The following is a 57,671-nucleotide window of genomic DNA, read 5'->3' on the forward strand; positions in this document are numbered from 1 at the left end:
CAAGGAAATCAACCACAACAAAAAGAGCCTGAATAGTCACGGCTTTGTTGGGATGCTGTTTAAATCCGAAGAAAATGTCTTTGGTCGAAACTGCCTGTGAATACAGAAGATTCATGTATAGGTAAGCCTTGCCGGATACCAGTATGCCGACAAGAATACTGATCACGAGTGTGATTAGTTCATTGATACAGAAAAGAAAGATATTTGCGGGGCCGCTGACCGTGACCAATGCCGATAGTATGAACTGTATGGCAAAGATCAAAATGTTTGCAAAAATAAGTGTGCCGTATTTGTCCAGTGATTTTTCTTTTGCGATTGCTTTAAGCTCTGATGAACTCTTAAGTTCGGTCATGAATAACTCCCCACCTTATCCGGCGATATCGACGTGGGCCCCCACAAGTCCCTGTCTGTCGATGGACTTTCTGGCCTTCTGATAAGGATTCTCCTCGTTGGAATATTTAATCTTGGTGGCTGTCTCGCCGCCGCTGACGTAGGTTCTGCCGCACTCGGGGCATACCGCCGTCTTAAGTGATACTGAAGCCTGAAGAACTTTGCCGCCTTTCATGGCTGCGTCCTTGTAGGCATTACTTACGTGTTCAGCCTCGTGACCGCGAACTCTCGCTGCCGCAGCCTGAGGGTCAATATGCTGTGCTGATTTAAAAGAAACCATCTCATTGGAACCGTCCTGATACTTACGGTTCTTGCAGGTCTCGCACTCCGCGGGCGAAGAAACCTTGCCCGGAGCCCTCTGTGTGGACTCATTCGGATTGAGAATGGGTTTACTTCCTTCTGCAGCCGCAGCCGCGCTCGCACCGCTTGTTGCAGCACCTGAATTAAATGAATTTTGATAATTGTACGCGTTGTATCCGCTTCCTACAGCACCGATCAAACTCATAGGCACCTCTTTTCACTCTGTTGACACGTCGATTCCGAGATCTTTTAACATGTCATCAAAGCTTTCGCCATTCATTCGCTCCGACATGATGTTCACCTGCTTCCTTGCTTCCGGGTCGGTAAGCACCGCATGGAAGCTGCCGATGATAACGGCATATCCGATGAAAATGGCTATACTACCGAATATTACGGCTCTTTTTGCTTGCGGGAGCAGCTTAGCTGTGGTTCCCTTGGACAAAAAAGCCAGAACAACCGCCACACCTCCCATGATGATGCCGGTGTACGCGAATAAACAGAACGGAATCGCAAGCAGACCGGTAAACATAGCAAAAGTGGCAAGGCTCACATGTTTATCAAGCTGGTTGTGAGTCTTGTTGTAGTTGAAATTGTTGATATAGTAATTATCTTCCCCGTTTTCTCCCATAATAAGCCCTTTATAACTATAGTATGTTAATTTAAATTCTATAATAAAACGTGCTTTTTTACAATGTTTGGGCGGGTGTGGAGTCTTGAAAACAGGACGCTACGATTGGTATAATAATGGGGTATGTGGCACTTTATAAAAAATTAACCGAAAATTATGGGGGATTTAAGAGGCAGTATGGACATTGTTTTAAAAATTAAGGAAGAGCTTAAAGTAGAAAAATGGCAGGTAGAAGCTGCGATAAAGCTTATTGATGAGGGAAATACGATTCCCTTCATTTCACGATACAGAAAGGAGGTTACGGGCTCACTTAACGACGAGCAGCTTCGTAACCTTGATGAGAGACTTAAGTATTTAAGAGGACTTGAGGAGAGAAGAGAGCAGGTTCTTGCATCCATTGAGGAGCAGGACAAGATGACCGACGAGCTCAGAGCCAAGATTGTTGCGGCTGAGACCATGGTTGCGATCGAGGATCTCTATCTTCCTTACAGACCAAAGAGAAAGACAAGAGCAAGCGTGGCAAGAGAAAAGGGACTTGAAGGGCTGTCCGACATCATCCTTGCACAGGAAACGACCAAGACACTTGAAGAAGAGGCTGAAAGCTTCGTTGATGCAGAGAAAGGTGTCGAGACGGTGGGCGACGCCATTCAGGGTGCGATGGACATTATCGCCGAGGATGTTTCCGACAACGCGGACTATCGTACATATATAAGAGAAGCTACTATGGAGCACGGACTCCTTACAAGTAAGGCCAAGGACGAGAAGGCTGAGAGCGTTTATGAGATGTACTACGGCTACGAAGAGCCGATCAGCAAGGTGCTCGGCCACAGAATCCTTGCGCTCAACAGAGGTGAGGCAGAGAAGTTCCTCGTTGTTAAGATTGAGGCTCCCGAGGAGCAGATCCTCAGATTCCTTGAGACCAAGCTTATCAAGAACGAGAATCCCGCAACTACAGATGTGTTAAAAGAGATCGCGCAGGATGCGTACGAAAGACTTATTGCGCCTGCGATTGAGCGTGATATCAGAAATGAGCTTACGGAAAAAGCCGAGGACGGCGCTATAACCGTATTTGGTAAGAACTTAACTCAGCTTCTCATGGCACCTCCTATCGTAGGAAAGACCGTACTTGGTTGGGACCCTGCGTTCAGAACGGGATGTAAGCTTGCTATCGTTGATGCTACGGGTAAGGTCCTTGATACCAAGGTTATTTATCCCACAGCGCCTCAGAACAAGGTTGAAGAAGCCAAGGCTGAGCTTAAAAAGCTCATTGATAAATATGATGTAGATCTTATTTCTGTCGGAAACGGAACTGCTTCAAGAGAGTCTGAGCAGGTAATCGTAGAGCTGATAAAAGAGCTCTCTAAGCCCGTTCAGTATGTTATCGTTAATGAGGCCGGTGCTTCCGTTTATTCCGCAAGTAAGCTCGCAACCGAGGAGTTCCCTCAGTTTGACGTTGGACAAAGAAGTGCGGCTTCCATAGCAAGAAGACTTCAGGATCCTCTTGCGGAGCTTGTTAAGATCGATCCCAAGTCAATCGGTGTCGGTCAGTACCAGCATGACATGAACCAGAAGAAGCTCGGCGAGACCCTTGAAGGTGTCGTTGAAGACTGTGTTAACAAGGTCGGAGTAGACCTTAATACTGCGTCCGCTCCACTTCTTCAGTATATTTCCGGAATTTCCAAAGTGATCGCCAAGAACATCGTCGATTACAGAGAAGAAAACGGTAAGTTCAAGAACAGAGGAGAGCTGTTAAACGTTCCTAAGCTCGGACCAAAGGCGTATGAGCAGTGCGCGGGATTCCTTAGGATCGCAGACGGTGACAATCCGCTTGATGCCACCAGCGTTCATCCCGAGTCATATGATGCTACTTTGAAGCTCATGGACAAGCTAGGAATAACATTTGACGATGTGCGCGCAGCGCAGAAGAACGCTGCCAAGGCAGTTCTTGAAAAGCCCGCGGTAAAAGCAGAGAAGCCTGCACCCAAGAAAAAGCCCAAGCAGGTAGTTATCAGAAATACCAATACCGCTATGGGAGCGGCTCTCGCAGCAGCTCTTGCGGGAAGTGATCTTGCGGTTGTTGATGATGCTAAGGCAGTTGCTAACGGCGGAAAAGGCGGCGCTAAGAGCGGCGTGGCTGACACCGGAGCAGCATCGGGAAGCGCAGCCGGAGCCTCGGCGGCATCTCTTTCACACAAGATCACAGAGAATGAGAAAAAGAAATTATCAGAGGAGCTTGGAATAGGTGAGATCACTCTTACAGATATCCTTAGCGAGCTTGAGAAACCTTCAAGAGATCCTCGTGAGAATATGCCTGCACCCATTCTTAGAAGTGATGTCCTTGACATGAAGGACTTAAAACCCGGAATGGTGCTCAAAGGAACAGTTCGTAACGTTATCGACTTTGGTTGCTTCGTTGATATCGGAGTTCACCAGGACGGACTTGTTCATATCTCTCATATAACAGACAGATATATCAAGCATCCGCTTGAAGCAGTGAGCGTAGGCGACATTGTAGACGTTCAGGTGCTTGATGTTGAGGTTGATAAAAAGAGAATCTCTCTTACCATGAAGATCGGCGATCCCGCACGTGTGGCGGCAGAAGCAGAAGCCAAGAGAGCGGCACGCGGAGCAGCCGATGCAGCTAGAGCAGCCGAGCGAAAGGCAAGAGAGGAAGAAGCCAAGGCTGCCAAGAAAGCAGCAAGAGCCACTTCGCCTGTAAAGAGAACCGTGACGAAGAGCACAGCCGGAACGACGACAGCAAGCGCATCGAAGCCCGCTTCAAGCACGGCAACCGCGACAGCTGACGGTGCGGCACCTGCAAAGAAGTTCAAGAAGAAGGGCATCGTTATATTTAAAGGCAACGCGAACGATTGATCAAACGCTTATCGGTCGGCTTATGCCGACCGAGTTATTGTAAAAGGAAGGATAATTGGGGATGAAAACAATTGAACAAAGACTTAAAGAGATAAAGAGGATTGCTATAGGCTTTTTCATTGTGGGAATAGCCATGGTAATCTTTTTTGTTATAAATAAGGGAAACAAAAAAAGCGAAGATGGACAAAACGGCGGTTATATAGAAGGTCAGGAAATAGTAGCCGGAGAATATGAAATAGATTCGAAAGGAAATATACTGAGGGCCGTGAAATCTGAATCAGACGCAGAGGAAACGGATAGAACTGAATATGTTGAATCCTTTGATGATATAGATTTCAAACTTCCATATAAGAGAAATAATAATGCCTTATCGGCTAAAGAAGGGGTATTAGCAAAACTGGTTTACTTCCTTTCTGATGAGTGGATTAGTGATAAGAGTTATTATCCTGATTATTCGATTATAGAAGAAGGATTGATTGTTCTTTTTGATCCGGCAGAAGGTCAATACGGAATAACAGATGGCAAAGGTCAATGGATAGTGGAGCCTTCTTTTTATAATTGGGAAGGGGTATTGTCGTCGTATGAGTATCTTAAAGAAGAAGGTTTGATTCTTATAAAAAGGGGGGAAGACGACGCATTAGTAGATCTAGAGGGAAATTGGATACTGGAGCCCTACACATTTTATCCGTTTGTTCATGTTTATGGATCAAGAATTGTATTCGGAATTAATTCCGAAGATTACGATGAAAAAGGTGATCAAATAATAATGTGTGGAGTCTGTGATCTCAACGGAAATATCATTATAGAACCAAAGTATTATGATATAGATTGTTTTGCCATGCAGGATGAAAGGATATGTACAAAAGATTTTGCAGGGGAGTACAGATTATTTGATTTTGATGGAAATGATATTCTTAATTCCGGATATAAAAATATAGAGATAGGATACAATAAAGAACCTGAGAATAAAATTTTTTATATAATTCAGGACAACGATGGAAAGTTCTTTACATGTGATAAAGATGGGAATGAACTATCACCTGAAAAATACGATGGACTGACCAAAATTGGAAACGGAAGAATGATTGCGGAAGTGGATGGAAAGAAAGGAATCATTGATTCGGAAGGTAATGCCATACTTGAAATAAAATATAAGGATATATATAAAAATAAAGGAAATGACAATACTGAAGATGTATATACCATAACCACCATGGATGGTGAAATAGGGGCGTTTTCATTGGGGGATGCAATGATCATGGAGCCTCAGGGGAAGGGTACAACAAACAAGGAGTACCGGTATCATTACGATTATCAGAATGACGTAATTTATTATGACAGAGGTGATGGATTTTATGTTGTTTTGAGAGAGGGAAAAGAACCGTTGCAGATTGAGTGTGATGGATTATCAATTACAAGTGACGGATTCATATTATTATACGACAAATTGGCTTACGGAAAACAATATTATTTAATGGATCCGGATGGCAATATGATATACGCCGATGGGGCTAAAACAATAGTAGAGGGCTATGTGGATGACAAGCTTTATCTTATAGTTGAAGAGCAATCAGACAAGGGAGACATATATAAATTTATAAGCGACAAAGAAGTGAAATTTGAGTGCCTTGCAAAAAACATGAAAGTTAAACCAGAGAAAATGGAAGGAATATATCCGGTTTGTAACGAAGATGGGTTATTCGGAGTGGTTAATTGTAAGGGCGAGTTGGTGCTTGGATATGAATATAAAGATATAGAAGTAGAAAAACGGCATAATCACGATACAGATACGGAACGTACAATGATAATCGCAAAAACTGTCGACGATAAGTATGGAATAATGAATGATAAATTTGAGTGGATATATGAACCGCAATTCTCTTTTGTAGATGTGATTGGTGTTGATAGTTTTATAGTGGAATTATCCGATGGGCAGGTGATACAGAAATGAAAAAGATAGATAAATATATAAGCTATGCGCCTATTATTTATGGGCTATACTTACCTTTTAATTTTTATGTTCATATATTTGAGGCTTACACGGGAAGGTTCAGTCCCATAGCAATGAATATACTGGATTTTATCAGGATTTTTGTTATTGCAGCTTTTTCATATTATTTGATCAAATCATATGCTGTTTTGGAATATGAAAAGAATAATGAATATGGTTTGAAGGAGTATGATCCCGCTAAGCTTCTTATGATTTTTGCGGGGGTTTCCTTTTTGGAGCTGATCTATAATATTGCTATGTCCGGTTCATACATGCCCGGCTCCAATGAAAATGTAAATATCATTATCTGCGTGTTTCTGATTATTCAATACATATTGGAAACCATAGTTTTCTTAATTATTAGCGGAAGGTATAATGGGGGTATAATGTTTGGATGGATAGCCGCAAACCTTGTTTTGATTGTTGTGACTGTTCGCACAGCGATGGATCCGTATGAAGGATTTGGTTTTGGCGTAATATTACTCTTGTTTGTGGTAAGACATGTTTGTAAAGCATGGATTATTTACGAACATACCAAAAATGATCCGGAGTTTAAATTAAGACTTATACCTTTTTCGAAAAAAGATAAGTAACAATAATTAGGTAGTACACAGCAAAAACTGGAGTGAATGCCAAGGGGAATATAGTTATAATAAACGTATAATTTTGAGACAGTATGTCAGCGACCTGAGGTGGGGCGCTTGTATATTTAATTTAGGAGGGTACACATGCTTTATATTGGAGTAGATTTGGGAACATCATCCGTTAAGCTCGTGCTTATGGATGAGACAGGTAAGATTCACGGAACAACATCAAGGGAGTACAAGCTTTACTTCCCTCAGCCCGGTTGGTCAGAGCAGGAGCCTGCTGACTGGTACAACGAGGCAATCGCGGGACTTAAGGATCTCCTTAAGGATGTTGATAAATCACAGGTTAAGGGTATCAGCTTCGGCGGACAGATGCACGGCCTCGTAATTCTTGATGAGAATGACAACGTTATCCGTCCCGCAATTCTTTGGAACGACGGAAGAACACAGAAGCAGGTTGATTATCTCAACAACGAGATCGGAAAAGAGACTCTTTCCAAGTACACTGCAAATATCGCGTTCGCAGGCTTCACAGCCCCCAAGATCCTTTGGGTAAAAGAGAATGAGCCCGAGAACTTCAAGAAAATCAAGAAGATAATGCTTCCCAAGGATTATCTTGCATATAAGTTATCAGGAACATTCTGTACAGATTATTCTGATGCTTCAGGAATGCTTCTTTTGGACGTACAGAATCGTAAGTGGTCAAAAGAGATGTGTGATATCTGCGGAATCACAGAGGATATGCTTCCTCAGCTCTTTGACAGCTTTGAAAAGGTTGGTCAGCTTAAGGCTGAGCTTGCTTCAGAGCTTGGACTTAGCACAGACGTAGTTATCGCAGCAGGCGCCGGCGACAATGCGGCAGCAGCTGTAGGTACGGGAACAGTTGGAAACAACAAGTGCAACATTTCACTTGGAACCAGCGGAACAATCTTCATGTCATCCGACAGCTTTGCGGTAGACAGCAACAACGCTCTTCATTCATTCGATCATGCCGACGGACATTTCCATCTCATGGGATGCATGCTCAGCGCAGCAAGCTGCAATAAGTGGTGGATGGATGAGATCCTCAAGACCAAGGATTACGCAGATGAGCAGAAGGGAATCGAGAAGCTTGGTGAGAACCATGTATTCTTCCTTCCTTATCTTATGGGTGAGAGATCTCCTTGGAACAATCCTAACGCACGTGCAACCTTCACAGGTATCACAATGGATACAACAAGAGAGGATATGACACAGGCTGTTCTTGAAGGTGTTGCATTCGCAACAAGAGATATGTACGAAGTAGCTAAGAGCATCGGCGTAGCTCCCAAGAGAACAATGATCTGCGGCGGCGGAGCTAAGAGCCCTCTTTGGAGAAAGATGATCGCTAACATCCTCAACGTAGAAGTAGATGTTCCTTCATGTGAGGAAGGCCCCGGAATGGGCGGTGCAATGCTTGCTATGGTAGCTTGCGGAGCATACAAGACAGTAGAGGAAGCTGCAGCAGCAATCGTTAAGGTTGACAAGACAGAGAAGCCCGATCCCGAGCTTGTAGCTAAGTACGAGGCAAGATATCAGCAGTTCAAGAATATCTACCCTGCACTCGCAGATACTTTTGATAAGATCATTTGATGAGTGATATAATCAAACCACCACACGTGATGTGTGGTGGTTTTTTATTGCAAAAGATTGGAGAATCATAAAAGATTAATAGAAATAATATATGAATAGACGAAGCATTTTTTTGATATTACTAATATGTATATTGTGTCTTTCCGGTTGCAGTTTTCAAGCGTCATCCGCGCCGGAGGCAGAGCAGGCGAATGCAGCCACGGGGAACGACGGAAGCGTTCAGGGGGCATCAGACGCGGGAGTTCAAACATCAGATATATCAGGCAACTCAGTTGTATCCATGCAAGCAGCCTCGGTGGAGGTCGCTTCGGCCGAAGCATCACTGGCATCGTCGCCAAAAGAAGATTCTACGACTTTGCAGAAAGAGCAATCTTCCGATGTGACCCTACTTATGGTCGGAGATATTCTCCTTCATGAGCCTGTTCAGCGCGTGGCAAAGGATTCCGAGGGCAATTACAACTATGACTTTATCTTCGAGCACGTTAAGCCTGAGATGCAAGCGGCGGATGTCGCTATTGTAAATCAGGAAGTTATTATCGGCGGTAAGGAACTCGGCGTGTCCGGATATCCGATGTTTAATGCGCCGTATGAAGCCGGCGATGCGCTCGTTGCGGCGGGAGTTGACGTGGTTTGTCATGCGACGAATCACTCGCTTGATATGGGCAAAAAAGGCATCATCAACTGCTATGAATTCTGGAAGCAGCGCTATCCGCAGATAAAAGTTGTCGGGCTTAACGGCTTTGAGTATGAATATGAAAATATAGATATCATCGAGAAAAACGGCATTAAGATCGCGATCCTTAACTATTCCTACGGCACCAACGGAATAGCTTTTCCCAAGGATATGCCTCATGCTGTAGATATGCTTGAAAAAGATAAGGTGGAAAAAGACCTTAAGTATGCGGAAGAAAATGCTGATTTCACGCTTGTAATACCGCACTGGGGAACAGAGTACAATCTCGGAACCGATGCGTATCAGGAGTACTGGACAGACATTTTCAGAAAAAACGGTGCAGATCTTGTCATCGGCGCGCATCCTCATGTTATTGAACCTGTAGAGATGATTGAGGATGAGAACACTGGGATAACCAATAATCACGGCGGCGGAGACATGCTTGTTTATTACTCGCTCGGAAACTTCGTGAGTTGGACATCATCAACGGGCAAAGGCGTTTCCAACAGAAGCGTCGGAGGAATGGCCAAGGTTACGATAACCAAGAATCCGGCGGGAGAAGCGGTCATCAAAGACCACGAGGTTGAAGCGGTTGTGTGTCACGAGAGCAGCAAGGAACACGGAGTTACCGTTTATCCGCTTTCGGACTATTCCGAAGACCTGGCTAAGGAAAATGAAATAAAGCTTCAAGACGGCTCTTTTACCATGCAATATTGCATAGATCTATGCGATAAAGTCTGGGGGCATAACTGGAGATAATGCAGCCAAGCCTGCAAATTCAGGCGGCCAAAGTGATAATTTTTTCTTATTAGGTACTTTAGAAAAAGATTATCAAAAGAACTATTGCTTTTATTAATCTTATAATGTATTATCATAAACGAATCTAATCCAAACGATAGATTCCATAATTATATACGAAGTTCTCTTATTCAGAGTGGTGGAGGTACATAGGACCTATGAAGCCACGGCAACCCCTCGAGATGAGGAAGGTGCCAACCTGAGCGTGCAATTCCGATTACGGACTACGAGCAATAAGAGGATCTGAAAATCAATCAGTTCCGCTTGTTTGTGCACGCAACAAGCGGTTTTTTAATGCGTGACGGTACGCGAGAAAGGAAACATAATGGATAAGTTTATTTTTACATCCGAATCAGTAACAGAGGGACATCCCGATAAGATCTGCGATAACATTTCAGATGCGATCCTTGATGCTTGCATGGCAGAGGATCCTATGAGCCGTGTAGCTTGCGAGACAGCAACTTGTACAGGTTTCGTTCTCATCACAGGTGAGATCACAACCAAGGCTCACGTTGATTACGCTAAGATCGCAAGAGAGACAATCAAAGAGATCGGATATGACGATTCAGCTAAGGGCTTCGACGGCAACACATGTGCTGTTTTTGTCGCTCTTGACCAGCAGTCGGCTGATATCGCTATGGGTGTTGATAAGGCGCTCGAGGCAAGAGAGAATCAGATGACAGATGAGCAGCTTGAGGCAATCGGTGCCGGCGACCAGGGTATGATGTTCGGTTATGCTACAAACGAGACAGAAGAGTACATGCCTTACGCTATCAGCCTTGCTCACAAGCTTACAAAGAAGCTCACAGAGGTTAGAAAGAACGGAACTCTTGCTTACCTCAGAGCAGACGGTAAGAGCCAGGTATCTGTTGAGTACGATGAGAACGGTAAGCCTTTCCGTCTTGAAGCTATCGTAATCTCAACTCAGCATGATGAGAAGGTTACTCAGGAGCAGATCCACGAAGATATCAGAAAGTACGTTATCGACGCTATCGTTGATCCTAAGATGGTTGATGCTAACACCAAGATCTTCATCAATCCTACTGGACGTTTCGTAATCGGCGGACCTCAGGGTGACGCAGGACTTACAGGACGTAAGATCATCGTTGACACATACGGCGGAGCAGCTCGTCACGGCGGCGGAGCATTCTCAGGTAAGGATTGCACCAAGGTTGACCGTTCAGCAGCTTACGCAGCAAGATATGTTGCAAAGAACATCGTTGCCGCAGGTCTTGCAGATAAGGCTGAGATCCAGCTTTCATATGCTATCGGTGTTGCACAGCCTACATCAATTCTTGTAGACACATTCGGAACAGGTAAGGTTTCTGATGAGAAGCTTACAGAGGCAGTTCGTAAGGTGTTCGACCTTCGTCCCGCAGGTATCATCAAGATGCTCGACCTTCGTCGTCCTATCTACAAGGGAACAGCAGCTTACGGCCACTTCGGACGTAACGACCTTAACCTTCCTTGGGAGCAGACCAACAAGGTTGACGAGCTCAAGGCAGCTGTACAGTAATGCGTAATGCATCAGCTAAAGCTCGTCACTAATTGATTTACGGTAAGTAAAAATAACGGCATTGAGAGAAAGAATAAATCTCTCAATGCCGTTTTTGGTTGCACAAGACCGGCAAGCGAATGGATGTGTGCCTCTTGGAAATGCAATCCCTAAATTCCTAAATTTGCCATTTGGACACGCATATCTTGATATTCATCAATTATACATGTCATTTTTGGCGATTTTATCGATATTTCAGTTGGAATTAAGGTGTTAAAAGAGGTTTTTAAGCATGTGTTTTGATGCTTCTTATGGATGTGCGTGCTTTTTTGGTGGTTGTGTGGCATTTGCCAGACATGTTTTTTTGCAAGAAAAGCAGGTTTACGTGTCAATTAACGATATTGCGCATATTTTGGCGCTCAGAGATCAGACTACTTGCACGTTTTCTTTTCCAAAAGCATCTGAAAGCTTGGGCAGCAGGATATCGTCAGCCTTTATGTTGTAGCCTCTTCCAAGCTTCTTGATCTGCTTGGTGTCTTTGAGATATATAGCGATCTCGTCGCGTCCTTCATTGCCCTTGATTAGTTCATTAAGCACCGGCATGCCTTGTTCATAAGCTGCCATATTATCAAAGCGTATCCACAACGTTCTGGGCATCTCGTCGAATAATGTGATCTTTGATGCGATTAGCTTGGCGTCGCGGTCATCTTCAACTGATATGCGGCCCTCGATAAACACCTTTGCATCGGCGTTAAGCCTTGCTGCGTTAGCTTCGTAAGTCTTTGGAAAGACGATTACTTCAACGGTTCCGACAAGATCCTCAAGAGTAATGAATGCCATAACCTGATCGTTCTTGGTATATTTGATCTTCTTATCGCTGATGAGTCCACCTATCGTGGCGGTCTCGTTATCACGAACCTTAGGCTCTCCCGTTTCGTCATCAAGATAGAAGTCGGTGGTCTGATTGGTTGTTTTCTTTTTCCAAAGTCCGATATATTCCTCAAGAGGATGACCCGAAATGTAGATTCCGAGCACTTCTTTCTCAAATTCAAGAAGGAGCTCACGAGGGAATTCTCCGACGTTAGGAAGAGGAATCTCGTACTGCTTTTTATCGGATTCTCCGACTATATCAAAAAGAGATATCTGGCCCGCCATAGAAGCTTTTCCGCTTGAATGGATGTTGTCCATGATCTGCGAGTACACGGTGATGAGCTGCTTTCTTGTTCCTTCGAAGCAGTCGAAAGCACCGGCTTTGATAAAGCTTTCGATGGCTCTTTTATTAACTTCACTGTCCTTACCCTGCATTCTTGTAAGGAAGTCGTTGATGTTCTTAAACGGTCCGCGCTGCTCTCTTTCCCTGACGATAGAAGTGATAACGGGGCGGCCGATACCTTTTATCGCGGTAAGAGCGTAGCGGATAGCCTTTTTCTTGCCGGGTGTCTCACCGTTTTCTGCATCGATCTCCGCAACGGAAAATCCATCGAACCCTTCGTTGATATCAGGCGGCAGAAGAGTGATGTTCATGTTCCTGCAAGATAAAATATAGCCCGAAACTTTGCCCGGATTGTCTATTACGGAAGTCATGAGCGCTGCCATGAACTCAACGGGATAGTAGCACTTAAGCCAAGCGGTCTGAAGCGCGACAACGGCGTAGCAAGCGGCATGTGATTTATTAAACGCATACTTTGCAAAGTCCATCATGGAATCGTAGATCGCGTTTGCAACATCTGCGGAGATGCCTTTTGATGCGCATCCCGGAACATTCTCTTCGGAATTTCCGTTTACGAAGTTGGCTCTTTCAACTTCCATGACGTGCTGTTTCTTTTTACTCATCGCACGGCGAACAAGGTCGGCACGACCAAGCGTGTAGCCGCCGAGCTGCTGAACTATCTGCATAACCTGCTCCTGATAGACGATACAGCCGTAGGTAGGATTAAGTATCGGTTCAAGTTCGGGAGTTAAGTATGTGATGGAGCCAGCGTCATTTTTACCCTTGATATACTTCGGGATGAAATCCATCGGACCCGGACGATAAAGAGAAATTCCCGCGATGATGTCTTCAAGAGATTGCGGCTTAAGCTCTTTCATGAAGGCCTGCATACCGCCCGACTCAAGCTGGAATATACCGTCGCACTTGCCGCTTCCTATAAGGGCAAGAGTCTTGGGGTCGTTGTAATCGATTTTGTCTATGTCGATGAAATTGGGATCGCCCGGCTTAGCGCCGAGAGATTCGTTTGCAAATCTCGTTGCGTCTTTTATAACAGTAAGGGTACGAAGACCCAGGAAATCCATCTTAAGAAGTCCCAGTTCCTCGATGGTGGTCATCGTGAACTGAGTTGTGATATTACCTTCTGCGGAGCGTGAGAGGGGAACAAGATCCTCTGCAGGTGCGCTGCAGATAACAACTCCGGCCGCGTGAATCGAAGTGTGGCGCGGAAGTCCTTCAAGCTTTTTGCACATATCGATGAGCTTGTGAACAGTCGGATCACTCTCGTACTGACCGCGAAGCTCGGGATTGAGCTCCAGAGCTCGCTCAAGCGTGATGTTTAGCTCGTTCGGGACCATCTTGGAAATCTGGTCGCCGTAGCTGTAAGGAAGATCCATAACCCTTGCAACGTCTCGGATAACACCCTTTGCGGCGAGCGTACCGAAGGTGATGATCTGAACGACCTTATCGGCGCCGTATTTCTCGGTGACGTAATCAATAACGTCCTGTCTTCTCTCGTACTCGAAATCCACGTCTATATCGGGCATGGACACACGCTCGGGATTAAGGAAACGCTCAAAGAGAAGATCGTATTTAATAGGATCGATATTGGTGATATGCATGCAATATGAGACGATACTGCCCGCAGCCGAGCCTCTTCCGGGGCCGACAGCGATGCCGTTTTCGCGACAGTAATTTATATAGTCCCATACTATAAGGAAGTAATCTACGTAGCCCATGCGCTTGATAACGCCAAGCTCGTAGTCGAGTTTCTTTTTCAAGGTACCGTCATCTTCGGGATATCTCTCATTGAGACCGTCTTCGCAGAGCTTGCAGAGATATGTCCATGAATCATAGCCTTCGGGCACATCAAAGTGTGGCAACTTGGTGACGCCGAATTCGATCTCGACGTTACATCTGTCCGCGATCTTTTGTGTATTATCAATAGCTTCCTGAGCATAAGGGAAAAGAGCTCTCATCTCGTCTTCGCTCTTGACGTAGTACTGACCGCCTTCGTAGCGCATACGGTCTTCGTCATCCACTTTTTTACCTGTTTGAATGCAAAGAAGGAGGTCGTGAGCCTCCGCATCGTCTTCGTAGGTGTAGTGGCAGTCGTTGGTCGCTACAAGCGGAATATCCAGCTCCTGAGAAAGAGCCAGAAGTGAGCTGTTGACGGTACGCTGCGCAGGGATTCCGTGATCCTGAAGCTCCAAGAAAAAGTTTCCGTGACCAAAGATAGAGTCAAGGCGCATAGCAGCTTCTTTTGCCGCGCCACCGTCTCCTCTAAGGATATTCCTTGGAATCTCGCCCGCAAGACAGGCGCTGAGTGCTATGATTCCCTCGTGGTACTCTTCCAAAAGCTCCATATCGACACGGGGCTTATAGTAATAACCCTCGGTAAATCCGCGGCTTACGATGTGGGAGAGATTGGCGTATCCCACGTTATTTTCTGCCAAAAGAACGAGATGATAGTATCTGTCGTCAGTTCCCTTGGCCTCTTTATCAAATCTTGAGCCCGGAGCAACATAAACCTCGCATCCAAGGATCGGGTTGATACCGGCTTCCTTGCATGCTTTATAAAAGTCAATGACACCGTACATAACGCCGTGATCCGTGATGGCTCCGGCGGTCATGCCAAGGTCTTTTAACCTTTTCACATATTCTTTTATCTTGTTGGAACCGTCTAAAAGGCTGTATTCCGTGTGGACATGAAGGTGTGTAAATGACATAAAATGCTCCGTAATAATGTGTTATATTGAAAATTATAATACATAAGGAGTTGAATTTGGATTATATTTTTTAGGTATATAAAATAGGAATATAAAAGAAAAAACGGCTTTGGAGGGATTAAATGATCAAGAAATGGAAGAGATTAGCCAGAGAATATATTGTAAATAACAGATGGGTTAAATTGGCAAAAGATAAAGTATTATTGCCAAATGGAATATGTCTTGATGATTTTTATGTGTTTGAGAGGAATAATGTATCTTTGATAGTGGCGATAGATGAGGATAATAGAGTATTGCTGAAAAGAGAATATAGATATCCTGTCGATGAAATACTATATGAGTTACCCGGTGGAGTAATTGAAGAAGGAGATAATGCATTAGATGCTGCCAAAAGAGAGTTGCTTGAAGAAACAGGCTATGTAGCAAATGATTGGAAAAAACTATCATCAGGATATGATTATCCTACTAAAGATACAAATGTGGTCAATATTTTTTTGGCAAAAAATATTATTAAAACATGTGAGCAAAAGTTAGATTTATCAGAAGAGATCGAGTATGAGTTTGTTCCTTTGAAAGGAGCGATTGATATGTGTCTCAGCAACCAAATAAAGGTCAATGGGACAATAGCAGGACTTATGCTCTCAGAAAAATATCTTGATTTTTTATGAAATCGTTTTCTAATTGATTGCAATTTAATAAAATTTGCTCTAATATAGGAAAGGAGTATGTCTGAAAATTATCAATCAAGAGGTTTGATGATTTTAGGTTAAGTTAATTAGAATCGAGGAAATCAGTTATGGCAAAGGAAATCAAAACAATCGGTGTATTGACCAGCGGTGGCGATGCTCCCGGAATGAACGCTGCGATCAGAGCAGTTGTTCGTAAGTCTCTTGCAAACGGACTTAAGGTCAAGGGTATCAAGAAGGGTTATCAGGGTCTTCTTAACGAGGAGATCGAGGATATGGACAGAAGAAGCGTTGCTGATATTATTCAGCGAGGCGGAACTATTCTCGGAACAGCTCGTTGTATGGAATTCACAACTCCCGAAGGTCAGGCCAAGGGTGCTGAGATTTGCCGTAAGCATGGAATTGACGGGGTCATCGTAATCGGTGGTGACGGATCATACCGCGGAGCTCAGAAGCTTTCACAGCAGGGCATCAATACTGTAGGTATTCCCGGAACAATCGACCTTGATATTTCATGTACTGACTATACAATCGGTTTTGACACAGCCATCAACACAGCGATGAGCGCAATAGATAAGATCCGTGATACATCATCATCTCACGAGAGAGTTAGTATCGTAGAGGTTATGGGACGTCACGCAGGATACATCGCACTTTGGTGTTCAATCGCCAACGGTGCGGACGACATTCTTCTTCCCGAGAAGTATGACTACAACGAGCAGCGTATTATCGACAACATCATCGATAATCGTAAGAAAGGTAAGACACACCACATCATCGTTAATGCCGAGGGTATCGGACATTCAACATCAATGGCACGTCGTATCGAGGCTGCTACAGGTCTTGAGACAAGAGCTTCAATCCTCGGATACATGCAGCGTGGTGGTAGCCCGACATGTAAGGACCGTGTATATGCATCAATGATGGGATGCTATGCAGCTGATATCCTTGCAGCAGGCAAGACCAACAGAGTAGTTGGTTATCGCAACGGCCAGTTCGTTGATTACGATATCGACGAGGCTCTTGCAATGAAGAAGAACATCAACGAGTACATGTACGAGATCGCTCGTATTCTTTAATAAAGATTATAGACAAATATACAGCCCCTTATCGGATGATTCCGGTAAGGGGCTGTTTTAAGTAATCACGCGAATATTATTTGTGCTATACTATTAATACTCGCCACGTTTAATCATGGCATTGCGCGCAGTAATGCGCCGATTTTGTTTTTAGAGAGAGATTTCATATGATCACAAGCCTAAACAACGACCGCGTTCGCAAGGTCGTAAGTTATATAGAAAAAAATAAGGCAAGGCGCGAAGACGATGTATTTGTCATCGAGGGCATGAAGATGCTGCGTGAAGCGCCGGTTCTTCAGGTGCGCGAAGTTTACGTGACCGAGAAGTTTGCAAATGAGGCTTCCGAAGACGACAAAGAGATTCTTTGGAGATACGGCGCCGAGACAGTCACAGCCGAAGTTATGAAGAAGATGGCAGCAACGCAGACACCGCAAGGAGTTCTTGCGGTTGTAAGTCAGTATCACTACGCGCTTGAGGAAGTCCTTGAGGGCTACAATAAGGACATGGGCAGCGCACAGCCTCTTTTGCTCGTGCTTGAGAATATTCAGGATCCCGGAAATCTCGGCACAATGCTTAGAAGCTCAGAGGGCGCGGGAGTAACGGGCGTCATCCTAAGTAAGGGCTGCGCCGACATGTACAATCCCAAGGTTGTTCGCTCTACGATGGGGTCCATTTTCAGGATGCCGTTTATCTATGTGGAAGATCTTTCGAACATGGTAAAAGAGCTGGCACAGGCCGGAATTACTACCTATGCCGCTCACCTCAAAGGTAAAAAGAACTACGACGAATTTGATTATACAAAGCCGACCGCATTCCTTATCGGAAACGAAGGAAACGGTCTGACCAAAGAGACTGCCGATGCTGCAAGCGAATACGTACTCATCCCAATGAAGGGCGAAGTTGAGTCTATGAACGCAGCGACATCTTCAGCTATACTTACATTTGAAGCATCAAGACAGAGGAGGAGATGAAGACAATGACAATTGGATTTATCGGACTTGGAAACATGGCGAAAGCCATAATCGGAGGAATACTCGGCAAAGGACTTATGGGTCCCAACGAGATCATCGGAACCGCAGCAACTGAGGAGACATGCCTTAAGGTTGCAAACAAATACGGTATCCAGACACACAGCTCCAACGAAGCTGTTGCTAAGGAAGCGGACATCATAATTCTCGCCGTTAAACCTCAGTATCTCAAGGTTGTAATTGCCGACATAATGGACAGCGTGGACGACAGCAAGGTTGTTGTCAGCATCGCAGCGGGCAAGACAATCCAGTGGCTTCAGAACGAATTTGAGAAGCCCGTTAAGCTTATCAGAGTTATGCCCAACACACCTGCACTCGTACTTGAAGGCTGTTCTGCGGTTTGCAGAAACGACCTTGTGGGCGACGATGATTATCATTTTGTAAAAGAGCTTTTGGAGAGCTTTGGTAAGGCATATACAGTTCCCGAATCACTTATGGATGTTGTTGTCGGTGTCAGCGGATCGTCACCTGCTTATGTATTTCTTTTTATCGAAGCAATGGCAGATGCGGCTGTCGAAGGCGGAATGCCCAGAAAGCAGGCGTATGAATTTGCGGCGCAGTCGGTTCTTGGAAGCGCCAAGATGGTGCTTGAAACGGGCAAGCATCCCGGAGAACTCAAGGATATGGTATGTTCACCCGCAGGAACAACGATCGAAGCGGTACATGTTCTTGAAAAAGAGGGCCTTAGAGGAGCCGTTATGGATGCCGTAAAGGCTTGCATAGACAGGAGCAGAAGTCTATAAATCATATGGATTGACAAAGAACCTGCAAACTCAGTAATTATGCGGTTTGCAGGCTTTAAAATTAACACTTCTGCATTCTAAAATTTGACAAAAAATTGTATGTTTGCTAATATCACTTACGAAAAAGTTTCGCTGCATGCGTTTACATATTATGAGGGTGTAAATAGTCTTGCGGCAATCAATTTGGTATCTAATAGGAAGCAAATATATGAAAAAAGTTAGAAAGTTATCCCTAGCAATAGTGAGACTGACTACAATTTGCTCTCTAGTCTTGATCGTTTTCTTTTCCCGGGGGTTAACAGCACACGCAGCAAAAGCAGGCACACCGTATTCGGATGTTTCGGCAGGAATATCCAGTATTGTGAGTCCCGTAACGCCTCTTGGTGCCAGTGACAACGCGATCGAGATTAAAGCAAATAATCATCCGGACAAATCCTCATCGTCCGCAAGCAGCGCTTCATCATCTGATAACAATGAGCACGCGCTTGTAATGGCTAATGTCAGTCAAGTTATGAACATAAGAGAAACTCCCGATGAAGACAGCACTAAAGTCGGAGTACTGTATAAGGACTGTGGTGGCAGAATTCTGGAGCGTAAGGACGGATGGACCAAGATCAAATCGGGGGACTTGATCGGATGGGCCAAAGATGAGTACCTTCTTTTCGATGAAGATGCTCAAAACCTTGCACAGGATGTAGGTAAGCAGATCGTCACCAGTCAGAGCAGCGCTCTTAATGTCAGAGCGGATGCATCGGATGATGCGGAAGTTTTAGGAGTTCTCGGAGAAAAGACTTTTGTCGATATGATAGAGGATCTTGGTAACGGATGGATCAGCGTTGATTACAACGATGAGACCGGTTATGTTTTGGCAGATTGTGTAACCACAGATTTTAAGATCGACCATGGTGAAACAATGGCAGCCATCAAGCAAAGAGAGCTTGAGAAGAAGAAAGCCAAACTTACCGAAAACCGTGGCGCGGTTGCCGCAGATGCGGACGAGCTTAAACTTCTTGCAGCACTTATTCAGTGTGAAGCAGGTAATCAGCCTTACGAGGGACGAGTTGCCGTCGGAGCGGTTGTTATGAACCGAGTTAAGAGCGGAGCTTATCCCAACACCATTCAAGGCGTTATCTATGCATCGGGACAGTTTACACCGGCGCTTAACGGAACGGTTGACAGAGTATATACAGGTGGAAATATTTACGACACCAATTACCAGGCTGCGCAGGCGGCACTTAACGGAGAGACCACTGTCGGAGGAGCACTTCACTTCAGAAGGAACAACGGCAGAGAGGGACAGGTTATCGGAGCACACGTATTCTGGTAATATACAAGGGATTGCAGAGATGCAGTCCCTTTTACAATTTACCCGTGTTTACAATTGGCGTTTGCCGTGTGATAATAATGGGTAATTATTAGACGAAAGTAGAGGAGCACATTATGAACTTAAAGGGACGCGATTTTTTAAAACTTCTTGATTACACACCCGAAGAGATCACATATCTTTTGGATGTTGCCGCAGATCTCAAGGAAAAGAAGAGAAACGGCATTCTTCACGACGAGCTTAAGGGCAAGAACGTAGCACTTATTTTTGAGAAGACAAGTACGCGTACCAGATGTGCTTTTGAAGTAGCCGCCAAAGACCTTGGTATGGGATCAACTTTCCTTAATCCCACAGACTCACAGATCGGTAAAAAAGAGAGTATCGCCGATACAGTAAGAGTTCTTTCAAGGTTCTATGACGGAATAGAATACAGAGGTTTCGAGCAGGATATTGTTGAGACAATGGCTAAGTACAGCAGCGTGCCGGTATGGAACGGACTTACCAACGAGTTCCATCCCACACAGATGCTCGCAGACCTGCTTACTATCAGAGAGCATTTCGGACGTATCAAGGGAATCAATTTCGTATACATGGGCGATGCAAGATACAACATGGGTAATTCTTATATCGTTACAGCTGCCAAGATGGGCATGAACATCACGATAGTGACTAACAAGAAATATTTCCCCGAGCAGGGACTTATTGATACATGTAATGAGATTGCCAAGCAGACAGGCGCTACACTTAAGTTTACCGAGGACGTCATGGAAGGAACCAAGGGTGCAGACGTTATCGCAACAGATATCTGGGTATCCATGGGCGAGCCCGAGGAAGTTTGGGCGGAGAGAATCAAAGATCTTTCTCCTTATCAGGTAAATATGGATGTCATGAACAATGCCGGCGAAGGCGCTATATTCATGCATTGCCTGCCTTCATTCCACGATCTTAATACTACCATCGGAAAAGAGATCAAAGAGAAATTCGGTCTTGATGAGATGGAAGTTACAAACGAAGTATTTGAGTCAGAAAGATCTATCGTTTTTGACGAAGCAGAGAATCGTATGCATACTATTAAGGCAGTTATGTACGCAACACTCAAAGGATAATTTTTATGCTAAGTGCAGAGAACATAAAAGGGCAGCTACACACGAGGTGGGCTGCCTGTAACCTTGTTTATAAGGAAGAAACAGGCTCGACCAACGATGACGCTGCGATCCTTGCAAAAGAGGGTGCGCCGCACGGAACACTTGTCGTAGTCGACAGACAAAGCGCCGGAAGGGGCACCAGAGGAAGAGTCTGGGAGACCCAGGAAGGAAGCAACGTTGCGATGAGTCTCATAGTAAGACCTGATGCAACTCCCGATAAGCTTTCAATGATGACGCTTATCATGGGACTTTCTGTTGCGCAAGGAATCGAGGATGTTATCCTGGATAATGAAGACATACTTGATTTTCCTCAGATCAAATGGCCCAATGATGTTATTATCGCGGGCAAAAAAATCTGTGGCATCCTTACGGAGCTTCACATGAATAATGACAACACTGTCAGCGACGTTGTCATCGGAGTCGGTATCAACATAAACATGACTGTTTTTCCTGATGATATAAAGGGTATTGCCGGATCGATCTATTCGCAGACCGGCTACAAGGTTGACAGAAGCGCGGTCGTGGCTGCGGTCATGAAACGCTTTGAAGACAATTATGATACATACATGAAGAGCTTTGATCTTTCTCTTTTAAAAGATGAATATGAAGAGAGGCTCATCAACAAAGATAAAACGGTAAAAGTACTTGATCCTGCGGGAGAGTACGAAGCCACAGCCAAGGGCATTACAATTGGCGGAGCGCTTATAATAGAAAAAGAGGACGGAAGCATTTCCGAGATAAATGCCGGCGAAGTGTCTGTGCGAGGCCTTTATGGATATGTTTGATCTAAGAAGGATTTTCGGACTTCGATTTTTCTTTTGACAATAACGGAGGGAAGTTATGATTCTTGTTATCGATGTAGGTAATACGAATATCACATTTGGAGTTTATTCAAAGGATAAGCTCGTAGGCTCATTTAGAATGACGACACAGATGTCACGTACTTCGGATGAGTTCGGGATCATGCTGTTGCAGCTTCTTGCAAGCAACGGGATTGTAAAAGAAAAGATAGACGGCGTAATGATCGCAAGCGTTGTTCCCAAGATCATGCATGCGCTTATCAATGCGATCACAAAATACATCGGCAAGAAACCTTATATCGTAGGCCCCGGAATCAAGACGGGACTTAAGATCGTGACCGACAATCCAAGAGAGATAGGACCCGACCTTATCGTTGGCGCGGTTGCTGCGTATGAGCTTTACGGCGGACCGATCCTTGTAATAGATTTTGGTACGGCGACAACCTACGTTGCGGTTAATGAAAAAGGCGAATTCTTTACGGGAGTTGTTGCTCCCGGAATCGGAATCTCAGCAAAGGCACTCTGGGAAGACACAGCGAAGCTCCCCGAAGTTGAGATCGTTAAGCCCAAGAGTATCCTTGCAAAAGAAACGATATCAAGTATGCAGGCCGGACTTGTGTATGGTCAGATCGGTCAGACCAAGTACATCATCAACGAGATGAAAAGAGAGTCCGGACTTACAAATATGAAAGTCGTTGCGACGGGAGGCCTCGGAAGACTTATATCGGCAGAGACCGAGGAGATCGACATCTACGATCCGAACCTTATCCTTGAGGGATTAAATATCCTTTATGCCAAGAACAGTAAGAACAAACCCCAGTTAAAAGAAGATGAAAACGGAGAGTTTGACGTAAAATGAGAGCAGATAAATTCGAAGAAGAATACAATAAAGAATTCGGTGAAGGCGGCAAGAATTTTGACGCCGAGTTCTCCGAAGGAAAAGAAGACCTTAAGATAGACGAGATGCAAAAGACCAACAAGGGTCGTACTTTCGAGAATGTAGCGAATGGAAGAGTGGTACTTTGCGGAGCTAACGCATACGAGCAGAAGTACTATTTTAACCCTATATTTAAGCAGATTCCCGAGAGTATAAAGAAAGAGCTCAACATTATCAGCGTTCTTTTTACTCAGGAAGCGGGCGGAATCTTTACCATCGTATTTGAGGAAGACGGAAATATCAGCATTGAGACCGACGCGGATGAAGAGGACATCACATACGATGAGATCACTGCGGGACTTCTTGTCGGAGAAGTAAGAAGAAAGAGACAGGATCTTTTCGAGGCGCTCGGCCTTTATTACAGGATATATGTGCGCGGAGAGAATCCTGCGGACATTCTTGAAGAAGAGTAAAAACGCAGAGGCATGCGCAAATTTTTTTGAAAGAGAATCAGACATATGGCAGGCTACGGAAAGTTACAGATAGGAAACGTAACCCTTGAAAATAACATAATACTGGGACCCATGGCAGGTGTATCAGACCTGCCGTTTCGTTTGCTATGCCGTGAAATGGGCGCCGGGCTTGTGTGCATGGAGATGGTGAGCGCCAAGGCCATCATCTACAAGAACCGCAACACAGGCATGCTCATGGAGATTCATGAAGATGAACACCCTGTTTCACTCCAGCTTTTCGGATCGGAACCTGCGATCATGCAGGAGGCAGTCGGTATGATCAAGGACAGACCCTATGACATACTTGATGTAAACATGGGCTGTCCCGTGCCTAAGGTTGTCAGTAACGGTGAAGGCTCGGCACTTATGAAAAAGCCCGAGCTTATTCAGGAGATAGTTGCAGCGCTCGTGAAGGTTTCTGACAGGCCTGTCACAGTGAAGATAAGGAAAGGCTTTAATGACGCAAGCATCAATGCGGTAGAATGCGCACTTGCGGCTGCCGAAGGCGGAGCCGCTGCGATAGCCGTCCACGGAAGAACCAGAGAGCAGTACTATTCAGGAGAAGCTGACTGGGAGATTATTTCCAAGGTAAAAGAGGCTGTGAATGTCCCTGTTATCGGAAACGGAGATGTAAGAACGCCCCAGGATGCACAGCGCATGTTCGATGAGACGGGATGCGACGGCGTAATGGTAGCAAGAGCCGCTCAGGGCAATCCTTTTATCTTCAGGGAATTCAAGAGCTTTTTTGAGACAGGCGAGATCTGCGAAAAGCCAAGCATGCAGGAAATCTATGACACGGTCATAAGGCATGCGGATCTGCAGCTACAGTACAAGGGCGAATATATAGGAATAAGAGAAATGCGTAAGCACGTGTCATGGTATACGTACGGAATGCCTGGTAGCGCCAAGTTTAGGAATGAGATAAACCAGATGACGGATATGGACTCGCTTAAGAGAGCTTGTGCCGCAGTCATGCTTGACCGTTAATGCGCATAAATGCGGAGCGCTGCGGCATGTGAAGTGTCTTTTGACAGGGCGGAGCGGACGTAAAATTGCAAATCATTGACACATAAAATAATAGACTGTATAATATCCAAGTTAAACAGAGATTTTTATATTATTTTAGATAAATGCTCCGCGATGGAAGCTTATAATTATTTGAAGGGGTAGGAATCGGACAATGGAAGAAAAGAAGAATATTTTAACTTACGAAGGACTCAAGAAATACGAGGATGAGCTTCATGAGCTCAAGGTAGTCAAGCGTAAGGAAGTTGCAGAGAAGATCAAGGAAGCAAGAGAGCAGGGCGACCTTTCAGAGAACGCCGAGTACGATGCAGCCAAGGATGAGCAGAGAGACATCGAGGCTAGAATCGAAGCTCTTGAGAAAATCCTTAAGAACGCAGAAGTTGTTGTAGAAGAGGACGTTGACCTCAACAAGATCAGCATCGGATGCAAGGTTAAGATCCGCGACCTTGAGTTCAACGAGGACCTTGAATATAAGATTGTAGGCTCATCTGAGGCGAACAGCCTTAAGGGCAAGATTTCCAACGAGTCACCTGTAGGTAAGGCTCTTCTTGGTGCCAAGAAGGGACAGACTGTATCTGTAGAGACACAGGCCGGTGTGCTTAAGTACAAGGTACTCGGAATCGAGAGATCTGAGAACTAATAATGAATTTCGGAGCCGGCGATCAGTTTTATCGCTGGCTCTTTATTTTTTACATAATACGGAGGAAAAAAAGTGGCAGAGAATAATCAGCAGAATAACCAGAACACACAAGAAGACGTTGGACGCCTTCGCCAGGTAAGAAGAGACAAGCTTGCTGAGCTTCAGGCGCAGGGAAGAGATCCTTTTCAGATTGTAAAATACGATCAGACACATCATACACAGCAGATCAGGGACAACTTTGAAGCTCTTGAATTCGTTGCTCCCGTTGATGAGGACGGAAAGGCTATCACAGTACCTCTTTCAGACATTCCTGCAGACAAGGTTGTAAGCCTTGCAGGACGTATGATGAGTAAGCGTGTCATGGGTAAGGCTTCTTTTGCCAACCTTCAGGACAGAGATGGACGCATGCAGCTCTATGTGTCAAGAAATGACCTTGGAGACGAGGCTTATGCTGATTTCAAGAAAATGGATATCGGTGACATCATCGGTATTAAGGGATTTGCTTTCAGAACCAAGACCGGTGAGATCTCAGTTCACGTAAAAGAGCTGGTTCTTTTAGCTAAGTCACTTATGCCCCTCCCTGAGAAATTCCACGGACTTACAGATACAGAGATCCGTTACAGACAAAGATACGTTGACCTTGTTATGAACGAAGAGGTCAAGGAGACATTCAAGAAGAGAAGCGCTATTCTTCGCGAAATCCGTAACTTCCTTGCAGACAGAGATTTCATGGAAGTTGAGACTCCTATGCTTGTTGAGAATGCGGGCGGCGCTGCTGCAAGACCTTTCTTTACTCACTACAATGCACTTGATGAGGAGAGAAAGCTTCGTATCTCACTTGAGCTTTACCTTAAGAGACTTATCGTCGGCGGTATGGAGAGAGTCTTCGAGATCGGACGTGTATTTAGAAACGAGGGTACAGATACAAGACACAATCCTGAGTTCACACTTATGGAGCTCTACCAGGCATATACAGACTATGAGGGAATGATGGAGCTTACAGAGTCCATGTTCCGTTATCTTGCCGAGAAGGTTTGCGGCACAACACAGATTCCGTACGGAGATAACATCATCGATCTTGGCAAGCCATTCGAGCGTCTTACAATGAACGACGCTATCAAGAAGTATGCAGGCGTTGACTTCGACGCTGTTAAGACAGACGAAGAGGCCAAGGCTATTGCTAAGGAGAAGGGCGTTGAGTTTGAGGATCGTCACAAGAAGGGCGATATCATCAATCTCTTCTTCGAGGAGTTCTGCGAGAAGAACCTGATCCAGCCTACATTCATCATGGATCATCCTCTTGCTATCTCACCTCTTACCAAGAAGAAACCCACAGATCCCGAGAAGGTTGAGCGTTTCGAGCTCTTCATCAATACATGGGAGATGTGTAACGCATATTCGGAGCTCAACGATCCTATCGACCAGCGCGAGCGTTTCGCCGCTCAGGATGCCAACGCGGCAGCAGGCGACGAAGAGGCTGAGCACACAGACGAGGACTTCCTCAATGCCCTCGAGATCGGTATGCCACCCACAGGTGGTATCGGATACGGTATCGACCGTCTCTGCATGCTTCTTACAAACAGCGCAGGAATCAGAGACGTATTGCTGTTCCCTACACTTAAGTCCTTGGATAAGTAAAAGCCAGTGTTTATGCGACTTTGGGCTTGTGTAGATGGTTAAAAAACCTTATTGTGCAAATCTTCGGGCGCCCTCGTGGCGCCCGTATTCTTGATAAAGGGGCTGTTCCCCTGCGCCACACTTCTGATTTGTGGCTCCATTCATCGTTCTGATGCGTGGAAATTTCCATTTTTTGACTAAGACATTGATTATTCCGCTATTTAGTCACTACTTTTCATTGTTCTTTTTTTTCTCTTCTTGTCTTTAAGGAAGCTTGAGTGACTAGGAAGGCTGATTCTAATTGAATTAGTCACATATTTTCAAAGCGCTTGGTCATCTTCATTTCAAAATAATTCAAATAGGTGACTAAGACATGCAATAAAACTTGCGCTAGTCACTTTTGCAAATTTTTCAAAGAGTGAAGATCGCAAATAAAAGTAACAGAGAAAGGAAAAACACATTGGCAAACATAATTGAATTTGTATCTTCTCGCATCTCGCAATTAAAGCGGGCTGTTAAACAGGCAGAGAAAGCCCAAAGCTCTTTTCCGGAAGGAAGACTGAGAACGAGCAGAACAGGAGGCAGACTTCGCTTTTACGAGGTAACTGATAAAGGCGATACCAATGGAAAATACTTGCACAAGGAAGAACTGGCGACCATCAGGATTCTTGCCCAGAAAGACTACAATAAGCATTTCCTGAAGGCCGCCAGGTCAGAACTGGAAATGCTGGAGAAATTTCTTTTGAAATATACGGACCCGGCCGAGGACATCTACAACAATCTCGTCCCTGAGAAAAAGAATCTGGTAACACCATACATCTTACCTGATGATCTAATAGCCAAAGAATGGCAGTCTAAGACATTCAGACCAAATCCCTACAAACCTGAAAATAAAACTAGCGATACAAAAAGAGGAGAAAAAGTCAGATCCAAATCCGAAGCTTTTATTGCGGACACATTATACGAGTTCGGAATTCCGTACCGTTACGAGTATCCTGTCAGAATGGTCAACGGAGAGCTCAGATATCCGGATTTCACCTTGCTCAAAGTAAGGACAAGGGAAGTGATCTATCTTGAACATTTTGGGAAAATGGGAGATGAGGGTTACAGAAGAGACACTATGGAAAAGATGGATCTGTACAGGGCCAGCGGGATTTATCCGGGCAAGAATCTGATATTCACATATGAGACGGAGGACCATCCTCTTGATATTGGTGGCATGAGAAAGATGCTGCATGAAATATTTTGCTGAATAAATGTACATTTAAGCTTCGGTTAAATCCCGAAGCTTTTTCTTGGAATTGTGTTGACAAAAAATATGTAATATATTACATTGTTTCATATAGGTAATATATTACATAATATAAAAAGGAGCTCACATGAATTGCGATGAAGTAATGAATATCGAAAAAGTAACGTTTGGAGATATGCCACCACAGCCGTTTTTACTCGGATTACTCAGTGCATTTGATAACAGATATCAGGCTGCAGCCGATGCATATTTCAAGGAGATTACCTGGAAACAATTTTTTGCAATAATCTGTATCAACTTATGCAAGGAACCTCCGACATTGAATGAGCTTTCAGATGTAATGGGAAGTTCTCATCAGAATGTAAAGCAGATTTTACTTAAGCTTGAGAAAAAGGGGTTTGTCTCTGCAATTCCTGATGAGAAGGACAAGCGAAAGCAGCGAATCTTTGTCACAGATAAATGCAGGACTTTTCTGGAACAAAATGACAATAATGGTCAGCAGAGCCGGTACGTCATCGGAAGAATATTTAATGGAATCGATGAAAAGAGCCTTCAGACTACCATACAAACTATCATAAAAATGGAAAGGAATTTGAGCGAGTTATGAAAACACTGATTATTTACACATCACAGACAGGTTTTACTAAAAGGTACGCAGAGTGGATTGCAGAAAAAATGAGCGGTGAGCTTCTTGATCTAAGGAATGCTCAGAAAAAGAGTGCTGATTACTTCAAGGACTTTGACGCGATCTGCTACGGAGGTTGGGCTATGGCAGGTAATCTGGTCAAAGGTAAGTGGTTTCTCGAAAAAGCTTCTGACTTGCAAGACAAGCGCCTGGCTATGTTCTGCGTAGGCGGCGGCCCTAATGACAATCCTGATGTAGATGCTTTTCTTCAGAATGTCCTTACGGAGGAACAGAAGAAGTATATTAAAGTATTCTACTGTCAGGGCGGTTTAAACTATGAAAAGATGAAAGCACCATCCAGACTTGCAATGAAGATGTTTGTATCAACTCTCAGGAATAAAAAAGATGCTACTGAGAAAGAAAAGGCCATGGCCGAGAAGATGGCTTCATCCTATGATATTTCTGATGTCAAATATATAGAACCTATAGTGGCTTATCTGTTGGAGAAAGATAATGAAAAGGCTGTTTAAAACCCTGCTTGCGATAGTAATCGTAATTGCGGTGATCATCACATCTGCAGTCGCAATTGTTAGTGTCAGGATGATTGGACAGGTCAAGGCTTTCGACAAATCAGAAATTGATCTGTCCCATGTTGCTGATGGTGTATATAATGGTCATAGTGAGACGGATCTGGTCAAGGTTGATGTTCGAGTAACAGTAGCTGATGGAAGAATAGAAGATATTGAAATCCTAAAGCACGAGTGTGGCAAGGGGTATCCTGCTGATGTGATTGTCAGTGATATGATCAAAGATAATACAGTAGAGGTTGATGCGGTTTCGGGTGCAACGATGTCCAGTGAAGTAATAAAAGACGCAGTCAGGGATGCGTTAAGATCGGGGCTTTAACCTTTCAGGATAATAGACTAAGACAAATCGGGATTTACAAAGACAGTATGCGCCCGCTGATTGAAAGGGACATGGAAGAAACGGAAAAGATACTGATGAATTCAAATTTGTAGAACGATTAAATTTCAGTTCCATGAAGAAGTAGGAGTAGATAAAAAGAGTAGAGCAGAGTACCGGCAGGATAGAGAGCAGCGTCATAAGAGAGGGGATATTCATTCCTCCGGCATCTCCCGCAAATCGGAAGGCGTGGGGCGTTCTGACGATAAACAAGAAGATGAGGATCTGTTCGATACATTCAATGTAAATGTATTTCCTGAGAAAACTGTGAGTTCGCAACCAAATTTAACAAAATACAGCACTACATGTAAGCTTCGCTTGGTAGACAGGCGGAGCTTACTTTTTTATGATTGAGAAAAATGTTAAAATATTTAGCAAAGGTGGTAGAAACATGAGAAAGGTATATTTGGATAATATTCGTTGGACAACAGTAGTGCTGGTTGTCATCTATCATGTAATATACATATTCAACGGTGTAATACAACATGGAACCATCGGGCCCTTCAGTGAGCATCAGCCCCAGGATACGTATCAGTACATTGTATATCCCTGGTTCATGTTACTTCTGTTTGTGGTATCCGGCATGTCAGCCCGCTATGAACTGGTTAAGCGAACAGAGAAGGAATTCATCAGAGTAAGGACGAGAAAGTATCTTGTGCCATCAACAATCGGCATTCTGGTTTTCGGCTGGGTTCTTGGCTATTACAACATGCTGATGTCCGGTGCTTTTAATTCCATGAACAACGTACCAGGGCCAATCCTTTTCCTGATAATGGCAGTCAGCGGATCAGGTCCGCTGTGGTACATTCAGATGCTTTGGCTCTTCAGCCTGATACTGGTACTGATCAGAAGGATTGAAAAAGACGGATTTTATAATATATGCGGCAAAGCAAATCTTTTGACACTTATACTTCTTGTCATACCCGTATACGGAGCAGCGCAGATACTTAACACACCGATAATAGTGGTATACAGATTCGGTATTTACGGACTGGGCTTTTTGATCGGCTACTTTGTACTGTCCCATGACGAAGTGATGGATCGACTTGGCGAAAGCTGGCTGTTATTAAGCATTCTTGCCCTCGCATCCTGCGTAGCCTTCGTGATTTTATATATAGGTCAGCCTTATCCGGATCACATGGTTCTGGATACAATTATGTGCAATGTATACGCATGGTTTGGAACACTCGGTATACTTGCCTTCATGAAAAAATGGGGCAATTTTGAGAATGCCTTCTCAAGGTGGATGTGCCGAAAATCATGGGGCCTCTATGTATTCCATTATCTGATGATCGCGGTCAGCGGATGGTATCTGCATACATTATGTCCGTCCCTTGCTCCTGTCATCGTATACCTGTTGGTTGCAATAGCAGCATTCGCAGGCTCCTACCTTCTGTATGAGTTTATGAGCCGCATACCTTTCATAAGGTGGTGTGTTCTGGGAATAAAAAAGGAGAAGAAAGAATGAGTTTTGCTGATAACCTTATTGAATTAAGAAAGCTTAACAATCTGTCGCAGGAAGACATCGCCGAGAAAATAGGCGTATCCAGGCAGACGCTTTCAAAATATGAGACCGGAGAGTCGCTTCCGGATATAGAGAGGTGTAAGCAGCTGGCGGACATCTTCGGTGTAACCATGGACGATCTTATCTCATATGAAAAGACTGATTCGGAGAACCTGGGATATGGCATACCACCAAAAGGAAAACATATCTTTGGATTGGTCAAAGTAGGAGATAAGGGTCAGATCGTCATTCCTGCCAAAGCAAGAAAGATCTTCGATATAAGAACAGGCGACAATCTGATAGTTCTCGGAGATGAATTCCAGGGTATTGCCCTTATAAAAGAAAAAGGTCTCCTGGGACTTATCAACAGTGCGAAAGAAAGTATAACTGACTAAAAGAATGTAGGTGAAAGATGATGGAAATAAGAGTTACTACAAAAATGCATTACGAAAAAAAGAATCCTATATTGCAGCCACTGAAATTGAAGACCGGATTATCGGCTTCTGCAAAGTCGATATTAATGGAGAAATCGGTATACTGGACTATTTGGTGGTAAAAGAGAAATTCAGGGGAAAAGGTTTTGTAAAGGAACTCATGGACTGGGCGATAAATTTCAGTTTTATGTACGAAAGGAAATAACCTATATGAATATTATGAGGGCCGATAATACTGATCTTCAGGAGATTTTAGATCTTCAGTACCTGGCGTATCAGAGTGAGGCAGCTCTATTTGGAAGTAAAGACATACCTCCGCTTAAAGAGACGCTATCCGAACTTGAGGCAGAATTCAAAAAAGGAATAATTCTGAAGATGGTCGATGATAAAGGAAACATCATAGGCTCAGTACGCTCTAAGTCTAATGAGAATACAGTATATATCGGTAAGCTTATGGTACATCCGGACGAACAGAAAAAAGGATATGGTAAAAAACTTCTTTGCGAGATAGAAAGGTATTATCCAAATAAGCGTTTTGAACTCTTTACGAGCACAAGAAGCATAGATAATATTAGGCTTTATGAGAAGATGGGATATAAGAAGTTCAAAGAAGAAAAGATTACGGATGAACTCGTATTTGTCTATATGGAAAAGGAATAGTGCATTAAATCGGAAGTTAAAACTCCGATGCAAGGAGGATCCGCAGATATAATGACAGACAGTTGCTCATCCGATATAATGGGTGGGCAACCCAATATACTATGGAGGTAACAGTCATGAACAAGTATGTTTCGCTGGATAAGCGAAGTAAGAAAGCTCAGCGCGAGTATCACGCAAAGCAGAGGCGCACCTGGGGAGAACTTAATCCCGTGACAAGGAGCGTACCGAGCGGAAAGACTTACAATCGAAAGAAGGAAAAGCAGAGGATCGGCAAAGAGTTCAGAAATGGATTTGAGGCCGATCTTTTTTTTGCAAAAATATATATTTTTGCTTGGCTATGACGTAACGTAATAGTTTATGATGTAATCACACGTGAAGGAGATGATAGCCATGAAGACAGTAAATGAAGTAAGTTTGCTTTTCTATATAAATGGGTACGACGAGGGAGCGCTGCTTTATTCAATGGGATACAAAATAACTTTTTATATTACGCTCTAACTGCTAAGGATAGAATACATTTGAATTTATAATAGATACATTTTAAAGACTTTGGAAAAATTCGAGTATGCCATTGCCACGCGAGTGGAATCTAAGTAAACTTACAAACACATTTAAAAGTGTTATGGGAAAAGATATTACTGATGACACGATTGGCAATTTCATAGGTTATTTTGAGGATGCATTCGTTATATCCAAGGTCAGTAAGTACAACATAAAAGGCAGAAAATATATTGGTGCTCCATTCAAGTTATACTTTGAAGATATCGGGGTAAGGAATGCCAGGCTTAATTTCCGACAGATTGAAGAGACTCATATTATGGAAAACATCATATATAACGAGCTTAGATACAGAGGTTTTAATGTTGATGTTGGCGAAGTTAACGTCAGCGAGAAGACAGACAGAATAGATGCTAATGGAAAGTATATATATGCACAGAAAGCACTGGAAGTGGATTTCATAGCATCTAAAGGAGATATAAAATACTATATTCAATCAGCACTTTCGATGGACGATGCTGATAAACAGTTACAGGAAAAGAAGAGCCTTTATTATATTGATGATTCTTTTAAAAAAGTAGTCGTGGCAAAAACAGGATTAAAACCTTCTTATGATGAGAAGGGAGTTATGATTATCGATTTGTTTGACTTTCTTATGGATAATCCAATCAACCATGTATGATATGTTAGAAAGGTAATAACTTTTAATTTAAATGAGGATTATATGGAAGAAATGAACGATTCAATAGTTATCAAATCAGCTGAAACGGATGAGGAGCTGTGCGGAAGAGGATACGTCCACTGTACTGCATGGCAGGAAGCCTATAGAGGCATAGTGTGCGACAGATATCTTGATACGATGACTGTAGAGGCTACAACAGCACGTGCCAGGAATTATCCGGACAATACCCTTGTAGCTAAGGATGGATGTAAAAAGGAATGGACTCTTGGCACGCCTGTCTCAATAGTCAGAATGGTAATGAAAAGAGCATAATCTTTTGGTTTAATTCACTATTAGATTGTTCAAATCGTTGTTTGATAACGAAGGAGAATTGATGGATACAGTGGTTTTTTTGTGCAGTTCCGTCATGGAACAAAGAATTTAAGATTCTTCTTGAAAACAATTTTTAATTCGATTAGCCTTTTCTTAGGACGTCCGAATCTTACCTAAGAGGAGGCTACAAATGAATAAAGAAGAACTACACAGTTACATTTCCGAGAGTAAGGGAAATGAGAGTAATATCTGCCAGATTTGTGCCATAAGAGATGAAGAAATAGTATATGAGGATAGCTGGCGAGGGTTTAAAGCAGAGGATCCTGTAAATGTCAATTCTGTGACTAAAGGTGTTATGGCAATACTTGCAGGCATTGCAGCTTATACAGGAGCCATTAAGAGCCTTGATGAAAAGGTCATAAACTTTTTCCCGGATTATCAGGTCAAGAGAGGTGAGAAAACAATATACGATGTCACAATAAAACACCTTCTTACCATGACCGCTCCCTATAAGGGAAAGTCTGAACCCTGGAAGAAAGTTTGTACTTCCGAGGATTGGACTAAAGCAGCGCTGGATTTTCTTGGGGGACGCAGCGGAATAACCGGAGAATTCAAATATGCAACTCTTGGAATACAGATACTTGCCGGGATTATTGAGAGAGCAACAGGAGAGAAATGCATTGATTTTGCTAACAGGTATTTGTTCGTTCCGATGGGAATCCCGGAACACACCATCCATGGTGCCGGCAGCAAAGAGGATCAGTTTGATTTCTTTATGAACAAGGGGCCAAGGAAGAATGAGTGGTATTCGGATCCGCAGGATATTGTTACCGCAGGCTGGGGACTTTGCTTATCGGGAAGAGACCTTGCAAAGATTGGGTCTATGGTCTTAAACGAAGGGATATATGGCGGAACTCAGATAGTATCAGTAGAGTGGATCAGGCAGATGCTCACTCCTTATCTGAAGCTTGGTGAACGCTTTGGCTTTATGGAATACGGATATCTGTGGTATAAACCTTACGAAAACAAAGAGGTATATGCCGCGATAGGCGACAGTGGAAACATTATCTATGTGAACAAAGAGAAGAACGTTTCTGTGGGTGTTACCGGAACATTTAAGCCTAGGATATTTGACAGGGTGGAGTTCATAGAGAAAAAAGTACTTCCACTGATAGTATGACATATTTACAATAGACAATGTGAACGGTAAAACAAGATGAAATTGTTGAGGAGATGAAGGCCTATGAATAGCAACGAATCATGAATGTTTCTTACGATACTCTGACGGAGTTTTACCATATGCTTTCAGAAAGCAGCGGTTGAAATAGCTTATGTCATTGAACCCGCAGGAATAGGCTATGTCCGAAATCGGAGTATTTGGGCTTGTGAGAAGCTCATCACTTATCTGTTCCAGGCGGAATTTTAGTACATGCTGAATAGGCGTGGTATGAAGTATGTCGTGGTAAAGCCTGAGCAAAGTGCTGACACTGATGTTTGCACTTGCTGCTATATCCTCGATAGTTATTTGTTCTCTGAAATGAGTTTCAATAAAATACAGAGTCTTTTTAATCCTAAGCTCATCCCTTTGCGTCTTGGACGTGAAGGGATGTTCTTTTTCTGAATCAATGTTGTGGAGCAGCAGACTTGTGATCTGACTAAGTGAAGAACGTACAGTCAGCGCATAGTCAACTTTTTCATGTGCTCCGCTGTTCCAGGCTTTTTCTGCAAAAGAGAGAATTTCTTTTTGCCACGGAATGGAAGGAGTGAGCTTGATAAATGGAAGATTCTCGTGAGAAAGGATCGGTGATACGTAGGTATTCCAAACGATATCACCGGGTGCTGCTATCAGGCGGGGATCAAAGACCATGCAGTGCTGTCTTCCGGTTTTGGAACTAAGCTCTGCTGAGTGAAGAATACCGCTGTTAGCAAAATAACCTTCGCCGGTCTTTAACTTGATCTCACATCCGGCGATAAAAACGCTGACTTCCCCGGAAAGGATGACTACAAGCTCAAGTTCATCATGCCAGTGCCATGGTACTTTGACTTTCGTAAGATCATCGTCGAAAAAGGCGATGGGGAAATCAGGAGTTCCGTATGTAAGCAGTTCTCTGCCGGTGTCATCTGTTTTATCTGTAGAATATGAAAGAGCCATATAAATCCTTTCTGACGATATTGTCTTATTATAACCACGATTATATGCGATTTAATTCTATATGTAAATTTCTGATAAATGATATACTCCAATGCAGTTAAGAAAATACGTTATGCTTTGGAGGTAAGACTTTATGTATTCTTTGCTAATTGCTGTAATCTACCTGATATTTATAAGTCTGGGACTTCCGGATTCGCTTCTGGGATCCGGCTGGCCGACTATGCAGGTTGCATTTGGAGTGCCCTCATCCTATGCAGGATATGTGTCCATGTCTATTTCTTTTTTGACGATAATATCCGCTCTTTTAAGTCCAAGGATGATAAGGCGCTTTCATACGAAGTGGATCGTTATCGTATCAATATTCCTGACCATCATGGGACTTATAGGCTTTTCGATATCAACTTCCTACTGGATGCTGTTTATATTCGTGATCCCTTATGGGCTCGGCGCCGGTGCGATCGATTCATCAGTGAACCACTATGTGGCAAACAACTATTCCGGCTCAGTAATGAATTTCCTTCACTGCTTCTACGGTGTGGGCGCAGTGATAAGCCCAAACATCATGGGGTTGGCGCTTAGTCGCGCAAGGTGGAATGAAGGCTACAGGTGGACAGCATATATCCAGGTGGCTATACTCCTTGTATGTATTTTTTCACTTCCTCTATGGAAAAGAAATGAGAATGAAGCAAAAGGTGAAGAAGAGGCAGGAGCCGGGATAAGAGAGGCGATAAAGGTTCCCGGAGTCATGCTTACACTTATCGCATTCTTTGCATACTGCTCCGGTGAGAATACATGTTTCCTCTGGACATCAAGCTTTTTTGCCGGAACTAAAGAGGGACTGACAGACGGTATGATCGCTTCCTTTGGATCACTGATATTTGGCGGACTGATGCTTGGAAGATTTATCTCCGGATTTGTATCAAACAGGCTTGGAGACAGACTACTGATTAGGATAGGAATCTTGATGGAACTGATCGGTATTGTTATGGTCATGCTTCCGTTTGGTCATTATCTTCCTGCGGCGATCGGTTTTGTGGTCATAGGAACCGGCATGGGCCCTGTGTATCCTGCAATCCAGCATATGGCTCCTGAGAACTTTGGCAAAAGATACAGCGCAGCAGTCATAGGACTTCAGATGGCAGCAGCCTATGTTGGCAGTACTTTCATGCCAATGTTTTTCGGAATCCTACAGCAGCATATCGGAATCGGGATCATGCCGATATATCTTTTGATATTTGCGATTCTCAATATAGGAATGCTGGAAATGGCATACAGGCGCTTACCTTAATGGTAGGTGCCTTTTTGTTTTATGAATGAGAAAAAAGAAATGATGGCTCTTTTTCTGATATATTAAATCTAGAGTACCGGATAAGGAGAATATGATATTGGATAATATTGAGTGGATCTTTTTTGATGTTGGTTCAACTTTGGTAAGCGAGGAAAAGCCTTTTTTACATAGACTTCACGAAATAGCCGAGGCTGTTAATGAACCTTTTGAAATGATACAGGATAAGGTGATTCAGCTATACAAGGAAAAGAAAAAAGGTGAGTATGTATTGATAATGGATCATGGGATAGAAAGACATCGCTGGCGAAGCGAGGATGAGGAATTATTCCCGGAGTCTTATGAGTGCCTTGAGCGATTGAGTAAGAAATACAAAATCGGAGTTATAGCTAATCAGATCCCGGGAACAGCTTCCAGATTAGAAGAGCATGGAGTTTTGAAGTTCATCGATCTTGTTATAGCTTCTGCTGAAGAAGGATTAGAGAAGCCTGACAGGAGGATATTTGAGCTTGCCTTATCAAGAGCAAATTGTAAACCTGAGAATGCGGTTATGGTCGGAGATAGAGTTGACAACGATATAGTACCTGCTAAGAAGATGGGTATGAAAACTGTTCGGGTAAAGCAAGGAATGTGGAAATACTGGGAAGTTATCAGTGAAGATGAGCAGGCAGATTATGAAGTAGATGATCTGAGTGAAGTCGCGGCGTTGTTTTTATGATGAGGCTATTAGGTTTTAACGAGGCGTCAGGGGAGAAGTTGACAGCGCATATTACTAATAGTAATATACCTATTAGTAATACATGGGAGGAGTACACAAATTGGAGAATATTATCCTCAGTCTGATCTTGTTAAAACCAATGACGATCTATGAAATGCGTGCATACATACAACTGAATCTTTCTACGGTTTGCAGCGACAGTCTCGGAAGCATGCAGGCTGCTATAAAGAAACTTGTTGAAAAAGGATATGTATCCGTAACCGAATATGTGGAGAATAATACACTTAAGAAGCAGTATAGCGTAACAGATAAAGGCGTGAAATATTATAAAGACTGGGTAGGGACACCGATCAATATACAGAAAATGAAGAGTATGGAAGAGGGGAAGTTTTTCTTCCTTGGAATAGCTCCGGGAGAAAAAAGAGTAGCATTTCTTAAGGCTCTTATTTCCGATATGGAGGTAGAGTATGAGAAACTTCTTGTCATAAAGGACTACGTTGGTAAAACTCAGGATACCGCTATAGCTAGGAACACCAAACGGATAAAAGAAGATCCTGTTCTTACCGGTAACCTGTTAGAGGTTTCCGGAGAAAAGACAGTTGAAAAGGCAGTAACCAATATAGACAATTATCAGATCTACATGCTGGAGTACGGTCTTGAGAAAATCAAAGCGGATCTGAATTTTTACAAAAAAATACTGAAGCGTGAGCTAAAGGGTTCTGAATCTAATGGATGCAAAAAGCAATGAAGAAAAAATCAGAAAACTGGAAGGTAAAACGCATGATCATCGCATTAGTGATAGTTGCGGTTGTAATAGTGGCTATTAAGTTTATATTATTTCCACCGGTAAAAGAGATACCTACAACAGGCAAGTATCAGATTGCCTCGGAAGATTATTGGGTGACTGAGGACAACGAAGATCCATATTCTAAAAACGGAGGATACAGACAACTTCAGGTAAGAAAGTGGTATCCCATAGATTGCGCTGAGGAGAAGCCGGTTGTTGTGGCGTCCCATGGATCCTGTGGAACCATTGATAATAACGGAAGCCTGTATCGCGAGTTGGCCAGCCATGGTTATACTGTGCTTGCAGTGGCGCATCCGGGACAGGCGGCAAGCGTTAAATATGAAAACGGAAAGTCCTGCGGACCCAGCGGAGAATTCCTAAAAGAAATGGGAGCACTAAAGCCGGAAGAAGATCTTGAGAAAGCGTACAAGGTATTTCACAAGTGGATGGAAATAAGAACCGATGATCTGAATGCGGTCATGGATGACTGGGTGGAAAAAGAAGGAGCAACTCACTTTATTTCAGAGGGGCATTCTCTTGGAGGCTCAGCAGCTTACGCCATGGCAAGGATAAGAGATGATGTTATCGGATGCATAGCTTTGGAATCACCTTTTATGTATGACATTAAGGGCGTGGAAGACGGCAATTTTGTTTTCGATGACAGTGACTATGATGTGCCTCTGTTAAGTATATATTCTGACGCAAGCTATCCACATCTGAGGGAATGGGGACAGTATGGAAATAACGCAAAGTTTTTGGACAGTTCCAACCCTCTCTACACAAATATACATTACGAAAATATAGGCCATATGGGTTTATGCGACCTATCTTTGGCATCACCTGTCATAGCCGCAATCCTTGACGGTGGTTTTCAGAAAGCAAGAGCTAAAGACCGGCTTACAAAGCTTAACGAAGATTGTCTTGCCTGGGTCTCTGACTTATGCGCAAGATAAATATGGTCCGGATTAAAAAAGATTATAAGAAGTTGCTACTGAAATAAGTGGCGACTTCTTTTTTATGCCGGAAATGAAACATTCTAATTTTTTTCATATTGACAATCATCTATATGAGTGTTATTCTCATATTCACAATCATCTATATGAGAAAAGAACTATATGAAAAGAAAGGGGCGTTCTATGGACGAAAACGAAGTGATTAAAATTTGCAAAGCGTTAGGTGACAGGAACAGGCTTAAGATCATTCAGATATTGTTGTCCGGAGAAAAATGCGTATGCGTCATAGATGAATATTTGAAAATAACTCAGCCCACACTATCACATCATATGAAGGTGCTGGGGGAATGCAAACTGGTGAACAGCCGAAGAGACGGAAAATGGGTATATTACAGCATTAACAAAGATACAGTTGATCGCTTTAAAGGATTCTTTGGGGATCTGGTGATAGGGGATGAAGGTTGTTGCTGTGGTAAATAAATCTTTGTGCATAGATTTTCGGGGGAAAAGAGATGCATAAATTCGGGAGGATAAATGGGAAAAATACTGAAATTTTTGCAGGATGAATTGTTGGGAATGGAATGGTTGGCGACGTGTACCGGAAGATTCCTGACAATGATCGGAGTCGATATAGAGACCAAGCTGGGAGGCAGCATACATTTTTTTATTTATGACACGATCAAAATTTTTATATTGCTCTTTAGTTTGATCTCAATCTTTGGTTATATTGATACTTACATTCCGCCCGAAAAAACGAGAGCTGTTTTGGATAAACTAAACGGCCTGTGGGCCAATGTTGTAGCAGCATTGTTTGGAACGGTCACATCTTTTTGTTCCTGCTCATCCATTCCAATATTCGTAGGATTTACGAATGCAGGATTACCTCTCGGGGTCACATTTTCTTTTTTGATCTCTTCTCCAATGGTCGATATTGCTTCCTGCGTATTGCTGGCGAGTGTTTTTGGTCTGAAGGTTGCGATCGTCTATGTTATTACAGGACTGATAATCGCGATCGTCGGAGGATGGATCATCGGAGCCCTTAATATGGAGAGCGAGGTAGAAGAGTTCGTTAGGAAAAGAGCTAAATCAAGCGAAGTTAAAATCCCGGAAAAAACACAGTCTGCAAGAATAAAATACGGAGTTGGCGAGGGCTTTCGTACGATCAAGAACATATGGGCTTATGTAATCTTTGGAGTGGCTATAGGTGCAGTTATCCATAACTGGATCCCGGAAGAGATGGTAGTGAGAATTCTTGGTAAGGGAAATCCCTTTGCTGTACTGATTGCAACTGTAGTAGGCGCACCTGTTTATGCGGATATATTTCAGACCATTGCGATTGCGGAGGCGCTATTGAAAAAAGGAGCGTATCTTGGAGTGATCCTGGCATTTATGATGTCGATCACTACGCTTTCCTTGCCATCGCTTATCATGCTGAGAAAGATAATAAAAGGAAAATTGTTTTTTACCTTTATGGCCATATGCCTGGCGGGAATTATGATAGTAGGATATATGTTTAATTTAATTCAAAATGTATTGTTGTTGTGAGGATGAAAATATGAAATTATTTGATATGTTGAACAAGAAAAAAGACTGCTGCGGTAATGAGAATGAATTTGTGAATGCGGTAGAAGGCTGTGAATCAAAGGATATTATTGTTGTGGGAAGCAGCTGCTGCAAGAGCGGTTACAACTTATATGAGCAGTTAAAGCAGATAATAAAAGACTCAAATGTAGCTGCAAAGCTGACATATACGGACAGCATTGAAGCTGCATCTGAGTATGGAATAATAAGTAAACCTGCTATTGTTATAGATAATAAGGTTATCGCGTGCAATAATGGTATTGATGAGAATGGATTAAAAGAACTGTTGCTTGGTTAACTTACCTGCACTCAAGAGTTTAATTGAGAAAGGAAAATCACATGGGATACGAGGAAAATGCGGAGGCTTTTTGGCAGGCAGAAAAATTTTGGAAAAGATAAATCCCGAAGCCGTAGAAGAATTTGAGAAAACTTTCCTTGAACAAAACGGTGATAACGTGTGTGCCAGCCTGATCATGAAAAGACGTCTGCAAGGAAAAAACTGCAACGACTTAGTAGGCGAGACAGCAAACATTATAGAAGCGATGATAAATCATAACAATGAATAAAGCTGAAAGCGGGGTACCATTATGGAACCCCGCTTTTTCATGCATTTTTCTTGTAAAAAGAAGAACGTTGCGAGATACTGAATTCAACATCTGCAGGTGTGAAAAATTAATTTGAAAAGGACGGTTTATTATATGGTCGGATTTGGAGAGCAACTCAGAAGCGCGAGAGAATCAAACGGATTGACGCAGAAAGCACTGGCTGAGCAATTATATGTTACAAGGCAGACGGTCTCACGTTGGGAGTGCAGTGAGCGTTATCCTGACATTATTACATTAAAGAAAATATCCGAGATTTTGAGTGTTAGCCTTGACGACCTTTTATCCGGAAAGGAGATGACTAACGTGGTTGAAAAAAATCCTGTGGTGGAGAACAAAACAATTAATGCTATTACAAGTGTATTGTATGCACTTATAGCGATGTCTGTTTTTATGAAAATAGCTTTAGATATGGGCTTACTGTATATTCATGCTAATGAGAGGTTTGGAGGTTATTTTCCGCTTAGTGTTGAATTGGAGAGAATAATACTTTTGATTGTTTTTTCTTACGGTATATATAGTGCTGTAAAAGATACATTGACGCCAAAGAGAATAGGAATAATTTTGCTTATTTTTTTTGGGGCACATTTATTACTGGATGGCGGGATCAGGCTTTATAGTAGAATTCCGTATTATAGTCAGATGCTCAATCATGCAATGGATCCCGGTGGTGAAAAGTATGGTGTTGTTTCAAATAATCCCGGATCGTATTATATAGTTATAATCAGAAATGTATTTAAAATTGTGTGGACGACTATCATACCTTGTGCTTTGGGGGCAATAGCATCATTAGGCTTCTTTATACGCGATGGGAAGCGTAAGTTGTGGGTGAATATGCTAACGATTGCTTCGGGGCTGATAATACTTGATACTGTGCTCAGATTTATTAAAGGCTTTAGGATGGAGAAATTTTATACTATAAATAATTCTATAGCTACTTATGATCATGCTATTGTTAATACAAACGATTTTGTAGCTGACTTTTTACTTGGAATTGCATTATCTGTACTGATCATTTACCAGACATTTACATTGTACAGAAAGAGAAGAACGGCGATGGACCTGGTAAATGAACCGTAGGGACGAAGAAATGGTTTTAGTTCATTAGACACATCGTGTCCGGTACGAAAAAACGGCATTCCTCGCTTTGTGTCGTGGTATTGTTCGGACAAGATTTTTAAACTTCAATTATCCAAGGAAAGGAGGAGAAAGAACATTGGACCAGAAAAAAGCAGGCAGATTTTTAAAAGAATTAAGACATGAAAAGCAAATGACACAAGAACAGCTTGCGCAGGTTTTTAATGTGAGCTCCAGATCCGTATCACGTTGGGAAACCGGAACCAATCTACCGGATATTTCGTTACTGGTTGAGATTGCGGATTTCTATGATGTGGATGTCAGGGAAATAATTGAAGGTGAAAGAAAAAGCGAGATGATGGATAAAGAAGTAAGAGATGTCGCCACTAAGATGGCGGACTATGCTAACGAAGAAAAAGGCAGTCTTTTAAGAAAGATGCAGATAATCAGTTTTGTCGGTGTGTTGGTTTTATTGGTAGCTATTTTTCTGCAGACATTTCATAAAAGCCTGGACGAGATAAATAAAGGTATCTTGTTTGTTTCGTTTATAGCGCTTGTGATCATGGCGGTTTTAACGCTCTATGTGACAGGTCTTTTGGAAAAGATCACGAAGAATAAACGACTCGTTAAATGGATAAAGTTCGTTACAATAGTCGGAGTGATCGCAGCTTTTTGGCGAACGATCGTAATGACATTTATTGTGGGGATTCTTTTGTTGATGGTATCAAGCGCGAAGGTGGAAGTATATGATGACGTGTCTGCCTACAACGATTATATGAACTTTTCCAACGGGGCCTATGAAAAAGGTGTAGATACACAGTGGACGAAGTGGGGTATGGACGAGACCATTTGGCCAAAAGAAATATCTAAGGAAATGAACGTTACAGACTTTAAGATGGTCTATTACAACCCATGGGATGCGCAGTATTTGGGTTATATGGTCGTGGAATATTCTGAGGATGCTTATGCTGAAGAAGTAAAGAGGTTAAAAGAGTATGAGTCTACGGAATATATCGGATACTACTGTGTGGAAGAAGAAAAAACATATGAGCTTCTTGCGGTAAACGCCGATCCATATCAGGGATTTATTTATGCTCTGACTGACGGAAAAGGCAAAATAATCTATGGAGAGCAGATATTCTGTAACTATTTCATGGACCTTGAATATGATAAGTACATTCCAAAAGAGTATTTGCTCGATGGCTTTAATGCGACACAGGAATCGGAGTATTACCGGGAAAAACGTAAAGCGCCGGAAGGATGAATTGGAATCGGCCGGATAATCTTTACTTTTTATTCCTTAAAGCCCTAAAATCTTTACTTTTTTAGCGCGCCGCGGTAAAATAAGTAAAGATTATTGGAGGTGAGACAAATATGATTTCGTATGAGGGTCTTGAAAAAGCCTTAAAGAAAAAAGGCATAGGAAAGACTGAGCTCTCTACGGAACTTGGGCTATCCACACGAACGGTCGCCAAGATAGCTAAGGGAGAGAAGCTTTCCAAGCGAAGTATACAGAAGATTGCTGAATATCTCGGCGAATCGCCTGATGTGATCATGAGAGATATTTCAGACAACAGCATTCTTCAGGTTCTTCGTGATGAAAAAGAAATGAGATTGTCCGGTGGCCTTTATCATGAGCTCCAGGTCAGGATGACATATAATTCAAATCATATTGAGGGAAGCAAGCTTTCGGAAGATCAGACAAGATTGATTTTTGAAACCAATACTCTTGATGTGAGAGATGGGATTCCTGTGGATGATGTTCTGGAAACGGTTCATCATTTTAGGGCGATAGATTATGTGATAGATATTGCAGAGGATGAGCTAACTGAAGATATCATCAAACAACTGCATTTTGTTTTAAAGCATGATACCAAGGATTCGACTCTGGGATGGTTTGCGGTAGGTGATTACAAAAAGCGTGCGAATGTCGTTGGTGGCAGAGAAACATCAAAGCCATCTGAGGTGCATAAGCACATGAAGGCTTTGATTGATAAATATAATGCCAAGGAAAAGGTCACGTTTGAAGATATCGTAGCATTTCATGCAGAGTTCGAATTAATCCATCCCTTCCAGGATGGAAACGGGCGTGTCGGAAGACTTGTTGCATTAAAAGAATGCCTTCATCACAATGTGATACCTTTCATCATTGAAGATGCAAAGAAGAACTATTATTACAGAGGACTTTCCGAATGGAAAAATGAGAAGGACTGGCTTATTGATACCTGTCTCGATGGACAGGACACTTTTGTAAAGCTACTGGATATGCTTGAAATATCGCGAACAGATATTTTGACGATTTGCTCAAATTTAACAGATGATATAAAATAAGATACTTGGTGGGGAAAAGCGAAAAAGGAAAGAGGTAACTAAATATGAGTAAAATTTCTAAGAGCAGAGATGCGCAGATCGTATTTCAGTCTTTTTACTGCGCACTTGCGCTGATTGCATGCGTGGGAAGCGTTGGCTTTTTTAACATGCAGTTTGAAGGGGACTTCTATATCTTCTTCACAAACATCAGTAACTATCTGTGTGCAGGCATTATGCTTGTCGAGCTTGTTCAGACCCTTAAGAAAAACGGCGATGGATATGTGACATTTATGCCGGGGCTTCGCGTGATAAGTATGCTTGGAATCATACTGACATTTTTGGTTTTCAACATCTTGCTGGCCGGTGATGCGGGAAGAGATCCTGCGCTCAATTATAAAGTTGAATGTATTCTGTGCCATGTCGTTTTGCCTATCATGTATACAGCTGATTGGGTGATGTTCTATGAGCACGGCAAGATGAACTGGAAAATGCCGCTTCTGTCATCGCTGTTCCCGCTTGCATACGTGGGATATGTATTCGCGCATGCGGCGCTGAGAAACTTTGACAGCAGCATAATGAATCACACAGGAACAAATCCTCTGATTTATCCGTACTTTTTCTTAAATCCGGAGAGAGTCGGAATACAGGGTGTGATCACTTGGGTTCTTGTACTATTGGTGTTCTTTATAGTATTGGGATTTATCTTTATGCTGATAGATCATGTGCTTGGAAGAAAAAAGAAAACTGTGTTACAGGAGCAAGCTTGTGGAGAAGCGCTTTAATTATCCGGCGATGTGCTAAAGAGCACATCGCCTTTTTGTATCGGCAATAAAAAGGGCGGAACGCTGAAATGGCGCTCCGCCTGCTTGCATTTTAAGCTACAGTATCAGTGCCTTTTTTAAGTTCAAGATAAAGTGCTGCATTAGTATTGGAATAGTATGGATTGGTCCATAAGATACCAACAATTCCACATGTGATTATGGTTAGAAGGAACCATCCGATAAATGAAAGATCGAGCACAAATGCGTTCCACTTATGTCCGTTCATCATCATGCGTGATCTGGTGATTACTTCTGTGGCGGATAATTCCGGGTTGTCTTTTAAGATAAAAGGAACCATTCTGTAGGAATAGCCCTTAATTAGTCCCGGGATAATAAAAAGAAGTGACCACAATGCAAGGAACAGATCGGTTAAAAATAGTGTGCAGAAGGTATGTCCGTAGTCGCCAAAACCTTCCTTGATGGCAGATAGCGAGGTTCCGGGATTCTCTGCGTTAAGACGGAAGAATCTGTAGCATCCGACTTTTAAAGGATTGAAAACAAAGATCTTAAGAACCAGCAGAACTGCATAAGAAGCAAGAAATACTGTAAGGAGCGTTACTAATAACGCTATTGCTTGGTCTGCGGGTATTGATATAGAAGAGCCGGATTCACCGCTCGCCTGATTGTTTGAATATCTGCTTACAGCAGCTGAACCCCCTGCGAAAAGAGATGCTATTAGCGCGGCGACAACACTGTTGCCGTAATTAGCCTTAAACGCACTTTTCCCTTTTGCCTTAACATCACTGATAGTCCACATAAATATATCCCTCCTAGTCTATTGACAATATATTGTCATTATAGCACAAATTAATATTTGGAAATTAGCTCATGAAAGTTATAAAGAATTATTGACTAAAATGCCCAAAATGCCCAGAAAAATTAAGGCTTTGTAAATGAAATGTTGATTTTGGTTGTGATATCGGTATATAATGGGTAATATATTTTGCTAAAAAGGAGAGAGTACAATGAATCAAGCAGTAAAGAGTCCGTTACTTACGGCAAAGAACATTATCAGAGTTCTTTCTATAATAGTAACTATAATCTTTTTTTGCCCATCATTTTTAGTATCATGTTCCGGACAGACAGTCGAGGTATCGGCAATGACCGGAGTTACCGGAGTTAAATCATATGGAGAGACGGTTGCTGAGCCGCATCCCATCATGCTTGTCTGCTTATTGTTACCAATCGCTATTTTTGTGCTTATGCTTATTAAGAAGTTTAGGCATGAGATAACAGCGCTGATTGTCGCAATCATTGCGTTAGTTGATATGATTGTATGGTTTATTTTCAGAGCCGGTGTAAAGAAAGCAGCCGAGGATAAGATGTGTACTGTTAAGACAACAGGCTGGTTTGCATTTAATATTTTCCTGCTCCTGCTTATCATTATTCTATCGGTGTTAGTAGTGATCAGGGTTATTCGAATGCAGGAAAATCTTGTGGATAGATTTACCGGTGAGGGCGCGCAGCATACGTTCAGTCAGATGTCTGCGGCAGTTAGTCAGATGACACAGACGGTAGGTCAGCTTGCCGGAAATGTTTCTTCCAATGTTGGAAAGGCCAGGGTTCCCAAAGAGGAAATTATGGGATACTGCATTAAATGCGGAACTCCGCTGATCTTTGGTAACAAATTCTGCACATCATGCGGAAGATCTATTCCCGAGGATTATATTGCTGAGGCGGAAGAAGAAAGAAGAATCGCTGAAGAGGCAAGAAGAGCAGCGGAAGAGGCAGCTCGTAAGGAAGCAGAAGAAAGAGCCAGAAGAGAGGCCGAAGAAAGAGAAAGAAGAGAAGCTGAGGAAAGAGCCAGAAGAGAAGCCGAAGAAGCAGCAAGACGCGAAGAAGAAGCTTTAAGGCGTGCCGAAGAGAGAGCCAGACGTGAAGAAGCTGCAGCAAGACGTGCCGAAGAGGAAGCAAGACGTGAAGAGGCTGCGGAAAGACGTTCCAGAGAAGCAGCAAGACGATTTGAGGATGTCGAGAGATATACTGATGAGCTTACAGATAGGGAAATATCTAAGTTGGCGTTCGGATCAGGCCCGGCATTTTGCTCATCATGCGGAGCTAAGCTTCCCAAAGGAGCAGCGTTCTGCTCATCATGTGGAGCAAAGGTAGAATAATACTTCGGGTGTTGAAATATTGAATCCCCAGCTACACAGCTGGGGATTTTTTAGGGGAATAACAGATGAATAGAAAAAATAGATCATAGGAGGATCGAGATGTTTTGTGGAAAATGTGGTGTCGAGAATGATGACAAGGCGCAGTTTTGCAGAAGTTGCGGAGCACCTTTGATTTCGGTGAAAGCACCTGTGAATTCGAGGATCGTTCCGAAGAAGGAGACGGTAAGTCGTAATGATCGTGATATAGATTATGACGAAAGAGATTACGATGACAGAGACTATGATCGCGACTACGACTATGGCCGCCGTGCACCTTCCTTTTCTTTGGACAGCATTGCGCAGGTTCCCAAACAGTTATTAGCGGGAATAGGCGCAGGCATTGTTGCGCTTATAATTATTCTTTGCCTGGTGCTGTGTTCAAAACCTACTATTGATTTAAACAAATATCTAACGGTTGAGACAGAAGGATATAACGGAAGCGGTAACGCGAGGGTAAGTATAGACTGGGAAGCCATTGAAGCCAAGTATGGCAAAAAGCTTAAATTCAACAAGAAGGCTAAGAAAGAGTACGGAGCTTTGATTGGCGAAATGACACCGGTCGATGCGATTCGTGATTACGTAGATGTAGAGCTTAATAAAGACGAGGATCTGTCCAATGACGAGGAAATTATATACAGATGGAACATCGGTGAAAACCTGTCTGAATATGTGAATTGTAAGATCAAAGTAAAGAGCGGCAAATATAAGGTTTCAGATCTCCCGGAAGGAGAAGAGTCCGCTGATGAAGAGGCTTCGGAGTCTCATGATGAAGATTCGGAGTCCGCAGAGAATGAAGAGCACGGCGATTCGGAAGAGCCGAACGATGACGAAGAAGAAAACGAGAATCCGGATTATCTTTTGCCCAATAGCGGAAGCGAACCTATAACTAAAGAAGACCTCGAAGGCTTCGATGCACAAAAATGCAAGATAGCAAGAAACGAGATCTATGCCCGTCACGGCAGAAAATTTAAGGACGAAGAGCTACAGGCCTACTTTGATTCCAAGGAATGGTATGAGGGAAAGATTGATCCCGATAAATTCCAGGAAACGGATCTGACGGATATAGAGATAAAGAATAAAGACGTGATTGTTGAGTACGAAAAGGAAAAGGGATTTAGATGATTTTTAAAAAGATGAAGATGCTTCTTGCATTATCGGCAGCTCTTTTGCTGGTTGCATGTGGGGATGAGGATCTTAGTGTCCAAAAAGCTTCTTCAGATGCGAGCGCTGAAGTGACGTTGGAAAACGAACAGGATACGTTTATATCGGGAAACTCAGATGTATCAGGAAACTCAGATGTATCGGGGAATTCATATATATCGGAGAACTCTTATATTTCAGAGAACTCCTACATTTCGGGTAATTCGTATTCGAAAGCTGGAACAGCAAACGGCAAATTGATTGTCATAGATGCCGGTCATCAGGCGAGATGCAATAATGAAAAAGAGCCTTTGGGACCCGGATCGAGTGAGATGAAACCCAAGGTTTCAGGTGGAACCGCAGGTGTCGCGAGCGGACTGTATGAATACGAACTAACGTTGGATGTTTCGTTAAAGCTTAGAGACGAGCTTGAAAGTCGCGGATATGAAGTTGTTATGGTAAGAGAGACTCATGATGTAAACATCAGTAATTCCGAGCGCGCGATGATTGCCAATGACAATAACGCAGACGCATTTATAAGGATTCACGCCAACGGTTCGGACAATCCGGACGCAAACGGTGCAATGACTATCTGCCAGACTTCAAAGAGCCCGTACAACGCAGATGTTTATCCGGAGAGCAAGAGACTGTCGACGTGCGTGCTTGATGGAATGGTCGAAGCGACCGGATGTAAAAAAGAAAAAGTGTGGGAAACAAATACTATGAGTGGCATCAACTGGAGTCAGGTTCCCGTGACGATAGTTGAGATGGGATACATGACAAACAAAAAGGAAGATCTTTTGATGGCGACAGATGACTATCAGTGGAAGATCGCAACCGGAATAGCCGATGGTATAGATGAATATTTTGAAGACGATCAGAGAACCTAAGGGGGCATAAACCGGGCCCAGGTGACGAGGCTAACGGGCCCCAAAACATCAGGGGTAAAAGACAGACTTTTCGCGTATTTACGGCGGGGCAACACTACGTTGCCTCGCTTTTTCGTAGGTGTTGCTTGCATATTTTGGTGGGATACGAGATACTGATTTCAACATCTGCAGGTGAATTTTATAACGCGAAAGGAGCAGAGTAAAGATGGTCGAATTTGGCGAACAGCTGAGACGTGCAAGAGAAGAAAAAGGAATGACGCAGCAGACATTGGCTGAACAATTATATGTCACAAGACAGACTGTTTCCCATTGGGAGTGCGGAGACAGATACCCGGATCTTGTCACAACAAAGAAAATATCACAGATTCTGGAAGTGAGCCTTGACGACCTTCTTTCCGGAAATGATATGACAAAAGTAGTTGAAAAGAGCCTTGTAGTGGAGAGCAAAACAGCAAATAATATAATGATCGCGCTTTATGCCATCGTAGTATTGTCTCTTATAATATCCGTGGTGAACAATGTTATGGGCATTGGCCTAAGAGTAGCGGAATATGCGAACATGTCAGATGGCATGACGCATGGGATTGGACTTGATAGTTGGGTTACAGTGCTGGGATACATTATAGAAGCGGTAGTATTTACCATCGGACTTATAAGTGCGGTAAAAGACACATTGACGCCCAAAAGAATAGGACTGATTCTGGTGATCGCATTTAGTATCATGTGCATAATCTATATAGCATCTATGGGTGTTTTGGTCATAGCTGCAATTATCCGTCCTCATGAAGCATTATTTATTAATTGGTACCGGATAGCAAGGACAATCGGAACTCCCGTGCTCATAACCTTCATTGCTGCCATAGCTTCATTTTTCTTTTTTATAAAAGAGAAAACTGTGAAATTCTGGCCGGCGCTTATCACGGTAGTTTCTATAGCAGGAATAGCAACATGCTTAATTAGATGTTTCAATAATATAAGTGAGATATTTAGATATTCGGCCGATGGAGGGAGCAGTTTTGGCCACTGGAATTATAAGGACAATGCTTTGATGTTGTTACTTGGAATAACAAGTTATGCGCTGCTACTCTATCAGACACGGACATTGTACAGAAAGCGCAAAGTTGCAATGGACATTAGTAATGAAAACAATCAGGAAGCATAAGTTTTTTACAAAAGCCCGCATCATTTGCGGGCTTTTGCTTGTAGATCACTATGTGGTCGGATTACTCAAAACTGCTAGCTAAACTCATTTGATTCAGATTACATATTTTTTCAAAGATACTTGGTCTTTCTCGGCGGATTTTTTCATCGTGCTCACGTATTGTTTTCCAAATAAGCTTGGGAGTCTTGTATTGACTGTATGTTCCGATAAGGCATTTATCCTTTACTAATGAGAATAGATAATCGAGATCTCTATCTGTGTAAGTAGGGACAAGAGAATAGCCTTGGCTGACTCTAAGATAATCATCTCCATTAAATTCAAATGATTTTTGCCACCATGCAGTGTATGAGTTCCATCCTTTTTCGCCATTAAGTTCTGCATTAACAGCTTTGGCGGCGTGGTAGCCGCATAATAATGCACCTTGAGTCTCAACTTCAACAAACGCAGCGGCATCACCGATTACAATCACATTTCCTTTGCATGGATTCTTCATGGGAGTAAAGGCTTTTACAGAGCATCCATGTTCTTCAACAACTTCACTTCCTTTGAAACAATCAGATATTGGACTGTTGGAAATTATATCAGAAAATGCTTTATCCGGACGATAATTTTTGTCAGAAGAAATAGTAACCTCGTTGTATTCATCACCGAGCAGGCTTGGACCGATTATTACGGGAGCATTTGTATGATATGCTTTTCCGTAAAAAAGATTCCAGCTATTCTTTTCAATACCTTTTATCCCTTTAACAACACATTTATAGGTAAGCGCAGTAGCTAAATGCTTGCGATGTTTGTTCATACCTAGTTTTTGGGCGATGCTTGCATTTACGCCTTCTGCGTCAATTAATTTGTTACAACGAAGAGTTTTCTTAGCATGGTTGTCATTAAAATCGCAGATAGTAACTTCTACATGGGTTCTAAGGTCTTTTACTGCAGTACATAGATGATTCATGTAAACCGAGACACCCATTTTTAAACATTCTTCATATATGCCATGGAGTAATTCGCTTTTATCAAATTTATAAGAGAATGGCTTTTTACCATCGCCAAAAGAAATGGTATTGCCATTAGGCGAACGATAGTATTTTTTAAAAATTGGAACAAGTTTTGAATTATATGGGACTGAAAACCCGCTCTTGGGAAAGCGAAATGTCGAATTTTCAACAACAATTCCTTCTCCTTCATAATCATCGTCAAGAATCAGTTGCATAGAACAAGCTCGGGAAGCGATATCATTCATGTTGCTTTTTAGATCAATCAGGGCAACCGTTCTACCCATACCTGCTAGTTCATGTGCCGAAAAAAGCCCGGCAGGACCTGAACCGATAATGATAACATCGTAATTCATATTTTATTTACCTCTTTCCTTTTTCTTTTATTGCAGTGGTTAAACCGCAATTGTGTATAAGTATATCATCGATCTGCAACAAAGTATGCATTTAAACTGTGTTATTATTATAAAAACCGTATAATTTTTCGGGAGGAGCAATGAATTCTGTAAACATTACGGATGTTGATGAGACAACGCGTTGTAAATATTTCATCATGGGAGCGTTATTGGTAATACCGGTTATCATGATCGCATTTTTTGTGCCAAGCAGCTATTTCGGTGGATTTATGGCAAATGTGATCCTAATATATTTGGCGTGGTACTTCTATTTTTTGATTTTGTCTTTAAAGAATTTGGAAAAAAGAAAGCTGTTCGAGACGATAGCGGTTATAGTACTGATAGTACATCTCGTGATAACATTTGTTTATATATATGTGACCGGGAGGCCGTACGGAGAATCGGATGATCCGAGAAATGTCTTATATGTTTTGGCGTCAGCACTACCGGTTTCATTAATAATCCTTGATCGGTCAAAAAAGCAGATTCTTAGTTATATATCTGTCGTATTAACTTATTTGTTGGAGATTCCGATTTTTCTTTTTTCGCTATGGAGATTCAGTAATTTCAACATCTTTAAGCATTTGGGGCTAAAAGATATCATGTTTGGATTCGCAATCAGACTAGATTCAATCATCATCGGAGTTTTGCTGATAATAGTATTAAACATGATCAATAAAGGGAAACAGGTAAAGACAATCTTCTTTTTCGCCCCGTTTATTATCAGTTACTTGTGGAGCTTTGTATTTAGTCTTATAAAAGATGGATTGCCTATTTTGACGGAAGGAACCGGAAGAGAAGGCTTTATAAGATGCGTCGAATCCTGCGTTATGAACGTCGGCTTTTGTAAGTTTACATTCGCAATAGCCATGATATGCATTTATAATAGAATGAAGATGAGAGAAGAAAATGCTGAGACTTAGATAACCTAGGAGGACACACAATGATAAAAGTATATTGCTATTCAAAATGTTCCACCTGCAAAAAAGCCTTGAAATGGCTTGATGACAATGGCGTTAAATACGAAAACATCGACATAAAAGAGAACCATCCCGACAAGAAGACGCTCAAAGATCTTAACGCAAAAAGCGGTCTTCCGCTGAAGAAGTTCTTCAACACAAGCGGAATGCTCTACAGAGAAATGGAACTTTCCAAGAAGCTTCCGAACATGAGCGACGACGAGATGCTGGATATTCTTGCATCAGACGGAATGCTCGTTAAGAGACCCTTGCTCATAAAAGACAAAACCGTGCTCGCAGGCTTCAAGGAAGATGAGTGGAAAAAAGCAGTGTTGTAATAATGCGCTGAAAGGAGATGCTATGAACGATATAGAAGCGATCCTTGCAAGACATTCAGTCAGAAACTATTTGGAAAAAAGAATCGAACCTGAAAAGGTTAGACTGATAAAAGAAAAAGTGGATGAGCTCAACAAGGAAGGAAATCTTCATCTGCAGTTCATCGAAGATGCGGGAGATGCGTACAACAGGCTTCTCAACAAGGCCATGGGCCTGGCTTCCGCTCCGAGCGTTATAGCCTGTGTCGGAAAGGATGCAAAAGACTTAGAGCAAAGAGTCGGATATTACGGCGAGAAGCTCGTCCTTTTTGCACAGACCTTGGGACTTAACACCTGCTGGGCGGGAACCTTCAACCGCAAGAAGATTGCAGATGAGGTTTTGGACGGTGAGCGACTTGTGATATCCATCGCGATCGGATACGGCAAGAATCAAGGCAATCCTCATAAGTCAAAAGACATTTCGCAGTTATGCGAAGCGCCCGGCAGCAGACCTGAGTGGTTCGACAAAGGGATGGAGATGGCTCTTTTGGCGCCCACTGCGATCAATCAGCAGAGATTCCTTATCAAACTAAAAGACGACGAAACGATAGAATTCGTTGACAAAGGCGGCCCCTTCAGCCAAGTGGACATCGGAATTGTAAGACGCCACTTTGAAATCGGGGCGGGGAAAACACAGCCCGCTGCAAAAAATTAAATTTCACAAAATCTAATTGACAAATACCCTAAGGGGGTATATATTAATCTCAAAAGATTGGTATACCCCTCTAGGGTATTTTTGTACTCAAAAAAGATACACTGTTCGGTAGGAGGAAGATATGGCAAGGAAGAAGGAAAACGCAGAAGACATGCACGAAATGGAAGAGATAAGCACAAGCTGCCCGCACTGCTCTGCTAAGCATAAAGACAGAGAAGATAAGGAGAAAAAAGATCTCATAAACAGGCTGAAACGAATTGAGGGACAGGTGCGAGGTGTTGAGGGCATGCTTGAAAACGATGCCTATTGCACGGATATTCTGGTGCAGGTATCAGCGATCACTTCGGCGCTCAACAGCTTCAATAAGGTTCTTCTTGCCAATCACATGAAATCATGTGTGGCAAACAACATTCGTGAAGGCAACGACGAGATCATTGATGAGCTTGTTGTTACGCTTCAGAAGCTTATGAAGTAAATGTAGGTAAAAGATATGGAACAATACAACGTAACAGGTATGAGCTGTGCTGCATGCCAGGCCAGAGTTGAAAAGGCGGTAAGCGCGATCGACGGAGTCGAGAGCTGCGCGGTAAGCCTTCTCACAAACTCGATGGGCGTTGAAGGCAGCGCATCAAGCGAAGAAATAATAAAAGCGGTGGAAGCCGCAGGATACGGAGCAAGCCTTAAATCGTCGGCGTCTAAGGCAGCAGGAACTAATGCTTCGGATGCAAGCGAGGATTCTCTAAAAGATACAGAGACTCCCAAGTTAAAAAAGAGGTTGATCGCTTCGATAGTTCTTTTGATCCCTCTTATGTACGTGTCGATGGGACATATGCTGTGGGATTGGCCGTTGCCCGGATTCTTAAACGGAAACCATGTGGCGATGGGGCTGTACCAGCTCCTGATAGCTGGCCTTATCATGGTCATAAATCAGAAGTTTTTCATAAGCGGTTTCAGAGGTCTTCTTCACAGATCACCCAACATGGACACACTCGTTGCGCTCGGAGCCACAGCTTCTTTTGCGTACAGCGTATATGCGCTTTTTGCGATGACCGGCGCCGTGCTCGAAGCAGATACCGATAAGGTCAGGTACTTCATGGATCAGTTCTATTTCGAATCTGCGGCGACAATACTTACGCTTATCACGGTCGGAAAAACGCTAGAAGCAAAGTCAAAAGGAAAAACGACCGACGCGCTTAAGTCACTTATGAAGATGGCGCCTAAGACCGCTGTCCTTTTAAAGGACGGCGTGGAAAAAGAGGTTTCGATCGAGGAAGTTAAAGTTTCAGACAAGTTCGTTGTAAGACCCGGCGACAGTATACCCGTGGACGGTATCGTGACTGAGGGCGAGAGCGCGGTGAATGAATCCGCACTTACGGGTGAGAGCATTCCTGTGGAAAAACAAGTCGGAGACAAGGTGTCCGCAGCAACGATAAACACCTCCGGATACATGGTCTGCGAGGCAACAAGAGTCGGAGAGGACACAACGCTTGCGGGGATCATCCGCATGGTGAGCGATGCAGCAGCGACCAAGGCACCTATCGCCAAGATCGCTGACAGAGTTTCAGGCGTATTTGTTCCGGTTGTCATTGCGATAGCGATCATAACCTTTATCGTCTGGCTTCTTGTCGGACAGACCTTCGGCTATGCCATCGCTAGAGCAGTATCGGTGCTTGTTATAAGTTGCCCTTGTGCACTTGGGCTTGCAACTCCCGTTGCGATCATGGTCGGAAACGGCGTCGGAGCAAGAAGCGGAATATTGTACAAGACAGCAGCTTCGCAAGAGCTTGTCGGAAAGACACAGATCGTTGCGCTTGATAAGACAGGAACGATAACAACAGGGATCATGCAGGTTACAGACATTATCCCGACGAAAGGATCAGATAAAGAGGAACTTCTTAAGATCGCTTATTCACTTGAAGCTAAGAGTGAACATCCTATCTCGAAGGCGATCGCGACAAGCGCCGAGGAACAGGGGATCAAGCTTGAAGAGACAAAAGAGTTTGAGGCTTTGTCCGGAAACGGTTTAAGAGCTAAACTTGGTGACAGCGTGGTTGCAGGCGGAAATGCTAAGTTTATAGAGACGATCGCAGGTGACGCCGTCGCTTCACATAAAAGTACAATGGATGAGCTTGCTAAGCAGGGCAAGACGCCGGTTCTTTTTACCGTGAATAATGAACTTATCGGCATTATAGCCGTTGCGGATACGATAAAAGAGGATTCGGCAGAGGCAATCTCTCAGCTTAAGGAAATGGGAATCCACGTCGTGATGCTTACCGGAGACAACAAGATAACAGCCAAGGCGATCGCGGATCAGGCAGGTGTTGACGAAGTTGTCGCAGAAGTTTTGCCTGACGGAAAAGAGTCTGTGGTAAAAGAGCTTATGACTCAGGGCAAGGTTGCCATGGTCGGAGACGGGATCAATGATGCGCCTGCACTTACCCGCGCGGACATAGGGATCGCGATAGGAGCAGGAACAGATATTGCCATAGATGCAGCGGACGTCGTTCTTATGAAGGGAAGCCTTCTTGATGTTGCGGCAGCTATAAGGGTCTCAAGAGCGACTCTTAAGAACATAAAAGAGAATTTATTCTGGGCATTCTTTTACAACGTCGTCGGAATCCCGCTCGCGGCAGGCTGCTATGTAGCTGCATTCGGCTGGACACTCAACCCGATGTTCGGCGCCGCAGCAATGGGACTTTCAAGCTTCTGTGTAGTATCCAATGCGCTTAGACTGAATCTTCTCAAGGTATATGACAGCACGAAAGATAAAGCGATAAAACTCCCGCTTACAGGGAATTTGATAGAAAAATCAACCAATGATGAAATAGAAAAGGAGAACAAGCAAATGAATATCACAGTTAACGGAATGATGTGCGCACACTGCGAGGCACACGTAAAAAAGGCACTTGAGGCGATCGATGGAATTACAACAGCTACAGCTTCTCACGAGAAGAATCTTGTAACTATAGAAACCAC

Annotated in this window: 58 protein-coding genes and 1 riboswitch (2 of these 59 cut by a window edge); of the genes, 51 read left to right on the forward strand and 7 right to left on the reverse strand. The window is 43.1% G+C overall.

The genetic code is table 11. The features are described from left to right. The 3 genes in view from D6853_RS10635 to D6853_RS10645 are tightly spaced (at most 15 nt apart) and all read right to left on the reverse strand, a layout consistent with a single transcriptional unit that may run on beyond the window. Positions 1–352: the start of a DUF975 family protein gene (locus D6853_RS10635; RefSeq protein ID WP_120657993.1), read on the reverse strand. The gene continues 392 nt to the left of window position 1, outside the view; only the first 352 of its 744 coding nucleotides appear in the window; its start codon is at positions 350–352; the stop codon falls past the left edge of the window. A gap of 15 nt (positions 353–367) precedes the next feature. After that, entirely contained in the window at positions 368–895 is a 528-nt protein-coding gene (locus D6853_RS10640; RefSeq protein WP_120657994.1) for a hypothetical protein, read from the reverse strand. Between the two features lie 12 nt (positions 896–907). Then, positions 908–1,318: a hypothetical protein gene (locus tag D6853_RS10645; RefSeq protein ID WP_120657995.1), complete on the reverse strand. Its 411-nt coding sequence runs from the start codon at positions 1,316–1,318 to the stop codon at positions 908–910. 177 nt (positions 1,319–1,495) lie between these two features. On the opposite strand from D6853_RS10645, the gene D6853_RS10650 reads away from it, so the two are divergent. The 6 genes from D6853_RS10650 (at position 1,496) to metK (ending at position 11,367) form a co-directional block, all read left to right on the forward strand. Then, entirely contained in the window at positions 1,496–4,192 is a 2,697-nt protein-coding gene (locus tag D6853_RS10650; protein ID WP_120657996.1) for a Tex family protein, read from the forward strand. Between the two features lie 61 nt (positions 4,193–4,253). Beyond that, positions 4,254–6,143: a WG repeat-containing protein gene (locus D6853_RS10655; RefSeq protein WP_120657997.1), complete on the forward strand. Its 1,890-nt coding sequence runs from the start codon at positions 4,254–4,256 to the stop codon at positions 6,141–6,143. Further along, a complete protein-coding gene (locus D6853_RS10660; protein WP_120657998.1) occupies positions 6,140–6,775 on the forward strand; it encodes a hypothetical protein in 636 nt (211 codons plus the stop codon). The genes D6853_RS10655 and D6853_RS10660 overlap by 4 nt, the downstream gene beginning before the upstream one ends. A 135-nt stretch (positions 6,776–6,910) precedes the next feature. Then, positions 6,911–8,380 carry a xylulokinase gene (gene xylB / locus D6853_RS10665; RefSeq protein WP_120657999.1) on the forward strand — a complete coding sequence of 490 codons (1,470 nt, stop codon included), beginning with the start codon at positions 6,911–6,913 and terminating at the stop codon, positions 8,378–8,380. 112 nt (positions 8,381–8,492) lie between these two features. After that, a complete protein-coding gene (locus D6853_RS10670; RefSeq protein WP_207667218.1) occupies positions 8,493–9,812 on the forward strand; it encodes a CapA family protein in 1,320 nt (439 codons plus the stop codon). 163 nt (positions 9,813–9,975) lie between these two features. After that, positions 9,976–10,091, forward strand: a riboswitch (SAM riboswitch). Between the two features lie 85 nt (positions 10,092–10,176). After that, positions 10,177–11,367 (forward strand): methionine adenosyltransferase, encoded by a 1,191-nt coding sequence (metK, locus tag D6853_RS10675; RefSeq protein WP_120658001.1) that lies wholly within the window; start codon positions 10,177–10,179, stop codon positions 11,365–11,367. Positions 11,368–11,772: 405 nt separating this feature from the next. Here metK and D6853_RS10680 read toward each other — a convergent pair whose 3' ends face one another. Then, positions 11,773–15,282: a DNA polymerase III subunit alpha gene (locus D6853_RS10680; RefSeq protein ID WP_120658002.1), complete on the reverse strand. Its 3,510-nt coding sequence runs from the start codon at positions 15,280–15,282 to the stop codon at positions 11,773–11,775. Between the two features lie 122 nt (positions 15,283–15,404). Between D6853_RS10680 and D6853_RS10685 the strand changes: the two genes are divergently transcribed. The 24 genes from D6853_RS10685 (at position 15,405) to D6853_RS10800 (ending at position 34,869) form a co-directional block, all read left to right on the forward strand. Continuing rightward, positions 15,405–15,950 (forward strand): NUDIX hydrolase, encoded by a 546-nt coding sequence (locus D6853_RS10685; RefSeq protein WP_120658003.1) that lies wholly within the window; start codon positions 15,405–15,407, stop codon positions 15,948–15,950. A 128-nt stretch (positions 15,951–16,078) separates the two neighbouring features. Beyond that, the gene (gene pfkA, locus D6853_RS10690; RefSeq protein WP_120658004.1) at positions 16,079–17,047 is read left to right on the forward strand and encodes a 6-phosphofructokinase; all 969 of its coding nucleotides are present in this window, start codon (positions 16,079–16,081) and stop codon (positions 17,045–17,047) included. Positions 17,048–17,214: 167 nt separating this feature from the next. Then, positions 17,215–18,018, forward strand: a complete 804-nt coding sequence (locus tag D6853_RS10695; RefSeq protein ID WP_120658005.1) for a TrmH family RNA methyltransferase — start codon at positions 17,215–17,217, stop codon at positions 18,016–18,018. A 5-nt stretch (positions 18,019–18,023) separates the two neighbouring features. Further along, complete coding sequence (proC, locus tag D6853_RS10700) at positions 18,024–18,818, forward strand: pyrroline-5-carboxylate reductase (RefSeq protein WP_120658143.1); 795 nt, start codon at positions 18,024–18,026, stop codon at positions 18,816–18,818. A 208-nt stretch (positions 18,819–19,026) separates the two neighbouring features. Continuing rightward, on the forward strand, positions 19,027–20,145 hold the full coding sequence (locus tag D6853_RS10705; protein ID WP_120658006.1) for a cell wall hydrolase: 1,119 nt from the start codon (positions 19,027–19,029) through the stop codon (positions 20,143–20,145). Positions 20,146–20,258: 113 nt separating this feature from the next. Next, complete coding sequence (argF, locus tag D6853_RS10710) at positions 20,259–21,248, forward strand: ornithine carbamoyltransferase (RefSeq protein ID WP_120658007.1); 990 nt, start codon at positions 20,259–20,261, stop codon at positions 21,246–21,248. Positions 21,249–21,253: 5 nt separating this feature from the next. Beyond that, on the forward strand, positions 21,254–22,072 hold the full coding sequence (locus D6853_RS10715) for a biotin--[acetyl-CoA-carboxylase] ligase (protein ID WP_120658008.1): 819 nt from the start codon (positions 21,254–21,256) through the stop codon (positions 22,070–22,072). 55 nt (positions 22,073–22,127) lie between these two features. Continuing rightward, positions 22,128–22,946 carry a type III pantothenate kinase gene (locus D6853_RS10720; RefSeq protein ID WP_092247995.1) on the forward strand — a complete coding sequence of 273 codons (819 nt, stop codon included), beginning with the start codon at positions 22,128–22,130 and terminating at the stop codon, positions 22,944–22,946. Then, positions 22,943–23,437, forward strand: a complete 495-nt coding sequence (locus D6853_RS10725) for a DUF6145 family protein (RefSeq protein WP_242948155.1) — start codon at positions 22,943–22,945, stop codon at positions 23,435–23,437. The genes D6853_RS10720 and D6853_RS10725 overlap by 4 nt, the downstream gene beginning before the upstream one ends. Positions 23,438–23,482: 45 nt before the next feature. Beyond that, complete coding sequence (gene dusB, locus D6853_RS10730; RefSeq protein ID WP_120658009.1) at positions 23,483–24,463, forward strand: tRNA dihydrouridine synthase DusB; 981 nt, start codon at positions 23,483–23,485, stop codon at positions 24,461–24,463. Between the two features lie 193 nt (positions 24,464–24,656). Further along, positions 24,657–25,142, forward strand: a complete 486-nt coding sequence (greA, locus tag D6853_RS10735; protein ID WP_120658010.1) for a transcription elongation factor GreA — start codon at positions 24,657–24,659, stop codon at positions 25,140–25,142. Positions 25,143–25,214: 72 nt separating this feature from the next. Beyond that, positions 25,215–26,780, forward strand: a complete 1,566-nt coding sequence (gene lysS / locus D6853_RS10740; protein WP_120658011.1) for a lysine--tRNA ligase — start codon at positions 25,215–25,217, stop codon at positions 26,778–26,780. 439 nt (positions 26,781–27,219) lie between these two features. Next, positions 27,220–28,011, forward strand: a complete 792-nt coding sequence (locus D6853_RS10745; protein WP_120658012.1) for a hypothetical protein — start codon at positions 27,220–27,222, stop codon at positions 28,009–28,011. Between the two features lie 127 nt (positions 28,012–28,138). Then, the gene (locus D6853_RS10750) at positions 28,139–28,618 is read left to right on the forward strand and encodes a MarR family winged helix-turn-helix transcriptional regulator (protein ID WP_120658013.1); all 480 of its coding nucleotides are present in this window, start codon (positions 28,139–28,141) and stop codon (positions 28,616–28,618) included. Next, a complete protein-coding gene (locus D6853_RS10755) occupies positions 28,615–29,166 on the forward strand; it encodes a flavodoxin domain-containing protein (protein ID WP_120658014.1) in 552 nt (183 codons plus the stop codon). The genes D6853_RS10750 and D6853_RS10755 overlap by 4 nt, the downstream gene beginning before the upstream one ends. Then, a complete protein-coding gene (locus D6853_RS10760) occupies positions 29,150–29,542 on the forward strand; it encodes an FMN-binding protein (protein ID WP_120658015.1) in 393 nt (130 codons plus the stop codon). Before D6853_RS10755 ends, D6853_RS10760 begins: the two co-directional genes overlap by 17 nt. 448 nt (positions 29,543–29,990) lie before the next feature. Beyond that, complete coding sequence (locus tag D6853_RS10765; protein ID WP_120658144.1) at positions 29,991–31,067, forward strand: acyltransferase family protein; 1,077 nt, start codon at positions 29,991–29,993, stop codon at positions 31,065–31,067. After that, positions 31,064–31,498: a helix-turn-helix domain-containing protein gene (locus D6853_RS10770; protein WP_120658016.1), complete on the forward strand. Its 435-nt coding sequence runs from the start codon at positions 31,064–31,066 to the stop codon at positions 31,496–31,498. The genes D6853_RS10765 and D6853_RS10770 overlap by 4 nt, the downstream gene beginning before the upstream one ends. Before the next feature lie 10 nt (positions 31,499–31,508). Continuing rightward, a complete protein-coding gene (locus tag D6853_RS10775; RefSeq protein WP_120658017.1) occupies positions 31,509–31,742 on the forward strand; it encodes a GNAT family N-acetyltransferase in 234 nt (77 codons plus the stop codon). Between the two features lie 5 nt (positions 31,743–31,747). Beyond that, on the forward strand, positions 31,748–32,197 hold the full coding sequence (locus D6853_RS10780; RefSeq protein WP_120658018.1) for a GNAT family N-acetyltransferase: 450 nt from the start codon (positions 31,748–31,750) through the stop codon (positions 32,195–32,197). 116 nt (positions 32,198–32,313) lie between these two features. Further along, positions 32,314–32,538 (forward strand): hypothetical protein, encoded by a 225-nt coding sequence (locus tag D6853_RS10785; RefSeq protein WP_199713024.1) that lies wholly within the window; start codon positions 32,314–32,316, stop codon positions 32,536–32,538. A 224-nt stretch (positions 32,539–32,762) separates the two neighbouring features. Beyond that, entirely contained in the window at positions 32,763–33,377 is a 615-nt protein-coding gene (locus D6853_RS10790; protein ID WP_120658020.1) for a DUF4143 domain-containing protein, read from the forward strand. A gap of 42 nt (positions 33,378–33,419) precedes the next feature. Beyond that, positions 33,420–33,689, forward strand: coding sequence for a hypothetical protein (locus D6853_RS10795; RefSeq protein ID WP_120658021.1), 270 nt, complete (start codon positions 33,420–33,422; stop codon positions 33,687–33,689). A 190-nt stretch (positions 33,690–33,879) separates the two neighbouring features. After that, a complete protein-coding gene (locus D6853_RS10800) occupies positions 33,880–34,869 on the forward strand; it encodes a serine hydrolase domain-containing protein (protein ID WP_120658022.1) in 990 nt (329 codons plus the stop codon). Positions 34,870–34,947: 78 nt separating this feature from the next. Here the strand turns inward: D6853_RS10800 and D6853_RS10805 are convergent, their stop codons facing one another. After that, complete coding sequence (locus D6853_RS10805) at positions 34,948–35,841, reverse strand: AraC family transcriptional regulator (RefSeq protein ID WP_120658023.1); 894 nt, start codon at positions 35,839–35,841, stop codon at positions 34,948–34,950. 133 nt (positions 35,842–35,974) lie between these two features. On the opposite strand from D6853_RS10805, the gene D6853_RS10810 reads away from it, so the two are divergent. The 12 genes from D6853_RS10810 (at position 35,975) to D6853_RS10865 (ending at position 45,936) form a co-directional block, all read left to right on the forward strand. Beyond that, complete coding sequence (locus tag D6853_RS10810; RefSeq protein WP_120658024.1) at positions 35,975–37,129, forward strand: MFS transporter; 1,155 nt, start codon at positions 35,975–35,977, stop codon at positions 37,127–37,129. A 91-nt stretch (positions 37,130–37,220) separates the two neighbouring features. After that, a complete protein-coding gene (locus D6853_RS10815) occupies positions 37,221–37,844 on the forward strand; it encodes an HAD family hydrolase (RefSeq protein ID WP_120658025.1) in 624 nt (207 codons plus the stop codon). A 100-nt stretch (positions 37,845–37,944) separates the two neighbouring features. Continuing rightward, positions 37,945–38,592, forward strand: coding sequence for a PadR family transcriptional regulator (locus D6853_RS10820; RefSeq protein ID WP_147367754.1), 648 nt, complete (start codon positions 37,945–37,947; stop codon positions 38,590–38,592). Beyond that, positions 38,589–39,584 (forward strand): alpha/beta hydrolase, encoded by a 996-nt coding sequence (locus D6853_RS10825; protein ID WP_158588732.1) that lies wholly within the window; start codon positions 38,589–38,591, stop codon positions 39,582–39,584. Before D6853_RS10820 ends, D6853_RS10825 begins: the two co-directional genes overlap by 4 nt. 183 nt (positions 39,585–39,767) lie before the next feature. Further along, positions 39,768–40,064, forward strand: coding sequence for an ArsR/SmtB family transcription factor (locus D6853_RS10830; RefSeq protein ID WP_120658145.1), 297 nt, complete (start codon positions 39,768–39,770; stop codon positions 40,062–40,064). A gap of 54 nt (positions 40,065–40,118) precedes the next feature. Continuing rightward, positions 40,119–41,129 (forward strand): permease, encoded by a 1,011-nt coding sequence (locus D6853_RS10835; protein WP_120658028.1) that lies wholly within the window; start codon positions 40,119–40,121, stop codon positions 41,127–41,129. A 10-nt stretch (positions 41,130–41,139) separates the two neighbouring features. Further along, complete coding sequence (locus tag D6853_RS10840; protein ID WP_158588733.1) at positions 41,140–41,463, forward strand: thioredoxin family protein; 324 nt, start codon at positions 41,140–41,142, stop codon at positions 41,461–41,463. Positions 41,464–41,533: 70 nt separating this feature from the next. Next, on the forward strand, positions 41,534–41,731 hold the full coding sequence (locus tag D6853_RS10845) for a hypothetical protein (protein WP_120658030.1): 198 nt from the start codon (positions 41,534–41,536) through the stop codon (positions 41,729–41,731). Between the two features lie 132 nt (positions 41,732–41,863). After that, on the forward strand, positions 41,864–42,847 hold the full coding sequence (locus D6853_RS10850; RefSeq protein WP_120658031.1) for a helix-turn-helix domain-containing protein: 984 nt from the start codon (positions 41,864–41,866) through the stop codon (positions 42,845–42,847). 136 nt (positions 42,848–42,983) lie between these two features. Then, positions 42,984–44,108, forward strand: a complete 1,125-nt coding sequence (locus D6853_RS10855) for a helix-turn-helix domain-containing protein (RefSeq protein ID WP_120658032.1) — start codon at positions 42,984–42,986, stop codon at positions 44,106–44,108. 110 nt (positions 44,109–44,218) lie between these two features. Then, complete coding sequence (locus D6853_RS10860; protein WP_120658033.1) at positions 44,219–45,175, forward strand: Fic family protein; 957 nt, start codon at positions 44,219–44,221, stop codon at positions 45,173–45,175. Positions 45,176–45,219: 44 nt separating this feature from the next. Further along, complete coding sequence (locus D6853_RS10865; RefSeq protein ID WP_120658034.1) at positions 45,220–45,936, forward strand: Pr6Pr family membrane protein; 717 nt, start codon at positions 45,220–45,222, stop codon at positions 45,934–45,936. A 91-nt stretch (positions 45,937–46,027) separates the two neighbouring features. On the opposite strand, the gene D6853_RS10870 is transcribed toward D6853_RS10865, so the two are convergent. Then, positions 46,028–46,732: a DUF975 family protein gene (locus D6853_RS10870; protein ID WP_120658035.1), complete on the reverse strand. Its 705-nt coding sequence runs from the start codon at positions 46,730–46,732 to the stop codon at positions 46,028–46,030. A gap of 208 nt (positions 46,733–46,940) precedes the next feature. Here D6853_RS10870 and D6853_RS10875 point away from each other — a divergent pair, with 208 nt between their 5' ends. The 4 genes from D6853_RS10875 (at position 46,941) to D6853_RS10890 (ending at position 51,320) form a co-directional block, all read left to right on the forward strand. Next, entirely contained in the window at positions 46,941–48,089 is a 1,149-nt protein-coding gene (locus tag D6853_RS10875) for a zinc ribbon domain-containing protein (RefSeq protein ID WP_120658036.1), read from the forward strand. Between the two features lie 99 nt (positions 48,090–48,188). After that, the gene (locus D6853_RS10880) at positions 48,189–49,250 is read left to right on the forward strand and encodes a YARHG domain-containing protein (RefSeq protein WP_120658146.1); all 1,062 of its coding nucleotides are present in this window, start codon (positions 48,189–48,191) and stop codon (positions 49,248–49,250) included. Next, a complete protein-coding gene (locus D6853_RS10885; protein ID WP_120658037.1) occupies positions 49,247–50,158 on the forward strand; it encodes an N-acetylmuramoyl-L-alanine amidase family protein in 912 nt (303 codons plus the stop codon). Before D6853_RS10880 ends, D6853_RS10885 begins: the two co-directional genes overlap by 4 nt. A gap of 205 nt (positions 50,159–50,363) precedes the next feature. Next, positions 50,364–51,320: a helix-turn-helix domain-containing protein gene (locus tag D6853_RS10890; protein ID WP_120658038.1), complete on the forward strand. Its 957-nt coding sequence runs from the start codon at positions 50,364–50,366 to the stop codon at positions 51,318–51,320. Positions 51,321–51,381: 61 nt separating this feature from the next. Here D6853_RS10890 and D6853_RS10895 read toward each other — a convergent pair whose 3' ends face one another. Further along, positions 51,382–52,668 carry an NAD(P)/FAD-dependent oxidoreductase gene (locus tag D6853_RS10895; protein ID WP_120658039.1) on the reverse strand — a complete coding sequence of 429 codons (1,287 nt, stop codon included), beginning with the start codon at positions 52,666–52,668 and terminating at the stop codon, positions 51,382–51,384. Positions 52,669–52,808: 140 nt separating this feature from the next. Between D6853_RS10895 and D6853_RS10900 the strand changes: the two genes are divergently transcribed. The 5 genes from D6853_RS10900 to D6853_RS10920 all read left to right on the forward strand — a co-directional run. Then, positions 52,809–53,630 (forward strand): hypothetical protein, encoded by an 822-nt coding sequence (locus tag D6853_RS10900; protein WP_120658040.1) that lies wholly within the window; start codon positions 52,809–52,811, stop codon positions 53,628–53,630. A gap of 20 nt (positions 53,631–53,650) precedes the next feature. Then, the gene (locus D6853_RS10905; RefSeq protein WP_092248048.1) at positions 53,651–54,004 is read left to right on the forward strand and encodes an arsenate reductase family protein; all 354 of its coding nucleotides are present in this window, start codon (positions 53,651–53,653) and stop codon (positions 54,002–54,004) included. A gap of 22 nt (positions 54,005–54,026) precedes the next feature. Then, entirely contained in the window at positions 54,027–54,695 is a 669-nt protein-coding gene (locus D6853_RS10910) for a nitroreductase family protein (RefSeq protein ID WP_158588734.1), read from the forward strand. Positions 54,696–54,816: 121 nt separating this feature from the next. Further along, complete coding sequence (locus tag D6853_RS10915; protein ID WP_120658042.1) at positions 54,817–55,170, forward strand: metal-sensing transcriptional repressor; 354 nt, start codon at positions 54,817–54,819, stop codon at positions 55,168–55,170. 15 nt (positions 55,171–55,185) lie between these two features. Continuing rightward, positions 55,186–57,671, forward strand: partial view of a heavy metal translocating P-type ATPase gene (locus D6853_RS10920; RefSeq protein WP_120658043.1) — the 5' portion only. It continues 73 nt past the right edge of the window; 2,486 of the gene's 2,559 nt are visible here — the first part of the coding sequence; it begins with the start codon at positions 55,186–55,188; the stop codon falls past the right edge of the window.

It is taken from the genome of Butyrivibrio sp. X503 (assembly GCF_003625475.1).
GTDB lineage: Bacteria > Bacillota > Clostridia > Lachnospirales > Lachnospiraceae > Butyrivibrio.

Excerpts from the sequence above, each read along its gene's own strand:
- D6853_RS10640 (WP_120657994.1), bottom strand. The coding sequence starts at position 895 with ATGAGTTTGATCGGTGCTGTAGGAAGCGGATACAACGCGTACAATTAT.
- D6853_RS10645 (WP_120657995.1), bottom strand. The coding sequence starts at position 1,318 with ATGGGAGAAAACGGGGAAGATAATTACTATATCAACAATTTCAACTAC.
- D6853_RS10650 (WP_120657996.1), top strand. The coding sequence starts at position 1,496 with ATGGACATTGTTTTAAAAATTAAGGAAGAGCTTAAAGTAGAAAAATGG.
- D6853_RS10655 (WP_120657997.1), top strand. The coding sequence starts at position 4,254 with ATGAAAACAATTGAACAAAGACTTAAAGAGATAAAGAGGATTGCTATA.
- D6853_RS10660 (WP_120657998.1), top strand. The coding sequence starts at position 6,140 with ATGAAAAAGATAGATAAATATATAAGCTATGCGCCTATTATTTATGGG.
- xylB (WP_120657999.1), top strand. The coding sequence starts at position 6,911 with ATGCTTTATATTGGAGTAGATTTGGGAACATCATCCGTTAAGCTCGTG.
- metK (WP_120658001.1), top strand. The coding sequence starts at position 10,177 with ATGGATAAGTTTATTTTTACATCCGAATCAGTAACAGAGGGACATCCC.
- D6853_RS10680 (WP_120658002.1), bottom strand. The coding sequence starts at position 15,282 with ATGTCATTTACACACCTTCATGTCCACACGGAATACAGCCTTTTAGAC.
- D6853_RS10685 (WP_120658003.1), top strand. The coding sequence starts at position 15,405 with ATGATCAAGAAATGGAAGAGATTAGCCAGAGAATATATTGTAAATAAC.
- pfkA (WP_120658004.1), top strand. The coding sequence starts at position 16,079 with ATGGCAAAGGAAATCAAAACAATCGGTGTATTGACCAGCGGTGGCGAT.
- D6853_RS10695 (WP_120658005.1), top strand. The coding sequence starts at position 17,215 with ATGATCACAAGCCTAAACAACGACCGCGTTCGCAAGGTCGTAAGTTAT.
- proC (WP_120658143.1), top strand. The coding sequence starts at position 18,024 with ATGACAATTGGATTTATCGGACTTGGAAACATGGCGAAAGCCATAATC.
- D6853_RS10705 (WP_120658006.1), top strand. The coding sequence starts at position 19,027 with ATGAAAAAAGTTAGAAAGTTATCCCTAGCAATAGTGAGACTGACTACA.
- argF (WP_120658007.1), top strand. The coding sequence starts at position 20,259 with ATGAACTTAAAGGGACGCGATTTTTTAAAACTTCTTGATTACACACCC.
- D6853_RS10715 (WP_120658008.1), top strand. The coding sequence starts at position 21,254 with ATGCTAAGTGCAGAGAACATAAAAGGGCAGCTACACACGAGGTGGGCT.
- D6853_RS10720 (WP_092247995.1), top strand. The coding sequence starts at position 22,128 with ATGATTCTTGTTATCGATGTAGGTAATACGAATATCACATTTGGAGTT.
- D6853_RS10725 (WP_242948155.1), top strand. The coding sequence starts at position 22,943 with ATGAGAGCAGATAAATTCGAAGAAGAATACAATAAAGAATTCGGTGAA.
- dusB (WP_120658009.1), top strand. The coding sequence starts at position 23,483 with ATGGCAGGCTACGGAAAGTTACAGATAGGAAACGTAACCCTTGAAAAT.
- greA (WP_120658010.1), top strand. The coding sequence starts at position 24,657 with ATGGAAGAAAAGAAGAATATTTTAACTTACGAAGGACTCAAGAAATAC.
- D6853_RS10750 (WP_120658013.1), top strand. The coding sequence starts at position 28,139 with ATGAATTGCGATGAAGTAATGAATATCGAAAAAGTAACGTTTGGAGAT.
- D6853_RS10755 (WP_120658014.1), top strand. The coding sequence starts at position 28,615 with ATGAAAACACTGATTATTTACACATCACAGACAGGTTTTACTAAAAGG.
- D6853_RS10760 (WP_120658015.1), top strand. The coding sequence starts at position 29,150 with ATGAAAAGGCTGTTTAAAACCCTGCTTGCGATAGTAATCGTAATTGCG.
- D6853_RS10765 (WP_120658144.1), top strand. The coding sequence starts at position 29,991 with ATGAGAAAGGTATATTTGGATAATATTCGTTGGACAACAGTAGTGCTG.
- D6853_RS10770 (WP_120658016.1), top strand. The coding sequence starts at position 31,064 with ATGAGTTTTGCTGATAACCTTATTGAATTAAGAAAGCTTAACAATCTG.
- D6853_RS10780 (WP_120658018.1), top strand. The coding sequence starts at position 31,748 with ATGAATATTATGAGGGCCGATAATACTGATCTTCAGGAGATTTTAGAT.
- D6853_RS10785 (WP_199713024.1), top strand. The coding sequence starts at position 32,314 with ATGAACAAGTATGTTTCGCTGGATAAGCGAAGTAAGAAAGCTCAGCGC.
- D6853_RS10790 (WP_120658020.1), top strand. The coding sequence starts at position 32,763 with ATGCCATTGCCACGCGAGTGGAATCTAAGTAAACTTACAAACACATTT.
- D6853_RS10795 (WP_120658021.1), top strand. The coding sequence starts at position 33,420 with ATGGAAGAAATGAACGATTCAATAGTTATCAAATCAGCTGAAACGGAT.
- D6853_RS10800 (WP_120658022.1), top strand. The coding sequence starts at position 33,880 with ATGAATAAAGAAGAACTACACAGTTACATTTCCGAGAGTAAGGGAAAT.
- D6853_RS10805 (WP_120658023.1), bottom strand. The coding sequence starts at position 35,841 with ATGGCTCTTTCATATTCTACAGATAAAACAGATGACACCGGCAGAGAA.
- D6853_RS10810 (WP_120658024.1), top strand. The coding sequence starts at position 35,975 with ATGTATTCTTTGCTAATTGCTGTAATCTACCTGATATTTATAAGTCTG.
- D6853_RS10815 (WP_120658025.1), top strand. The coding sequence starts at position 37,221 with ATGATATTGGATAATATTGAGTGGATCTTTTTTGATGTTGGTTCAACT.
- D6853_RS10825 (WP_158588732.1), top strand. The coding sequence starts at position 38,589 with ATGAAGAAAAAATCAGAAAACTGGAAGGTAAAACGCATGATCATCGCA.
- D6853_RS10830 (WP_120658145.1), top strand. The coding sequence starts at position 39,768 with ATGGACGAAAACGAAGTGATTAAAATTTGCAAAGCGTTAGGTGACAGG.
- D6853_RS10835 (WP_120658028.1), top strand. The coding sequence starts at position 40,119 with ATGGGAAAAATACTGAAATTTTTGCAGGATGAATTGTTGGGAATGGAA.
- D6853_RS10840 (WP_158588733.1), top strand. The coding sequence starts at position 41,140 with ATGAAATTATTTGATATGTTGAACAAGAAAAAAGACTGCTGCGGTAAT.
- D6853_RS10850 (WP_120658031.1), top strand. The coding sequence starts at position 41,864 with ATGGTCGGATTTGGAGAGCAACTCAGAAGCGCGAGAGAATCAAACGGA.
- D6853_RS10860 (WP_120658033.1), top strand. The coding sequence starts at position 44,219 with ATGATTTCGTATGAGGGTCTTGAAAAAGCCTTAAAGAAAAAAGGCATA.
- D6853_RS10865 (WP_120658034.1), top strand. The coding sequence starts at position 45,220 with ATGAGTAAAATTTCTAAGAGCAGAGATGCGCAGATCGTATTTCAGTCT.
- D6853_RS10870 (WP_120658035.1), bottom strand. The coding sequence starts at position 46,732 with ATGTGGACTATCAGTGATGTTAAGGCAAAAGGGAAAAGTGCGTTTAAG.
- D6853_RS10875 (WP_120658036.1), top strand. The coding sequence starts at position 46,941 with ATGAATCAAGCAGTAAAGAGTCCGTTACTTACGGCAAAGAACATTATC.
- D6853_RS10880 (WP_120658146.1), top strand. The coding sequence starts at position 48,189 with ATGTTTTGTGGAAAATGTGGTGTCGAGAATGATGACAAGGCGCAGTTT.
- D6853_RS10885 (WP_120658037.1), top strand. The coding sequence starts at position 49,247 with ATGATTTTTAAAAAGATGAAGATGCTTCTTGCATTATCGGCAGCTCTT.
- D6853_RS10890 (WP_120658038.1), top strand. The coding sequence starts at position 50,364 with ATGGTCGAATTTGGCGAACAGCTGAGACGTGCAAGAGAAGAAAAAGGA.
- D6853_RS10895 (WP_120658039.1), bottom strand. The coding sequence starts at position 52,668 with ATGAATTACGATGTTATCATTATCGGTTCAGGTCCTGCCGGGCTTTTT.
- D6853_RS10900 (WP_120658040.1), top strand. The coding sequence starts at position 52,809 with ATGAATTCTGTAAACATTACGGATGTTGATGAGACAACGCGTTGTAAA.
- D6853_RS10905 (WP_092248048.1), top strand. The coding sequence starts at position 53,651 with ATGATAAAAGTATATTGCTATTCAAAATGTTCCACCTGCAAAAAAGCC.
- D6853_RS10910 (WP_158588734.1), top strand. The coding sequence starts at position 54,027 with ATGAACGATATAGAAGCGATCCTTGCAAGACATTCAGTCAGAAACTAT.
- D6853_RS10915 (WP_120658042.1), top strand. The coding sequence starts at position 54,817 with ATGGCAAGGAAGAAGGAAAACGCAGAAGACATGCACGAAATGGAAGAG.